We start from the raw sequence: 57671 nt of genomic DNA on the forward strand, positions 1-57671 counted from the left end.
CGACGGAGTGAAGACCACCGGCGACGGGGACGTGGCCACCGACCGGGTTGCGCTGAGTTATCACCGGTCAAGGGTCCCATGGAGGCGGGGCGCTCTCCGCGGCCGGGTGAGCGCACCCACCCGGGGGCGCGGGGCTGTGCCGATGTGCGGCTCCGCCGCGTGGGCGCGACCGGCTCTCACCCGTCCACAGCCGCACGTCGGCATGACGGGGCTCGTCCATCTGCGCCCGGCGAAGGCCGGGCGCAGCATCCGTCAGCGGATCGTGATCGTGATCGTCGATCCCTTGGGCGCCGTCTCGCCGCCCTGCACCGACTGCTTCTTGACGGTGTCGCCGAACAGGCCGAGCAGACCGCGGTCCTCGTCGACCTCGAATCCGGCGCCCTCCAGCGCCGCCCTGGCGTCGTCGACACTGTCGCCGACCACGTCCGGGACCTCGATCATCTCGGGGCCCTTGGACAGCGTCAGCGTCACGGTGTCGCCCTCGGCGGCCTGCTTGCCCTTCACCGGCGACTGCTGCGCGACCTGGCCCGCGTCGAACTCGGAGTTCACCCGCGCGGGGGCGATCTTCACCTTGAGGCCGGCCTCCTCCAGCTCGGCCCTGGCGTCGGCCGGGTCCTCGCCCGTGACATCCGGGATGTCCACCGGGCTGCCCTTGCTGACGATCAGCGCGACGGCGGAGCCGGAGCGGACCTCGGTGCCGGTGCCCGGGTCGGCGGAGAGCACGGAGCCCCGGGTGACGTCGTCGTTGAACTCCCGCTTCACCATGCCCGGTTGGAGGCCGCTCTCCTTCAGCTCGGCCCTCGCCTTGGCCAGCGGATAGCCCTCGATGTCGGGCACCTTCACCGTCTCCGGTCCGGCCGAGACGACCAGCTTCACGGAGTCGTTGTGCCGTATGCGGGCGCCCGTGCCCGGGTCCGTGCTGATGACGGTGCCGCGCTTGACGGTGTCGCTGTAGGCGCGCTCGACCTTGCCGACGTCGAGCCCGGCCTCCTCCAGCCGGTCCCGGGCCTGCGCCTCGGTCTTCGACAGCAGCGGCGGGACCTGGGTGAACTGGCCGGAGTTGATGTACCAGATGCCGACGCCGAGGCCGAGGGCCAGCAGGACGGCGGCGACGATCACCATCGGGCCGCGCGGCCGCCGCGAGGTGCGCGATCGGTGCGCGGGCGGCGGAGGCGGCGGGCTCTCCAGCCGGCTGGTCCGGTTGAAGCCGACCTCGGGGTCCTCTTCGTTCACCGGCAGCGGGCGCTGGATGTCGAGCGAGCGCGGGATGACACTCGTACGGTCGTCGGAGTTGCTGTGCTGGGCCGAGAGCGCCTGCGGCGGCATGGCGTCGAGCTGGTCCGGGCTCAGCGCGGCGCGCGTCCGGCGGGCCTGCGCGAGCAGCGCCACGGCGTCGTACGGCCGGATCTGCGGGGAGCGCGCGGTGGCCGAGGCGACCAGCTCGTCGAGCTCGTACGCCAGCCCCGGGACGACCGCCGAGGGCGGCGGGACGTCTTCGTGCAGGTGCTTGTAGAGCACCACGGCGGGGGAGTCCCCGTCGTGCGGCTTCTCGCCGGTGAGCATCTCGTAGAGCACGACACCGCACGCGTACACGTCGACGCGGGCGTCCGCCGCGCCGGGCTGCTCTATCTGCTCGGGCGCCAGATAGGAGACGGTGCCGAGCACGGCACCGGTGGTGCTGGTCACGGTGTCCACGGACCGCACGAGGCCGAAGTCGGCGACCTTGACCCGGCCGTCGTCCCCTATCAGGACGTTCTCGGGCTTCATGTCCCGGTGCACGAACCCGGCGCGGTGCGCGGCGCCCAGCGCGGCGAGCACCGGCTCCAGGATGTCGAGGGCGGCCCGGGGCTGGAGCGCCCCGCGGTCGCGCAGGACGTCGCGCAGGGTGCAGCCCGCGACGTACTCCATGGCGAGATAGACGTACGACCCGTCGGTGCCCTGGTCGAAGACCTGCACGACGTTGGGGTGCGCGAGCCGGGCGACGGACTTCGCCTCCCGGATGAACCTCTCGACGAACGCCCCGTCGACCGCCAGCGCGGGGTGCATCACCTTGAGCGCGAGCACGCGGTCGAGGCGGGTGTCCAGGGCCCGGTAGACCGTGGCCATCCCGCCGACCGCGATCCGCGCGTCCACGCGATACCGGCCGTCGAGCACCTGCCCGACCAGAGGGTCCTGAAGGGTCGTATCCACGCAGGCGAGTGTACGAGCCGACGCTGACAGTCCCGCCCGTTCGGACGTGATCGGAGCGGGACTGGAGCCGACCTGTGACGGATGCCTCACCGGCCGAATGGCTTCGTCGAACACGCGTTCAGAATGCGGGACGCTCCGGATCCAGCCGCGCCAGGCCCGCCACCGGAGAGGACGCCTCCGCGAAGTGACGGCGCGGAATCCGGCCCGCCCGGTACGCCAGCCGTCCCGCCTCCACCGCGTGCCGCATCGCGTCCGCCATCAGCACCGGCTCCTGCGCCCGCGTCACGGCCGAGGCGAGCATCACACCCGCGCACCCCAGCTCCATCGCGAGCGCCGCGTCCGAGGCCGTGCCGGCACCCGCGTCCAGGATCACCGGCACGCGCGCGTGCTCCACGATCAGCTGGAAGTTGTGCGGGTTGCGGATGCCGAGCCCCGACCCGATCGGGGAGCCGAGCGGCATGATCGCGGCGCACCCGGCGTCCTCCAGCTTCCGCGCCAGGACCGGGTCGTCGTTCGTGTACGGCAGCACCGTGAACCCGTCGTCCACCAGTGTCTCCGCCGCGTCCAGCAGCTCGATCGGATCCGGCAGCAGCGTCCGCTCGTCCGCGATGACCTCCAGCTTGATCAGATCCGTACCGAGCGCCTCGCGCGCGAGGCGGGCCGTCAGCACGGCCTCCCCGGCCGTGAAGCACCCGGCCGTGTTCGGCAGCACCCGGATCCCGAGCCTCTCCAGCACGGACAGCACCGAGCCGTGCACGGACGCGTCGACGCGCCGCATCGCGACGGTCGTCAGTTCCGTCCCGGACGCGACCAGCGCCCGCTCCAGGACGTCCAGGCTGGGCGCTCCGCCCGTGCCCATGATCAGGCGGGACGTGAAGGACGTACCGCCGATGACAAAGGGATCGTCGGCCATGGTTCAGCCTCCTTGGACGGCGGTGAGGACCTCGACGCGGTCACCCTCGCAGAGGGGCGTCGAGGGCCACTGCGCGCGCGGGACGACGGTTTCGTTGAGGGCGGCGGCCACTCCGGAGGGCGCCGTGGTGACGGACGAGACGAGCGCGTCGAGAGCCGTTCCCGGCTCGATGCGCCGGTGCTCGCCGTTGACCGAGATGGTGACGTGGACGCTCATGCGGGCTGCTCCGTGAGTGCGGCGGGACTGAAGCGCCGGGGCGTGAACGCGCGGGCCTCTTCGGGAAGTTCACCGGTGGCCAGGACGTGCGCCATGGCGTCCCCGGTGACCGGCGTCAGGAGCACGCCGTTGCGGTGGTGTCCGGTCGCCAGCGACAAGCCGGCCAGCTCGGTCGGACCGAGCAGCGGCGCGTTGTCGGGGGAGCCCGGGCGCAGGCCCGCCCGCGTCTCCGTGAGCGGCAGTTCGGTGATGCCGGGTACCAACTCGTGGGCGTCGCGCAGCAGCTCGTATACCCCGCCCGCGGTCACCGTCGTGTCCCAGCCCATCTCCTCGGTGGTCGCCCCGACCACCAGCTCACCGTTCTCGCGCGGCACCAGGTACACCTGGCTGCCGCGCACCACGGCCCGCACGGTCCGGTTCAGGAACGGCGCGTACCGCTGCGGCACGGTCAGCCGCAGCACCTGCCCCTTCACCGGGCGCACGGGCGGCAGTACGGCGTCGGGGACGCCCGCGAGCCGCCCGCTGAGGCTGCCGGCCGCGAGGACCACCTGGTCCGCGGCCAGCCCGGTGCCGTCCGTCGTGGTGACTCCGGCGGCCCGCTCCCGTACGACGTCGAGGCGCTCGGCCCAGGCGCGGTGGAAGACCACGCCGGCCCGATCGCACGCGGCCACCAGTGCCCCGGCCAGCCGCCGCGGGTCGATCTGGTGGTCGCCGTCCACCCGCAGCCCGCCGCGCACGCCCGGCGCGAGCATCGGCTCCAAACGCCTGCACTCACGCCCGGACAGCCACTCGGAGTCCAGCCCCGACCGGCGCTGCAGGGTGTGCAGTTCGCGCAGATGGGCGCGGTCGTCGGCGTCCAGCGCGACGGCGAGCGTGCCGCACCGGCGGTAGCCGAGGTCGTGGCCGGTGGCGTCGGTGAGCTCGGCGGCGAAGTCCGGGTAGCGGCGTGCCGAGGCGAGGTTCAGGCCGAGCAGGGTCTGCTCGCCGTAGTGCAGTTCCGTGACCGCGGCCAGCATGCCCGCGGCCACCTGGGCGGCGCCGCCGCCCGGCTCGGGGTCCACGACGGCTGTCGTGAACCCGCGCTGCGCGGCCCGCCACGCCGTGACCAGGCCGATGATTCCGCCCCCGATGACGAGGACGTCTGACGTTCGCGTACGCGACATGGGCGTCCAGCCCCTCCCTTCGCCGGCATGACCCGGATCAGGTTCGTACGGTCGGAGGCCGCCAGCCTCCCTCTCAGCCCGGTGCGTCCGGGCTCCCGCGAGTGCTCTACGTTGGCCACCCTAGCCCGCCGCGTTAAGTCTCAGTAAGGGAGCCTCACCCCATGGCCCGCTCGCTCGACGGTCTCGTCCTCGCCCCCGTCGCGGACCAGGCCGCAGGTCAGGTGGGTACCCGCACCCGGTTCACGTACCACGAGAAGGACGGGGAGATCTGGGCCGAGTACACCGGCGGAGACGTCGTGCGCGGACATCTGGTGGGCACCCGGGACGGCGACCGGCTGGACTTCCGGTACGTGCAGCTGACCCGGGACGGGTCGACGTCCTCGGGCCACTGCGTGTCGACCGTGGCCGAGCTCGCGGACGGGCGGGTGCGGCTGGAGGAGACCTGGGAGTGGGAGTCGCGGACCGGCAGCGGCACCAGCGTTGTGGAGCAGGTCACTGAGCACGACTCCTGACTGACAAATTGTCAGTTGTCTATGGTGATCAGGTGAGCGAGCAGACGACGCAGTCGCAGCGGTCAGTGGTCGTCGCCGGCGCCGGCATGGCCGGTGTGCAGACGGCGGTGGCCCTGCGCGAACAGGGCTTCACCGGAACCGTCACACTGATCGGCGCCGAGCCCCACCAACCGTACGACCGGCCGCCCCTGTCCAAGGCGGTGCTGCTCGGCAAGGCCGAGGGTTCCGCCTTCGACGTGGACTTCGAATCGCTCGGCATCGACCTGCGGCTGGGCCGCGAGGTGCTGGGTGTGCGCGTCGCCGAGCGCGAACTGGACACCGAGGCGGGGCCCGTCCCGTACGACGTCCTCGTGCTGGCCACCGGCGCCGAACCGATCCGGCTGCCGGGTGCGGAGGGCGTGCCCGGGGTGCACCTGCTGCGCACCCTGGACGACGCCGAGCGACTGCGCCCGGTGCTCGCCCGGCAGCACGACATCGTGGTCGTCGGCGCGGGCTGGATCGGCGCCGAGTTCGCCACGGCCGCGCGCGAGGCGGGCTGCGCGGTCACGGTCGTGGAGGCCGCCGACCGGCCGCTCGCGGGCGCGCTGCCCGCGGAGGTGGCCGCGCCGATGACCTCCTGGTACGAGGACAGCGGGGCGGTACTGCGCACGCACACGCGCGTGGCGCGCGTCGAGCCCGGCGCGGTCGTCCTCGACGACGGCTCACGGGTGCCCGCGGGCGCGGTCGTGGTCGGCATCGGGGCGCGGCCCGCCACGGCCTGGCTGGCCGGCTCGGGCATCGAGCTCGGCGCGCACGGCGAGGTCGTGGCCGACGAACGCCTGCACACCTCGGTGCCGGACGTCTACGCCGTCGGCGACTGCGCCTCCTTCCCCTCGGGGCGCTACGGCGAGCGGCTGCTGGTCCACCACTGGGACAACGCCCTCCAGGGCCCGCGCACGGTCGCCGCGAACATCCTCGGCGAGACCCCCGCGGTCTACGACCCGGTGCCCTACTTCTGGTCCGAGCAGTTCGGCCGCTTCGTGCAGTACGCCGGACACCACGGCGCCGCCGACACGACCCTGTGGCGCGGCGATCCGTCGGGCCCGGCGTGGTCGGTCTGCTGGCTGCGGGACGACCGCCTCGTCGCCCTGTTGGCGGTGGGCCGGCCGAGGGATCTCGCGCAGGGGCGGCGGCTGATCGAGGCGGGCACGCCGATGAACACCGACCTGATGACGGACCCGGCACGCCCTTTGAAGGCCGCGACGGCCTAGCGCGGCGGGGCGACGCCCGTCCCGGGTGGACCGGCCTGACTTCCGACTGTCAGTGCCAGATGGCAGGCTTGTTCCGTGACCGAGATTGACGCAAAGACTGATGCTCTCGTCCCCGCCTGGCTCACCCTGCCCGACATCGCCGAACAGCTCGGCGTCGAGGTGACACGCGTCCGGCAGCTGGTCAAGGAGGGCCAGCTCATCGCCGTACGCCGTGGTGAGAACCGCGCGCTGCACGTCCCTGCCGCCTTCATCGACGGAGACAAGGTCGTCAAGGGCCTGTCCGGGACCCTGACGCTCCTGCGGGACGACGGCTTCACGGACGAAGAGATGCTGGAGTGGCTCTTCACGCCCGACGAGAGCCTGCCGGGCACCCCCGCGCAGGCCCTCAGTGAGAACCGTGGCACGGAGGTGAAGCGCCGCGCCCAGGCGCTCGCCGTCTGATCCGAAGCACGCCACGCGCGCGAAGGGCGCGCATCCGAATACCGTCCGGCGTACCGGCCGGGGCCCAGGGCCGCGGTCGCGGGTGACTGCGGCCGCGTCCCGGGATCCGGCCGACCACGACTGTGCGGGCGCGCGGCGGGCAGCACCTGCCGCGCGCCCCGCCGCGCCTGCGGGGTATCTCCGGCCTGGATCGGCGTCGCCCGTGGTGGGCGCCCCGAGGGCCGCGTCCGTCGTACCGTCGGCTCCGGCTACCGTGTGCCACCGTCCGGCAACCGCCCGACCTCACCGGCCGATCCCACCCGCCCGGCAACCCGAGACCACAGGGGGCACCGCATGTCCGACACCGTCACCGCCGGCAGCGTCCGCAGCCAGCTCGCCGACGCCCGGCTCTACCTCTGCACCGACGCCCGTGAGCGGCAGGGCGACCTGGCGGAGTTCCTGGACGCCGCCCTGGCCGGCGGCGTCGACATCGTGCAGCTGCGGGACAAGGGCATGGAGGCGGCCCAGGAGCTGGAGCACCTGAAGGTCTTCGCCGACGCCTGCGCCCGGCACGGCAAGCTCCTCGCGGTCAACGACCGGGCCGACGTGGCACACGCCGCCGGCGCCGACGTCCTGCACCTCGGCCAGGGTGACCTCCCGGTCCCCGCCGCCCGCGCGATCCTCGGGGACGAGATCCTGATCGGCCGCTCCACGCACGCCGACCCGGAGGCCGACGCGGCCGCCGCCCAGGAGGGCGTGGACTACTTCTGCACCGGCCCCTGCTGGCCCACCCCCACCAAGCCCGGCCGCCACGCCCCCGGCCTCGACCTGGTCCGGCACACCGCCTCGCTGAAGACCGACCGCCCCTGGTTCGCCATCGGCGGCATCGACCTCGGCAACCTCGACCAGGTGCTGGAGGCGGGCGCCCGCCGGGTCGTCGTCGTACGGGCGATCACCGAGGCCGACGACCCGGGCGCGGCGGCGGCGGAGTTCGCCAAGCGGCTGCGGCAGGCGTAGCGGGCTGCCCATCGAGCCATCGGCCGATGGTGTCCGTCTCAGCCAGTGGGCAGCCTGCTCGCGCCTCAGCCGGGCGACCCCCATATTCGGCCGTTGTTCGGCCTTTGTTTGTCCAAGGAGTGGACAAGCATCAGACAATTCGGGCAAATGTCCGGCGTGCGGTTGGGGGACCGGTGCCCCCTGGCTAACCTGCGAGTATGGCCCTCGGCACCGCATCCATCAGGTCGGACCACGCGCGTACCGTGCGCGAGATGCTCGCGACCGGCAAGACGACGTATTCCTTCGAGTTCTACGCGCCCAAGACCCCGAAGGGCGAGCGGAACCTGTGGAACGCGCTGCGCCGGGTCGAGGCGGTGGGGCCGGACTTCGTCTCCGTGACCTACGGCGCGGGCGGTTCCACCCGCGCCGGCACGGTCAAGGCGACCGAGGCCATCGCCTCGGACACCACGCTCACCCCGATCGCCCACCTCACCGCCGTCGACCACTCGGTGGCGGACCTGCGCAACATCATCGGCCAGTACGCCGACGCCGGGATCCGCAACATGCTGGCCCTGCGCGGCGACCCGCCCGGTGACCCGCTGGGCGACTGGGTGCGGCACCCCCGGGGCCTCACCTACGCCGCCGAGCTCGTCGAGCTGATCAAGGCGTCCGGTGACTTCTGTGTGGGCGTCGCGGCCTTCCCGGCGATGCACCCGCGCTCCGAGGACTGGGACACCGACGTCAGTCACTTCGTCGACAAGTGCCGAGCCGGCGCGGACTATGCGATCACGCAAATGTTCTTCGAACCGGAGGACTACCTGCGGTTGCGGGACCGTGTCTCGGCCGCCGGCTGCGACACCCCGATCATCCCGGAGATCATGCCGATCGCCAGCGCCAGGACGCTGGAGCGGATCCCCTCGCTCACCAACGCGGGCTTCCCGGCCGCCCTGAAAGAGCGGATCCTCACAGCAAAGGACGATCCTGCGGCTGTACGCTCCATTGGCATCGACTTCGCCACGGAGTTCTGCGCGCGGCTGTTGGCCGAGGGAGTGCCCGGTCTGCACTTCATCACGCTCAACAACTCCACGGCGACGCTGGAAATCTACGAGAACCTGGGCCTGCACCATCCTCCGCAGGCCTAGACCGGCCGTCCCGCTATACGTCACACTGCGTAGGCGGCCACTGGGAGAGGGGCGTACATGGGCTGGACGGTCCTCTACATCGCGTTCGGCATCGTCGCGCTGTGGCTGCTCGGTGAGGTGCTGCTGCAGTACAAGGCGCGGCTGCGCTGGCGGCTGCTCGCCTTCGTCGGGTTCCTCGGCGTCGTGGTCGGGGTGCTGATCCCGTCCGTCGTCGTCATCGGTCTGGGCGCCGCCGCCTTCGCGGTCGGCCAGACCTACGTCACGCTGTCGTTCCGCCGCGGCTTCTCGGCGGGCTGGGCGGTCTCCGCACCGGCCCTGGGCCCGCTGGCGAGCAAGCGCCGCCGGGACGAGCACGACCGTCAGGAGCCGACCCTGGAGGTCTCCGACCTGGAGGCGTCCGAGGGCGGTTACCCGGACCACGACGGCGCCTACGGACAGGACGGCGTCGGATACGGCGACGACTACGACCGTGACGACGTCTTCACCCCCACCCGCGGTGGTCAGCCGACGGCCGCGGAGTCGACCGCCGTCTACGAGCCGCAGCCCATGCCGGAGGACACCGGCTCCTACGGCGTATACAGCGACGCCGCCTACGCCGCCGCCAACCAGGGCTACGCCGCCGCGGGCCAGTCGCAGGACCAGTACGCGACGGCCGACCAGAGCTACGGGTACGACGCCTACGCCGGCTACGACCAGCAGCAGTACGGCTACGACCCCAACGGCCAGCAGCAGTACGCCGCGTACTCCGACCCGTACATCGGCACCCAGAACTACGACGGCGCCTCCTACGACGCCTACGGTCAGCAGCAGTACGGCCAGCAGGGCTACGCCCAGGACCAGTACGCCACCGGCACCTATGGCGAGACTCCCTCCAGCGGCGTCTGGGTCCCGCAGCAGCGCACCGACGAGGCATACGGCGGCGAACTCCCGCCGGAGCAGCAGTACCCGTACCAGGGCAACGGTCAGCAGCAGGGGCAGGGCTACGACGAGCAGTACCGTTTCTGACGGCCTCGCGCGGCAGGGCTCACGCGCGCGTCACTGAGAGCCCCGGAACTCCGGCCCCTCCACGATCAGCCCGGCCACCAGCGCGCCCGACATGCCCGCGTGCGGGAGACCGCCCCCGGGGTGGGACCAGCCGCCGACGGTGAACAGGCCGGCCACGGCCGTGCTGTTCGACGCGTGCAGCAGACGGCCCTCGGCCGCGGCCAATGCCGGCGCCGGAACCGCTCCGCCCTCCACGCCGGTCGCCTCCGCGATGTCGGCCGGGGTGCGCACCTCGTGCCAGAGCAGGCGCTCGCGCAGGCCGGGCACGGCCCGCTCGGCCACGGAGATCAGATCGTCGGCATGCCGGTCGAGGCTTTCCGCCCGGCCCCGGTCGGGCTGTGCGGGCACCGTCGCGGTGAGCGTGATCGCCTCATGGCCGGCGTCCGGAACGAGCGCGGCGTCATCGGGCCGCAGGACGGTGACCGTGGGCCGCCGGGCCATCTCCCCGGCGTCGCCGAACACGGCGTCCAACTCGGCCTCGCGGTCCTGCGCGTGCACCACCGTGCGGTGTGCCGTGCCCTCCGGCCGGCCACCCCGCAGTGCCAGCAGCACCGTCAGCCGGCTCGCCCCCCGGCGCTGGGGCGCGACCTCGTCCACGCCCTCGCCACGCACCGGCGTGCCCCGCACGAGGCGGTCCAGCACCCCGGGAGCGACCCCGGACACCACGAACTCGGCCTCCGCCGGCGACCGGTCGGCCAGCTCCAGCCCGGCCGCACGGCCGTCCTTCTCCAGGATCCCGGTGACCTCGACGCCGAAGTGGAACTCGACCTTCCTGGCCAGGCACCGCTCGTACACGGCCCGCGCCAACTCCCGTATGCCGCCGCGCACATACCAGGTCCCGAAGGCGTGCTCCATGTACGGCAGCACGGCCGCGTTGGCCGGGGTGGTGCCGGGGTCCAGGCCGTACGCCAGCGCGTGGCTCTCCAGCAGGGCGACGAGCCGGGGGTCGCGCAGCTCCCACGCGCCCACCTCGGCGAGCGTGCCCGCCCGGCGGGTGCGCAACAGACGCTTGTGGGGGACCGCGGGGTAGGGCTCACGCCCCGCCAGCACCTGCCAGTTCGGCCACAGGGGCTCCTCCAGCAGCGGTCGACGGGTGCGGTCCCAGGTCTCGCGGGCGCGGACCAGGAAGTCGCCCCAGCGGGCGCCCGCCGAGGCTCCCAGCGCCCCGTCCAGGGCGGACACGACGCCCGCGCGTGAGGCGTTCGGCAGCGACACCTCGGTGCCGTCCGCGAAGACGTGCCGCGCGGACGGGTCGACCTGGACCAGCTCGACGCACGCCTCCAGCGGCTCCTTGCCGGTCTTGACGAAGAGATCGCGGTACACGGCGGGGACCATGAGCAGGCCGGGGCCGGTGTCGAAGCCGAAGCCGTCCCGCTCGAAGCGGCGCACCGCCCCGCCGTACGTCTCCGTGCGCTCGTACACCGCCACCCGGTGGCCCGCGACGGCCAGTCGGGCAGCGGCCGCCATCGCGCCCATCCCCGCGCCGATCACCGCAATCCTCGCCATGCCAGGGACTTTATCGGCCGGCACCGACAACGGCTCACCGACCTGGGAGGACGGCTCAGCCGGACCGTTGTGTCACGGCCTGCCCGAGGCGTTTCTCCGCCCGGCGCTCGGCCCTGCGCCGCAGGAAGCGACGGATCCGTGAGACCAGGAAGTAGAGCAGCAGCAGCCCGGCGAGCAGCAGGGCGCCCGCGACGACTGCCGCGGCGACGGGGTGGAAGATCGCGAAGGTGATGATCGCGGCGACCCCGAGATCCTCGGCGAGGCTCACGACGACGTTGGTGAACGGCTCGGGCGAGGTGTTGACCGCCATCCGCGTCCCGGCCTTGACGAGGTGGCTGACCAACGCCGTGGAACCGCCCACCGCGCCCGCCGCCAGCTCCGGCACCGACCCGCTCTGCCCGGCGAGCAGCGCCGCGACGACCGCGCCCGACACCGGCCGGATCACGGTGTGCACCGAGTCCCACGCGGTGTCGACGTACGGGATCTTGTCGGCGACGGCCTCGATGAGGAACAGCACGCCGGCGGCTGTCAGGACGTCGGGCCGCTGCAGTGCCTCGGGCACCTCGTCGCTCAGTCCCGTCGCGCCGAATATGCCGAGCAGCAGCACGACGGCGTAGGCGTTGATGCCGCTGGCCCAGCCGCTTGTGAACACCAGGGGGAGTACAGACACGGGGGCGATCGTAACCACTGCGCGGCACGGGGACTTGAGGATGAGCACGCAGCTCTGAGTACGCGTACCTAGCGGTGGAGATGAGTACGCGCGCGGATGGGGCGCGACCTGCGTGAACGAGAGAGTGGAGGCACGGAGAAGGGGATCGGCTCCGGAACCGGCGACACGGGGCGCCGGAACGGAGCGTCCCCGGATCCGCTCCTTCCGCCGGCCTGGTGTCGGCGGGAGTGAGACCGGGGGACCCGGGGGATCGACCGAACGGGGGTCCAGGGGGGACACGGGGGAGAACGGGGGGCGTACGGGGGAACGGGGGAGCACGAGAGGGCGCCGGTTCGACAGTGGCCCGCGGGGGACGCGGCCACTGCGAACCGGCGCTTTCGTGTGCGCTGCGATGACCGCCCTCAGCGGTTGCCGCTCACCCGGCCCTGCAACAGCCGGGACAGCGCCGCGTGCACGTCGTCCAGGGAGCGCTCCGGCTGGAAGGACTTCCAGTCCAGCGCGGCCACCAGGACCATGCCGACCAGTGCGGCGGCGGTCAGCGGGACATCGATCTCGTCGCTGAACTCGCCGCTCTCCACGCCCTCGCGCAGCACTCCCTCGACGACCGCCACGGCCTGCTGACGGACCACCATCAGCGTGGACTGCCAGGCCCGGTTCGTCCGCCACAGCTCGGCGACGTACAGCTGGGTGAAGGACGGATAGCGGTCGATGAAGACCAGCCCCGCCCGGACCATCGCGTCCAGGGCGTCCACCTTGCCGCCGCCCTCCCGCGCGGTCTGCTCGGCGGCCTCGCGCAGGGAGGCGGTCAGGAGGCCCACTCCGTGCCGCAGCAGCTCCTCGAAGAGGACCGACTTGCTGGCGAAGTTGTAGTAGACCGTGCCCTTCGCCACCCCGGCCCGCTCGGCGATCTCGTCGACCGTGGTGGCGGAGAAGCCCTGCTCGGCGATGAGCGTGACGGCCGCCTCGTAGAGCTTCTGCCGGGTGGCCTCACGGCGCGTGCTGCCGCCCGACGCGGCGCTGCTGCTTTCCATGGGGCTGATTGTCCCGCGCGCGCTCACAGGCTCAGCTCCGGGTGCAGCCGGTCGAGCGTCCACACCTGGCGGCGCCGGGCCGACAGCGCGGTCAGCGCCAGGGCGCCCGCGGTGAAGGCGACGAGCACCAGGCAGGCCTGCCACACCGGCCCCAGACCGCCGCCCGTGATCAGCCTCCTGAGGGCCTCCACGACGTAGCTCATCGGCAGGAAGGGATGCAGCGCGTTGAAGAAGCCCGGGCTGGTCTGTACGGGGTACGTGCCGCCCGCCGACGTCAACTGGAGCATCAGCAGGGCCAGGACGAGGATCCGGCCGGCCGCCCCGAAGCGCGCGTTCAGCCACTGCACGATCGCCGCGAAGCACGCCGTCACCAGGAACAGGAAGCCCACCGTGCCCGCCGCGCGCGCCATCTGGAGTCCGACGGCCCAGTGCAGCACCGACATCAGCGCCACCGTCTGGAGCACTCCGATCGTCACCACGGGCAGCCATCCGGCCAGCGCGATCCGCCACGCCGGGGCGCCCGCGGCGAGCGCGCGCCGGTTCATCGGCGCGATCAGCATGTACGCCACCATCGCGCCCACCCACAGCGACAGCGGGATGAAGTACGGGGCGAACCCGGTGCCGTAGTTGGGCGCCTTGTGCAGGTCCCGGGAGAGCAGCTGGACCGGGTCGGCCATGACCTCGGTGCGCTGGTCGCGGTCCTTCTTGTCGTAGTCGGGGATCTGCTTCGCGCCGTCGTGCAGGCCGTCCGAGAGCTTCCCGGAGCCGTCGACGAGCTTGTAGATCCCGCCGTTGAGGTCGTGGGCGCCGGTCTTCAACTCGCCCACACCGGTGTCGAGGTCGGCCGCGCCGCCCTTGGCGTCCCCGAGCCCGGAGTGCAGCTTCTTGGCGCCCGCGGCGACCTTTGCGGCGCCCTGGTTGAGCTTGTTGATCCGGCCGACGGCGTCGTCGAGGTCCTCGGAGAGGCGGGGCGCGCGGTCGGCGAGACCCTGGGCCTGCTTCTGGAGCGTGGCGAGGTGCTTGTCGAGCTTCTTCAGGTCGCCGTCCTGGTCGGCGATCAGCGTGTTGAGGTCGTCGGCGATCAGCGCCACGTCGGCGGCGGACTGCTTCGCCTTCTTCAGGTCGGAGCAGGCCGGGTCGGGCAGGACGGGGTCCTCGCAGCGCGCCGTGTAGATGAGATCCAGCGCCTCGGAGGCCGTGTGGGCGCCCTTGGCGGCGGCCGGGGCGCGCTCGACCAGGTCGTCGAGGTTGTTGCGGATCGCTCCCGAGGAGTCGGCGACCAGCTGGGCGGTGTCCCCGATGGCCTTCTCGTTGTCCTCGAGGAACGGGCCGATCTTCTTGTCGATCCCGTTGACCTTGTCGGCGAGCGTCTGCGTGCCGTCCGCGACCCGCCGGGAGCCGTCCTCCAGGTCGCCCGCGCCCTTGTTGAGCTTCTTCAGGCCGCTGGACAGCTTGCCGCTGCCGTCCTTGGCGTCCTTCAAGCCGTCGGCGAGGTCCTTGGAGCCCTTCTCGGCCTTGCCGATGCCGCCTTCGAGCCGGTCGGCACCGTTCGCGGCCTGCACGGTCGCCCCGTGGATGTCGGAGAACGACACGAAGATCCGGTCCAGGAACGACCGCGACGCCTTCGTGGACGCCGCCTCGCGCACCTCGCTGAAGACCGTCCGCGAAATCTGCCCGACGATGTAGTTGTTCGCGTCGTTCGTACGGACCTGAAGAGCGCCCGTCTCCGGAGCGTCGCCCGCGCTGGAGGCGATGCGCTCACTGAAGTCGGACGGCATCGTCAACGACAGGTAGTACGTGCCGTCCTCGACGCCCCGCTCGGCCTCGGCCGCACCGACCTCGCGCCAGTCGAAGACGTCGCTCTCGCGCAGCCCCTTGGTGATGTCGTCGCCGGCCGTGAGCTTCTTCTCGCCGACGGACGCCCCCTTGTCGTCGTTCACGAGCGCCACGGGGATCTTGTCGAGACGGCCGTACGGATCCCAGAACGACCACAGGTACAGGGCGCCGTACAGCAGGGGCAGCACCAGCAGCGCGACCAGCGCGGCCCGCGGCAGCTTCCCCCGGCCGAAGCGCCTCAGCTCAAGCGCGGCCAGCCTCGGCGAGCGCATCGGCGGCCTCCTTTCCCTCGGATTCCTGCACGTCTTCCTGGTCGTCCTGGGCGTCCTGGGCGGCCGGAGCCCCGTCCGCCGCGTTCGCCCCGTCGGTCGCGTCGGTCGCGTCGGTCGCGTCGGTCGCGTCGGTCGCGTCGGCCGGTTTGGTCGGCCCGGTGAAGACCTCGACCGTGCCCTCGGGTGCCTCGCTGCACACCGCGACGACCGTGGTCCCGCTCTCGGCGAGGGATCTCAACAGCGCCCAGACCTCGGCCCGTTCGGCGTCCGACAGCTTGAGGTCGGTGTCGTCGACGCCGAGCAGCCGCGGCCGCCCGATCAGGGCCAGCGCGAGGGACAGCCGCAGCGCCTCCAGCCGCTCCAGATCGCGTACGGCCGTACGGGCGCCCTTGGGCAGCGACGCGCAGTCGAGGCCGGCCGCCTCCAGCGCGGCGTCGATCCGCAGCCGCTCCTCCGACCTGCGCTCGGCACGCGGGCGCAGCAGCCCGCGCAGCGAGTCGCCGAACCGTCGCTGGAGCAGCGCCCGTTCGTGCAGGTGCTCGGCGACGGTCAGGGCCGGATCCAGGTCGGTCACACCCGGAACGTGGGCCACGGCGCTGAGGCGCCGCACCGCCGCCATGCGCTTGGGCAGGGCCGTCCCGCCCACGGTGGCGCTGCCCTCGGTGGGCTTCATCCGCCCGGTCAGCGCCAGCAGCAGGCACGTACGGCCGGTGCCGGACGGCCCCTCGATCGTGATCAGCGAGCCGGGCTCCGCCTCGAACGAGACCCCGCGGAACGCCCATCCGCGGGGCCCCTCGAGGCCGAGCCCCAGGGCCGTGACGCCGACTCCGGCCACGGTTCCCCCCATCCCTGCCCCCTCATTTGAACTGACTGGTCAGTGCAAAAGTTAGTCCGAACTCGCGATCGAAGCAAAGCCGCAGGTCAGAACGGATTGTCAGTGCCATACCTCACGATGGGCACATACGGCATCCCGTATCGGGCATGCCGTCACACAGACGACAGGAGGTTCGTCATGGCCAGCTACCACGCAGCCGCCGCCCGCCGGCGCCGCGCCACCGGCCCTGCCCCCTCACTGACCGGTCCGGCGAGCGACGTGCACCCCGTGCTCCGCCGGACCACGGCCCCGCCCGCCGCCCTCGACCTGCTCGCCCAGGCCCGTGCCGGACTGGACGAGGCCGCCGTTCTGGAAACACCGAACGAGCGGTACGCGACCGCCCACCTCGCCGCCCTGCGCACCGCCGCCGCCGTACTGGCCGCGCGCGGGCGCCCGGAGCCCACGTCCAGGCGCCGGGCCCGCATCCGGAGCGCCTGGGAAGTGCTCCCCGAGATCGTGCCCGAACTCACCGAGTGGAGCGCCCTGTTCGCCTCGGGTGCCCGGCGCCGCGCCCGGGCCGAGGCGGGCATCCAGGGCGCGGCCAGCCGCCGGGACGCCGACGACCTGATACGCGACGTGGCGATGTTCCTGCGCCTCGTCGAGCGGATGCTGGTGCTCCAGCCCGTCCTGCCCCAGCCGCGTACCGACGCGGACGGCGGCACGGAGGAGCCGCACGGGGCGCACCGGGAGAGGGAGGACATGCCTGACGCGGGGTGAGCTCGACGGGGCCGGCCGGCGCACCGGGGAGGTGACCGACGCCCGCGTCGACGCGGCGAGGACAGGCCCTCGCACGGCGGTCGCGGGCGGAGGTGCCCCTTCCGCACATGACGCCCGGTCACCACGCCACCGTCCGTCGCGCCCGGCATGTTCGGCATCCGTGTCGTGACGTCATGTCCCGCGTGCCCGGCATCGTGTCGTGACGTCATGTCCCGCGTGCCCGGCATCGTGTCGTGACGTCGTGTCCGGCGTGCGAGACGGACGGCGTCGCGCGGCACCGCGATGGCCGGGCGGGGTGCCGTAGGCAATAGGGTGGAGGACGCCTGAAGCCTCTCCGCCCCTGACCCGGGCCGGGGGAGGCAGCCCGCTCGCTCCGCCGTGCAGACGGTGGTGCCCCGCCGAGGAGTCAATCGCCGTGTCGGACCCGATGCGCCCTCCCGTCTCCCACCAGCACCCCCAGACGGCGTCGCTGCGTTCCGACCCCTCCCGCCCCCGCGCCTCCCTGCGGACCGCCGTGGTCTGGGAGGTCCTCCAGGAGGCCCTGGACCGCCGGGTGAAGGCCACGGGGCGGCAGGCGCTGGACGTCCTCGACACCGGCGGCGGCAGCGGCAACTTCGCCGTGCCGCTGGCCCGCCTCGGTCACCGCGTCACCGTGGTCGACCCCAGCCCGAACGCGCTCTTCGCCCTGGAGCGGCGCGCCGCCGAGGCCGGCGTCGCCGACCGGGTGAAGGGCGTGCAGGGAGACGCCCACGGCCTGTTCGACGTGGCCGAGCGCGGAGGATACGACGTCGTGCTGTGCCACGGCGTCCTGGAGTACGTCGACGACCCCGCCGAAGGCATCCGCAACGCGGTGGCCGCCCTGCGGTCCGAGGGCGTCCTCAGCCTGCTCGCCGCCGGTCTGGGCGGTGCCGTGCTGGCGCGCGCCCTCGCCGGGCACTTCAAGGAGGCCAAGCAGGCCCTCCAGGACCCGGACGGCCGCTGGGGCCAGGGGGACCCCGTGCCGCGCCGTTTCACCGCCGAGCAGCTCACCAGGCTGGTCGAGGGGGCCGGGCTCCGGGTCGGTGCCGTGCACGGTGTGCGGGTCTTCGCCGACCTGGTTCCCGGGGTGCTGGTGGACACCGAGCCCGGCGCGCTGGAGGCGCTGCTGAAGCTGGAGGAGGCGGCGGCCGAGCTGTCCGCCTTCCACTCCGTGGCCACCCAGCTCCATGTGCTGGGCGAGACGACGGAGACCCCGGAGACCTGAGCGGGCCTCTGCGCCCGGACCGCCAGGGTGCGCCTTGATCAGGGACTTGGCTGCACATGGAGTACGCCACAGGCCCCCCGATCGAGCGCGCGGCGCCGTATGATCGAGGGAGACCGTTCCGGCATGACGGGTCGGCCGCTGGGGAATGAAGATCTCAGCGAGCCGGGACGTCCATGCCGGAGCCCGGTTGGCCAATTGGCGTAGAGGGGCGGGTTTCACGGGGGCGATTCCCTGCCTATCCTGAAGGGACCCCCCGGGTCGCCCCGGCGACTGCACGATGAGGAGGACTCCGTGCCGCTCTCGGAGCACGAGCAGCGAATGCTCGAGCAAATGGAGCGAGCGCTGTACGCCGAAGATCCCAAGTTCGCGACAGCGCTTGAGGGAAGCGGGCTGCGTACGTACACCCGGCGACGGGTCTACCAGGCGGTCGCGGGCTTCCTCGTAGGTATCGCGCTCCTCATGGCTGGAATGGTCGCCAAGCAGGTGTGGCTCAGCGTGGTGGGCTTCCTCGTCATGCTGGGTTGTGCGGTACTCGCGGTGACCGGCTGGCGCAAGGCCCCCAAGCCCGGCGAGCAGCCCTCCGGCGGTCAGCAGGCCCGCCGACAGCCACGCCAGAAGCGCTCAGTGATGGACCGCATCGAACAGCGCTGGCAGCGCCGCCGTGACGAACAGGGCGGCCATTAATTCGAAGAGCTCCCGAACAGCTCCAGGACATACGTCAGGGGGTGACCACCGACCGGTGGTCACCCCCTGACGTACGTCCTGGACGGGCCCTGAGGGCCCGTCCCGTCACCCGTGCTGCCCAGGCGTCGACGGCTTCCGCAAGGTGGGCCGGGCCGCCGCCGCGCGACGCTTGAGGGCGATCCACCAGTCCGACACCGCCCAGACCACCCGCACGCTGGAGCGGGGGAGCAGCAGAGCGCGCAGGTTCGTCGTCCAGCCGGCCCTGGACCGAAGGTCGTCCCGCACCCGCCGGACATCGTCCGCGAGGCCCGCCGTCGGACGCGGGACAGGGGCGTAGAGCACCTGTTCCACCGCGTCGGCCACGCGGTGGACCGAGGCCGCGGCCGGCGGGTCCAGGCGGCCCAGCCGAACGACGCGGGCGGCCGTCTTGCGGGGCGTCTGGGAGTCGTCCGGCGCAATGCCGAAGTCCCAGGCCGTGTCCGTCAGTTCCTGCCAGACCGACAAGGTGTGCAGCGGGATGTCCGCCTCGGCGCGGCCATGTGCTCCCAGCCGTACCGCTCTCGTCCGCAGACGCCACAGCATCGGAGCCGACGGGATCAGCAACGCCGCGGCACCGCCGAGCGCCCAGGCCAGCAGGACGTACCACTTCGGACCGTCACCGCCGACGGCCACCGCGGCCTCCGGCGACTCGCTCGCGCACAGCTCCGGGTTCTGCCCCGCGCAGCTCTCGCTGGTCGAGGGAGTGGCGGACGGGCCCGTGCTCGTCGACTGCGAGGGCCGCGCCACGTCCGGGAGCGTGGAGCCGGGCGTGTCCGCCTGGGTGTACGGCGGGACCGAGCCCCGGGTCGGTGTCGGCTCGAAGCGGGTCCAGCCCACGCCCTCGAAGTACAGCTCGGGCCAGGCGTGCGCGTCCCTCAGCCCCACCGAGACGGAGTTGTCGCCCTGCGGGGTACCGGGCGCGAAGCCCACCGCGACCCTGGCCGGTATGTCCAGCGAGCGGGCCATCGCCGCCATCGCGAAGGAGAAGTGGACGCAGAAGCCCTCCTTGTCCCGCAGGAAGCGGGCGATGGCCTCGGGACCGCTGCCGACCTTCACGTTCGTGTCGTACTGGAAGCCGCCCGTGATGGAGAAGTACTCCTGGAGCTTGACCGCCTGCTCGTAGTGGCTGGTCGCGCCCTCGGTGACCTCGCGCGCGGTCCGGCCGACCACCCCGGGCAGCGAATCCGGCAGCTTGGTGAACTCGCGCTTCAGCGCGGCCGGCGGCTCGGGGGCCCCCGCGAGCTGGTCCGCCGTCGGCTGCACGTCGAGGCTGCGCACGGTGTAGGTCGCCCCGCGCGTGGTCTGGCGGCGGTCGCCGACGACGGTCATGCCCAGCGGTTCGTAGCGCCAGTTGCCGCTGATGTCGACGCCGCTCGGCGGATACGGCATCGGCAGCCAGTTCTGGGCGTACCAGTCGGCGGCCGAGACGGTCGTCTCCACCTCGGCGCGTTTGACGTCGGCGCCCAGGCCGAAGGGGGTGGGGAACTTGTCCGGCACGGCCTCGATGCTGCGCTTGGACGGCTGCCAGGTGGTGCCGTCGAAGTCGTCCAGGGACACGATCCGCAGGTAGAGGTTCGACAGGTCGGCCGAGTTCGTCTTCAGCGACAGGACCTCGCGGTCCTCGTCGACGTTCAGGCTGTCGCGCAGTGACACCAGCGGGTTCACCGCCGATATCGTGCCGCCGCCCCCACTGCCGGAGCCCACGCCCGCCCCGGCGGCGTCCAGCAGGCCGCCGTTCATCGAGGGCAGGGCCAGCGGCACCGCCAGGGCGATGCCCAGCGCGACCACGCCGATGCGCCGGCCGGTGCGGACCGGCGCCACCGCGCCGCTCGGTTCCGCGCCGGGCGTCCGCGGAGCCCCGCCGAAGACCCGGCCCCACTGGGAGAGCCGGTCGCGGCCCTCGGCCAGGAGCAGCATCAGATAGCCCATGGCGGCGACCAGGAACCACAGCCAGTCCGCGCCGCCGTCGGACAGCCCGGCGGCCACGGAGTACAGCGCCAGCAGGGGCAGCCCGGCCGGCGCGGCGCTGCGGAACGTCACCGCGAGGGTGTCCACCGCGAGGCCGATGATCAGCACCCCGCCGATCAGCATCAGCCGGATGCCGTCGGACAGCGGCGCCGGGATCGAGTACCGGCTGACGTCGTCCGCGCCGGTCTGCAGCAGGTCGCCGAAGTGGGCGAACGCCTCCGGGCCGGGGATCACTCCGATGATCGCCTGCTGATTGGCGAAGGTCAGGGTCAGCAGCATCAGCGCGACCAGGGCCTGCGCGGCCACGGTCACCGGCCGGGCCAGCGGGACCCGCCGGGTCGCCATGCCCACGCCCGTCTGGACCGCGAGCAGGAAGATCGCCTGCATCAGCCAGGTGACCGGCGAGACCAGCGGCAGCAGGGCGCACGAGGCCATCAGCGTGGCCGCCGCGGCGCACAGCGCCATCCGTGTCCGCCCGCTCATGCCACTCCCCCCTCGCCCAGCACGGCGGCGTCCGTACGCGCTCGGTCCGCCTGGCGCCACAGCTCGTTCAGCGGGGCGCCCCGCGGCACGCTCAGGGCCGTCCAGCCCGCCTCCCGCAGCATCCGCAGCCGCTCCTCGCCCCTGTCCAACGCGCCGGGCACATCGGTGGGTTCCCGCCCCCAGATCCCGCTGTCCAGCACGAACGCCACCGCGCCCCCGCTGCGCTGACGCATCTTGGCGGCCACCGTGGCCTGCTCCTCGTCCAGGTCGCCGAAGAAGGCGACCAGCAGGCCCTCGTTGCCGCCGCGCAGCAAGTCGTAGGCCCGCGACAGACCCGTGCCGTCGGAGTGGTCGATCACCGCGAGGGTGTCCATCATCAGCCCCGCCGCGTCCGCCGACTCCTGGCTCGCGCCCGCGAACCCGTCGGCGCCCTCACCGGGCACCGAGCTGCCGGTGTCGGTCAGCAGCCGGACGGAGAAGCCCCGCTCCAGCATGTGCACCAGCACGGAGGCGGCGCCCGAGACGGCCCACTCGAAGGCCGAGTCCGGGCCCGCGCCCTTGAAGGCCGGGCCCCTGGTGTCCAGCAGCACCGTGCAGCGGGCGCGCTGCGGCTGCTCCTCGCGGCGCACCATCAGCTCGCCGTAGCGGGCGGTGGAGCGCCAGTGGACGCGGCGCAGGTCGTCGCCGTAGCGGTAGCCGCGCGGGATCACGTCGTCCTCGCCGGCCAGCGCCAGCGAGCGCTGCCGGCCGTCGCCGTACCCCTTCGCCTCCCCGCTGAAGCGCACCGGCGGCAGCGGTTCCACGCGCGGGATGACGGTGAGTGTGTCGTACGTCGAGAAGGAGCGGGTCAGCTCGCACATGCCGAACGGGTCGCTCAGCCGCAGTTGCAGGGGGCCCAGCGGATAGCGGCCGCGCAGATCGGAGCGCACCCGGTAGGACACCTCGCGGCGGCCGCCCGGCTCGACCCGGTCCAGCACGAAGCGGGGGCGCGGGCCGAGGACGTAGGGCACCCGGTCCTGGAGCATGAGCAGGCCGGTGGGCAGCCGGGAGACGTTGTCCATCCGCAGGTGCACCCGGGCCTCGCTGCCGGCGGGCACACGCGCGGGAGAGAGCCTGCGGCTGCCCGAGACCCGGTAGCGGGTGCGGTACAGCACCGTCGCGCAGACCAGTGGGAGCGCCGAGAGCAGCAGTCCGACACGCAGCAGGTCGCTCTGGCCGAGGACGTAGGCGCAGACGGCGGCCGCGATGCCGGCGGCCAGGAAGGAGCGCCCGCGCGTGGTCAGCCCGGCCAGTGCCGTGCGGATCCCGCCCTTCTCGTCGCGCTCCGCCTCGGCCTGGCCCGTACTGCCGGAGGTCATCACAGCCTCCGTGGCGGCTGCTGGCCGTACGGCTGAGTGCCGCGGCCCAGACCGCCGAAGCCGTGCTGCTGCTGTTGCGCGGCGGGCACGGGGGTGCGCTGGAGGATCTCCTGGACGACCTGCTCGGCCGTGCGGCGGTTGAGCTGGGCCTGCGCGGTGGGCAGCAGGCGGTGGGCCAGGACGGCCACGGCGAGGGCCTGCACGTCGTCCGGCAGCGCGTACTCCCGGCCGCTGAGGGCCGCGGACGCCTTCGCGGCGCGCAGCAGATGCAGCGTCGCGCGCGGGGAGGCGCCGAGTCTGAGGTCGGGATGGTTGCGCGTGGCCGCGACCAGGTCGACCGCGTAGCGGCGGACCGGCTCGGCGACGTGCACCCCGCGCACGGCGTCGATCAGCTTCACGATGTCGTGCGCGTGCGCCACCGGCTGCATGTCCTCCAGCGGAGAGACACCGCCGTGCACGTCCAGCATCTGCAGCTCGGCCTCCACGCTGGGGTAGCCGACGGAGACGCGGGCCATGAAGCGGTCGCGCTGCGCCTCGGGCAGCGGGTAGGTGCCCTCCATCTCGACCGGGTTCTGCGTGGCCACCACCATGAAGGGGCTCGGCAGCTCGTAGGTCTGGCCGTCGATCGTGACCTGGCGCTCCTCCATGGACTCCAGGAGCGCCGACTGCGTCTTCGGCGAGGCGCGGTTGATCTCGTCGCCGATCACGATCTGGGCGAAGATCGCGCCGGGCTTGAACTCGAAGTCCTTGCGCTGCTGATCCCAGATGGACACACCCGTGATGTCCGACGGCAGCAGGTCCGGCGTGAACTGGATGCGTCGCACCGAACAGTCGATGGACCGCGCCAGCGTCTTCGCCAGCATCGTCTTGCCCACGCCGGGCACATCCTCGATCAGAAGATGTCCCTCGGCGAGCAGTACGGTCAGCGAAAGCCGTACGACCTCGGGCTTGCCCTCGATCACTCCCTCCACCGCGTCGCGGACTCGCTCCACAGTGGCGGTCAGATCAGTGAGGCTCGCTCGATCGTCATAGGTCGTCACCCGGCCCTCCTCGGCCCGTTCTTTCCGGGCCGACGCGATGCGCGGACCGGCCCACCCCTGGAACACGGACACCACGCGCGAAGTGTTCCGCGTGCTGCCACACCCGCATTCTTGCTGCCGTTACCGATTCGTGTCACTCGCCTGTGGACAACTGCCTGCGTTATGTCGGGTCTTACGGCCTTTTGGGCACGCCCGAGCGCAAATTGACAGCGAAACGACAGGTGCCACGGATGGTCACGCGACCTCCGCGCGACGGTCACGAGGTGTCCGCCGTGGGGCGTCCACGCCGGCCGTCGCACGGAGTGCGCTCCGGCGGTTACGCGGGGTCGATCTCGCGCAGCAGACCCGTCTTCACGTCGAAGACGAAGCCCCGCACGTCGTCGGTGTGCAGCAGGAACGGCGAGGTGCGCACGCGCTGCATCGACTGCCGGACGTCCTGGTCGACGTCCCGGAACGCCTCCACCGCCCAGGCGGGACGCTGGCCCACCTCGAGTTCCAGCTCGTTGCGGAAGTCCTCGGTGATGCTCTCCAGACCGCAGCCCGTGTGGTGGATCAGGACGATGCTGCGGGTGCCGAGCTTGCGCTGGCTGATCGTGAGCGAGCGGATCACGTCGTCCGTGACCACGCCGCCCGCGTTGCGGATGGTGTGACAGTCGCCGAGCTCCAGGCCCAGCGCCGCGTGCAGGTCGAGACGGGCGTCCATGCAGGCCACGACGGCGACGTGCAGGACGGGGCGGGCGTCCATGCCCGGATCGGTGAAGGCGTCGGCGTAGCGCTCGTTCGCGTCGACGAGCCGGTCGGTGACCGTGCCGCGGCGGTCTATCGCACTGTCGGGGCCGGTGGGAACCGATGCAGAAGTCGTCATACCCATGACGTTACTGGTCACGTCCAGAGCGGTCCTGTTGTGAGAGGGGACAAAGAACGCCATCGAGGCTTGTTGTGAGCTAACCCACAAGGGTGACGTGAGTGCCCCCATACGAGCCATTTTCCTGCCGGTACGACTTCCGCCGAACCCGAAGCGGCGACGCGCAGGCCGGTTGATTGACCGCGCCACACGGTGGACTAAAGTGACGCGAAGCGGGAGGCGAGACTCCCTGCTGGACTGTTTTTCCCGGAGACACCGGCGTTTTTTCCGGCGATCTCCCCGCGTGCGCGGCGCGTACGTACGGCTCGGCCTCCTCCCGCTCCCGGTCGGCTGACGCATCCGGCGCCGGCAGACCTCCCCTTCACGAGCGGGCGGGGACCCGGCGGTGCGTACCGCCCTGCCGGATCTGAGAGGGCCCCTTGAGTTCCAGTCGACATGTCCCGGTGATGCTCCAGCGGTGCCTGGACCTGTTGGCTCCCGCCCTCCAGCGGCCCGGAGCGGTCGTCGTCGACTGCACCCTCGGCCTCGGCGGCCACAGCGAGGCCCTTCTGACGCAGTTCCCCGAGGCCCGGCTCGTCGCCCTCGACCGCGACAAGGAGGCCCTGCGCCTGTCCGGCGAGCGGCTCGCCCCCTACGGCGAGCGCGCCACCCTCGTGCACGCCGTCTACGACGAACTCCCGGACGTCCTGGCCAGGCTCGGCATCCCGCGCGTCCAGGGCGTCCTGTTCGACCTCGGCGTCTCCTCCATGCAGCTCGACGAGGCCGACCGAGGCTTCGCGTACGCCCAGGACGCCCCCCTCGACATGCGCATGGACCAGACGACCGGCATCAGCGCCGCCGAGGTCCTCAACACCTACCCGCCCGGCGAACTCGTCCGGATCCTGCGCGCCTACGGCGAGGAGAAGCAGGCCAAGCGGATCGTGTCCGCCGTGGTGCGCGAGCGCGCGAAGGAGCCGTTCAGCAACAGCGCCCGGCTCGTGGAGTTGATCCGGGACGCGCTGCCGCAGGCCGCCAAGCGCACCGGCGGCAACCCGGCCAAGCGCACCTTCCAGGCGCTGCGCATCGAGGTCAACGGCGAGCTCTCCGTCCTGGAGCGGGCGATCCCGGGCGCCGTGGAGGCCCTCGCCGTCGGCGGGCGGATCGCCGTCCTGTCGTACCACTCGCTGGAGGACCGGCTGGTCAAGCAGGTGTTCGCGGCCGGCGCCGCCAACACCGCCCCGCCCGGGCTGCCCGTCGTCCCCGAGCAGTACCAGCCGCGGCTCAAGCTGCTGACGCGCGGTGCCGAACTTCCCACGGAGGAAGAGATCGCCGAGAACCGGCGCGCGGCACCGGCGCGCCTGCGCGGGGCCGAGCGCATCAGGGAGTCCATCGAATGAAGGCCGTGAGGCAGGGGCGGGAGTCCGGGTCCACGACGCGAAGCCATCGGTTGGAGAACCGGACCCGGGGGAGGGCGAGTGAGTAGGAAACCCGAACTGAGGGGGCGGGCCGCCCGGCTCGCGCGGCTCCTGCCCCCGGGCGCCGGGCAGGCCGCCCGTGCCCCCTTCGTCCTCCTGGTCGTCCTTCTCCTCGGCGGCGGCCTCATCGGTCTGCTCGTCCTGAACTCCGCCCTGAGCGAGGGCGCCTTCCAGAAGGACGACCTCCAGAAGGAGACCAAGACCCTCACCGACGAGGAGCAGTCCCTCCAGCGGGACATCGACGCCTACTCAGCCCCCGACGCCCTCCAGCGCCGGGCCCGCGAACTCGGCATGGTCCCGGGCGGCGACCCCGCCTTCCTCGACCCGGACGGCAAGGTCAAGGGCGTGCCCAGTGCCGCGCCCGGGCAGGCCGCCGCCCGTGGCTCCGTCGTCCTCGCCCCCGAGGCGATCACCGGTTCGCCAGCCACTCCCGCCGCGTCCGACCCGCAGGCCGCGCCGACCTCCGAGCCGGCACCGGCGGGCCAGGCCACACCGCAGACGGTGCCCCAGTACACGGCCCCCCTCCAGCAGTCCGACCCGTCCGCCCAGTCCTCCACGTACCCGACCCCCGGCAGGTGACGGAAGTGTCCGACAGGGAACCGCCGCGCCGCCGCGTGCCCGGACCCGCGAAGCCCGCCCGCTCCGGCGGCGCCCAGCGGCGCCCGGGCCCCGGCGCCCGCCCGGCCCGCCGCCCGGCACGCCCACGTCCCGGGGCGGCCGCCGCCATCCGGCTCGGCAGCCCCCGCCCGCGGCTGCGCATGGTCAGCCTGGCCCTGACACTCGTTCTGATCGCCTTCGTCGTACGCCTGCTCCAGGTGCAGGGCGTCGACGCGAGCACCTATGCCGCCAAGGCCGAGAAGAACCGCTACGTCGGCTACACCCTGGCCGCCGAGCGCGGCGGCATCACCGACCGCAACGGCGTGGCGCTGGCGGCCAGCGTGGACGCCTACGACATCACGGCCGACCCCACGCTGTTCTCCCGCGACCAGCTGAAGATCGACGACGGCCCCGAGCAGGCCGCCGCGCTCCTCGCGCCGATCCTCGGCCAGGACCAGGAGAAGATCGTCCACAAGCTCCGGCCCGCGAACCCGAACCTGCGCTACACGCTGCTGGCCAGCCGCCAGACCCCGCAGGTCTGGAAGCAGATCAAGGACCTGAAGAGCGCGCTGGCCACCAAGGCCGAGACCGACAAGAGCGCCGTCAACGTCCTCGCGGGCGTCCTGTCGGTCGCCAGCAGCAAGCGCGTGTACCCGAACGGCGATCTCGCCGCCGGGATACTGGGCTGGGTGAACGCCGACGGCAAGGGCGGCGGCGGCATCGAGCAGCAGCTGAACAGGGAGCTGTCCGGCAAGGACGGCGAGATCCGCTACGCCCAGTCCGGCGGCCGCCAGGTCCCCACCGTGGGCTCCACCGAGACGCCGGCCGTGCCCGGCAGCGACGTCGAGCTCACCATCGACCGCGACATCCAGTGGGCCGCGCAGAACGCGATCACCAAGCAGGTGGAGGAGTCCAGGGCGGACCGCGGCTATGTGATCGTCCAGGACACCCGCACCGGCGAGATCCTCGCCATGGCCAACTCGCCCGGCTTCGATCCGAACGACCTCTCCGAGGCCTCCAGCGCGAACATGGGCAACGCCGCCCTCCAGGACGCCTACGAGCCCGGCTCCACCGCGAAGGTCATGTCGATGGCCGCCGTACTGGAGGAGAACGTGGCCACACCCGGCACGCATGTCATCGTGCCCAACCGGCTGCACCGCGGCGACCGGCTCTTCAAGGACGACATCGACCACGAGACCTGGTACCTCACGCTCAACGGCGTGCTCGCCAAGTCCAGCAACATCGGCACCATCCTCGCCACCGGTCAGCTCGGCAAGACCCAGCGGCAGTCCAACAAGGTCCTCTACGACTACCTGCGCAAGTTCGGTCTCGGCAGCTACACCGGGCTCGGCTTCCCCGGCGAGACCCGGGGCATCCTGGCGGCCCCCGACAAGTGGTCGACCTCGCAGCAGTACACGATTCCTTTCGGCCAAGGGCTGTCGCTCAACGCGATGCAGGCGGCGTCGATCTACTCGACGATCGCCAACGGCGGCGTACGCGTCGACCCCACGCTGGTGCGTGGCACGGAGGGACCCGACGGGCAGTTCACCGAGGCGCCGAAGCCCAAGAAGACCCGGGTCATCAGCGCCCGGACGGCGCGGACCCTCGCCCAGATGCTGGAGTCGGTCGTGGACGACCGGGAGGGCACCGGCACCAAGGCGCGCATCCCCGGCTACCGGGTCGCGGGCAAGACGGGTACGGCGAACCGAGTGGATCCGGCCACCGGAAAGTACCGGGGCTACACGTCCTCCTTCGCCGGCTTCGCGCCCGCCGACAACCCCCGGGTCACGGTCTACTGCGCCATCCAGAACGCCACCCAGGGCAACTACTTCGGCGGCCAGATCTGCGGCCCCATCTACAAGCAGGTGATGGAGTTCGCGCTGAAGACCCTCCAGGTCCCGCCGACCGGTGCCAAGTCCGCCAAGCTCCCGGTCGCCTACAAACCCTGACCACCCTGATCAGCACCGAGCAGCCAGGAACCACCTCGTGACAACGATCACCCCGGACTCCGGGAACCAGCCCCCGCCCCGCCCCTCACTTCGCTCCGAGGCGGGTGCGCCCGGTACGCTCACCGCCGTGCCACACGCTGATCAGTCCCAAACCACCCAGAAGGGGCATCCTGTGACGTATCCGGGACCGCCCAGGCCGGCGCAGGTCTCCGCCACACCCCTCGCGGAACTTGCCGACCAGCTGGGTGTTCCCGCGCCGGAACACCAGGACGGCTCCGCCGAGGTCACGGGCATCACCCATGACTCACGGGCCGTCCGCCCCGGCGATCTGTACGCCGCCCTGCCGGGCGCCCGCCTGCACGGCGCGGACTTCGTCGCGCAGGCCGCCGGCCTCGGCGCGGCGGCCGTGCTGACCGACCCGACCGGCGCCGAACGCGCCGCCGAGACGGGCCTGCCCGTCCTGGTCGTCGAGGACCCGCGCGGGCGGATGGGTGAACTGGCGGCCACGATCTACGGCCACCCCGGCCGCGATCTGCTCCAGATCGGCATCACCGGCACCTCCGGCAAGACCACCACCGCCTACCTCGTCGAGGGCGGTCTGAAGACGCTCCGGTCGACCGGCCTGATCGGCACGGTCGAGATGCGCATCGGCGACGAGCGCATCAAGTCCGAGCGGACCACCCCCGAAGCCACCGACCTGCAGGCCCTGTTCGCCGTCATGCGCGAACGCGGCGTCGACGCGGTCGCCATGGAGGTCTCCAGCCACGCCCTGGTCCTCGGCCGGGTCGACGGCTGCGTCTTCGACATCGCCGTGTTCACCAACCTCAGCCCGGAACACATGGAGTTCCACTCCGACATGGAGGACTACTTCCGGGCCAAGGCGCAGCTGTTCACGCCGCGACGCAGCAGGTTCGGCGTCGTCAACGTCGATGACGAGTACGGCAGGCGGCTGGCCGAGGAGGCCACCGTCCCGGTCGTCACCTACTCGGCCGAGGGGCACCCCGACGCCGACTGGCGCGCCGAGGACGTCGAGGTCGGCCAACTGGACTCGACGTTCACCGTGATCGGCCCCAAGGGGGAGCGGATCGCCGCCAAGTCCCCGCTGCCGGGCCCCTTCAACGTGGCGAACACCCTCGCCGCCATCGTCGCCCTGGCCGCCGCCGGCCTCGACGCGCAGACCGCGGCCGACGGTGTGGCCGCCGTGCCGGGTGTACCGGGCCGTCTGGAGCGCGTGGACGCCGGACAGCCGTATCTCGCGGTCGTGGACTACGCCCACAAGACCGACGCCGTCGAATCCGTGCTCAAGGCCCTGCGCAAGGTCACCGAGGGCAGGGTGCACGTGGTGCTCGGCTGCGGCGGCGACCGTGACAGGACCAAGCGGGAGCCGATGGGCGCCGCGGCGGCGCGGCTCGCCGACACCGCCGTACTGACCTCCGACAACCCCCGCTCCGAGGACCCCCTCGCGATCCTCGCCACCATGCTCCAGGGCGCGGCGTCCGTGCCGGCGCACGAGCGTGGCGAGGTCCAGGTCTTCGAGGACCGGGCCGCCGCGATCGCCGCGGCCGTCGCGCGCGCCCGGCCCGGCGACACGGTGCTGGTCGCGGGCAAGGGCCATGAGCAGGGCCAGGACATCGCCGGAGTGGTCCGTCCCTTCGACGACCGCCAGGTGCTTCGCGAAGCTATCCAGAAGACCCAGGGATGAACTTGTGATCGCCCTCTCTCTCGCCGAGATCGCAGAAGTCGTCGGCGGGCAGACGTACGACATACCGGATCCGTCGGTCCATGTCACCGGATCCGTCGTCCGGGACTCCCGTGAAGTGGAGCCCGGCAGCCTCTTCGTCGCCTTCGTCGGCGAGCGCGTGGACGGCCACGACTTCGCGGAGGCCGTCGTCGCGGCCGGCGCGGTCGCGGTCCTCGGCTCGCGGCCGACGGGTGGGCCCGCGATCGTCGTGCCGGACGTGCAGAAGGCGCTCGGCGCCCTCGCCCGTCATGTCGTCCAGCGGCTCGGCGCGACCCTCGTGGCGCTGACCGGCTCGGCCGGCAAGACCAGCACCAAGGACCTGATCGCCCAGGTGCTCCGGAGCAAGGCGCCGACCGTGTTCACGCCGGGCTCGCTCAACAACGAGATCGGGCTGCCGCTGACCGCGCTCAGCGCCACCGAGGAGACGAAGTTCCTCGTGCTGGAGATGGGCGCCCGGGGCATCGGCCACATCCGGTATCTCGCCGATCTGACACCGCCGAAGGTCGGCCTCGTGCTCAACGTCGGGACCGCCCACATCGGGGAGTTCGGCGGCCGTGAGCAGATCGCCCAGGCCAAGGGCGAGTTGGTGGAGAGCCTGCCGGAGGACGGTGCGGCGATCCTCAACGCCGACGATCCCCTCGTACGGGCCATGGCGTCCCGTACGAAGGCGAAGGTGATCCTTTTCGGAGAGTCCGGCGAAGCGGACGTACGCGCCGAGAACGTGCGACTCACGGACAGCGGACAGCCTTCCTTCATGCTTCACACACCCTCCGGGTGCAGCGATGTGACCATGCGCCTGTACGGTGAGCACCACGTGTCGAACGCGCTCGCCGCGGCCGCCGTCGCCCATGAGCTGGGCATGTCCGCGGAAGAGATCGCCCACGCGCTCTCCGAGGCGGACTCCCTCTCCCGCTGGCGTATGGAGGTCACCGAGCGCCCGGACGGCGTGACCATCGTCAACGACGCCTACAACGCGAACCCCGAGTCCATGCGGGCCGCCCTCAGGGCGCTGGCTGCCATGGGCGGCGCCTCACGGGCAAAGGGGGGTCGTACGTGGGCGGTGCTCGGCAAGATGGCCGAGCTCGGGGACGAGGCGCTCGCCGAGCACGACGCGATCGGACGGCTCGCCGTCCGGCTCAACGTCAGCAAGCTCGTCGCGGTCGGGGGCAGGGAAGCGTCCTGGCTGCAACTGGGCGCATATAACGAGGGTTCGTGGGGTGAGGAGTCGGTGCACGTGTCCGACGCACAGGCGGCGGTCGACCTGTTGCGCAGCGAGTTGCGCCCAGGGGACGTCGTGCTCGTGAAGGCGTCCCGTTCGGTGGGTCTGGAGAGCGTCGCCGAGGCGCTGCTCGCGGGCGGCGCCCAGGGTGAGGTCGACGCCCGATGATGAATCAGATCCTGTTCGCGGGTGTCATCGGGCTCTTCCTGACAATGATCGGCACCCCGCTGCTGATCAAGCTCCTCGCCCGCAAGGGCTACGGCCAGTACATCCGTGACGACGGCCCGCGCGAGCACGCCAGCAAGCGCGGTACGCCCACCATGGGTGGTATCGCCTTCATCCTGGCCACGATCGTGGCGTACTTCCTGTCGAAGGTGATCACCGGAAAGCCCGTGACCTACTCGGGCCTGCTGGTGCTCGGCCTGATGGGCGGCATGGGTCTGGTCGGCTTCCTCGACGACTACATCAAGATCGTCAAGCGTCGTTCGCTGGGTCTGCGGGCCAAGGCCAAGATGGCCGGGCAGCTGCTCGGCGGTATCGCCTTCGCGGTGCTCTCGCTCCAGTTCGCGGACAACCGCGGCAACACCCCGGCCTCCACCAAGCTCTCCTTCGTGCAGGACTTCGGCTGGTCCATCGGCCCGGTGCTGTTCGTCGTCTGGGCGCTGTTCATGATCCTCGCCATGTCGAACGGCGTGAACCTGACGGACGGTCTGGACGGCCTCGCCACCGGCGCCTCCGTGCTGGTCTTCGGCGCCTACACCTTCATCGGCGTGTGGCAGTTCCAGGAGTCCTGCGCCAACGCGCAGACGCTGACCAACCCGGGCGCCTGTTACGAAGTGCGAGATCCACTCGACCTCGCCGTCGTCTCCTCGGCGCTGATGGGTGCCTGCCTCGGCTTCCTGTGGTGGAACACCTCGCCGGCGAAGATCTTCATGGGTGACACCGGTTCGCTGGCCCTCGGCGGCGCGCTCGCGGGTCTCGCCATCTGCTCGCGCACCGAGCTGCTGCTCGCCATCCTCGGCGGCCTGTTCGTGCTGATCACCATGTCGGTGGTCATCCAGGTCGGCTCCTTCCGCCTCACCGGCAAGCGGGTCTTCCGAATGGCGCCACTCCAGCACCACTTCGAACTCAAGGGCTGGTCAGAAGTACTTGTAGTGGTCCGCTTCTGGATCATTCAGGGCATCTGTGTGATCGTCGGACTGGGCCTCTTCTACGCGGGATGGGCAGCGGACAAGTGACCGACTGGCAGGGGAAGAACGTCACCGTCGCCGGGCTCGGCGTCTCCGGGATCCCGGCGGCCAAGGTGCTGCACGGCCTCGGCGCGAAGGTCACCGTCGTCAACGACGGCGACGACGCACGCGCGCGTGCCCAGGCGGCCGAACTCGAGGCGCTCGGCATCGCCGTACGCCTCGGTGACGGGGCGACCCTGCCCGAAGGCACCGACCTGATCGTCACCGCGCCCGGCTGGAAGCCGGACAAGCCGCTGTTCACGGCGGCCCGTGCCGCGGGCGTCGAGATCTGGGGCGACGTCGAACTCGCCTGGCGGCTGCGGGGGCCGGACGCCGCCCCCTGGCTCGCCGTCACCGGCACCAACGGCAAGACCACGACCGTCCAGATGCTCGCCGAGATCCTGAAGGCGGCGGGCCTGCGCACCGCCGCCGTCGGCAACATCGGCGTCTCGCTGCTGGACGCGGTGCTCGGCGAGGAGCAGTACGACGTCCTCGCCGTGGAGTTGTCCAGTTACCAGCTCCACTGGGCGCCCTCGCTGCGGGCACACTCGGCTGCCGTGCTGAACCTCGCGCCCGACCACCTCGACTGGCACGGCTCCATGGAGGCGTACGCCGCCGACAAGGGCCGCATCTACGAGGGCAACCGCGTCGCCTGCGTCTACAACGTCGCCGACAAGGCCACCGAGGACCTGGTGCGCGAGGCGGACGTCGAGGAGGGCTGCCGGGCCATCGGCTTCACCCTCGGCGCCCCCGCCCCCTCCCAACTCGGCGTCGTCGACGGCATCCTCGTCGACCGCGCCTTCGTCGAGAACCGGCAGAAGAGCGCCCAGGAGCTCGCCGAGGTCTCCGACGTCAACCCGCCGGCCCCGCACAACATCGCCAACGCCCTCGCGGCGGCGGCCCTCGCCCGGGCCTTCGGGGTGCCTCCCAAGGCCGTACGGGACGGCCTGCGGGCCTTCACCCCGGACGCCCACCGCATCGCCCACGTGGCGGACGTCGCCGGGGTCTCCTACGTCGACGACTCCAAGGCCACCAACACGCACGCGGCGGAAGCCTCGTTGGCGGCGTACGAGTCCATCGTGTGGATCGCGGGCGGCCTCGCCAAGGGCGCCGCGTTCGAGGAACTGGTCGCCAAGTCGGCCGGGCACCTGCGCGCGGCCGTCCTCATCGGCGCCGATCGTGGCCTGATCCGGGAAGCCCTGGCGCGACACGCGCCGGAAGTACCCGTCGTCGACCTCGACCGGACCGACACTGGGGCGATGCTCGCGGCAGTCCAGGAGGCGCAGCGGCTCGCCCGGCCCGGCGACACGGTGCTCCTCGCCCCCGCCTGTGCCTCGATGGACATGTTCGCCAACTACAACCAGCGCGGTGACGCGTTCGCGGAAGCGGTTCGCGAACTCGGCGCGGGCGCCTGACGGCGGGTCTCGGCCACAGCGGGTGCTTCGGGACCCTTGGAGGGACGCGTGACTCGGATGTGGCCGGACGGTTCGTACGCCCACGGCGAGGCGGTGAGCGCCGATGCCCGGTAGCCGTACGGGCCGGCCGCCCGTGCAGCGCGCCGTTCGGCGGCCCGCAGCTCCGGGGCCGCCGCGCGACAACGCGGTACGGCGGCTCTACACGCGTCTGCAGCGGGCGTGGGACCGCCCGCTGACCGCGTACTACCTGATCCTCGGCGGCAGCCTGCTGATCACCGTGCTCGGTCTGGTGATGGTCTACTCGGCCTCCCAGATCACCGCGCTGCAGATGTCGCTGCCCGGGTCGTACTTCTTCCGCAAGCAGCTCCTGGCCGCCGTGATCGGCGCCGGGCTGCTGTTCGCGGCCTCCCGGATGCCGGTGAAGCTGCACCGCGCGCTGGCCTACCCGATCCTCGCGGGCGCCGTCTTCATGATGGCGCTGGTGCAGGTGCCCGGGATAGGAGTCGCGGTCAACGGCAACCAGAACTGGATCGCCCTCGGCGGCTCCTTCCAGATCCAGCCCAGCGAGTTCGGCAAGCTGGCGCTGGTGCTGTGGGGCGCCGACCTGATCGCCCGCAAGCAGGACAAGAAGCTGCTGAACCAGTGGAAGCACATGCTGGTGCCGCTCGTGCCGGTCGCCTTCATGCTGCTCGGACTGATCATGCTCGGCGGCGACATGGGTACGGCGATCATCCTGTCGGCGATCCTGTTCGGCCTGCTGTGGCTGGCGGGGGCCCCGACCCGGCTGTTCGTGGGGGTCCTGTCGGTCGCCGGGCTGATCGGGCTGCTCCTGATCAAGACCAGCGCCAACCGCATGGCCCGCCTCCAGTGCCTGGGCGCCACCGAACCGCGCAGCGGCGCCGTCGACTGCTGGCAGGCCGTGCACGGGATCTATGCGCTCGCATCCGGCGGAATTTTCGGCTCCGGGCTCGGCGCGAGTGTGGAGAAATGGGGCCAACTACCCGAAGCCCACACCGACTTCATCTTCGCCGTCACCGGTGAGGAACTGGGCCTGGCGGGGACGCTGTCGGTGCTCGCCCTCTTCGCGGCTCTAGGCTATGCGGGTATCCGCGTGGCCGGACGCACGGAGGACCCCTTCGTGAGGTACGCCGCGGGAGGCGTGACCACCTGGATCACCGCGCAAGCGGTGATCAACATCGGTGCGGTGCTCGGTCTGCTGCCGATCGCCGGCGTCCCCCTGCCGCTGTTCTCGTACGGGGGGTCCGCCCTGCTGCCGACCATGTTCGCCATCGGGCTGCTCATCGCCTTCGCACGCGATGAGCCCGCTGCGCGGGCAGCGCTTTCCGTGCGGCAACCCCGCTTTGGTAGAAAGCGTGCGGGAGGCTCGGTGCCGGCCAGAGGCGGGACCGGGGCTCCTCGGAGATGGAACACGATGCGACGGCGTGCCTCGGCGGCGCGTTCGTCCGGAGAGCGGTGAATTTCGGTGCATGTCGTACTCGCCGGTGGGGGGACCGCCGGCCACATCGAGCCCGCGCTCGCCCTCGCGGACGCCCTGCGCAGGCAGGACCCGACCGTGGGGATCACGGCCCTGGGCACGGAGCGCGGCCTGGAGACCAAGCTGGTGCCGCAGCGCGGCTATGAACTCGCGCTGATCCCGGCGGTACCGCTGCCGCGCAAGCCCACTCCCGAGCTGATCACCGTCCCGGGCCGGCTGCGCGGCACGATCAAGGCGACCGAGCAGATCCTGGAGCGCACCAAGGCGGACGCCGTCGTCGGCTTCGGCGGCTATGTGGCGCTGCCCGGCTACCTCGCCGCCAAGCGCCTCGGCGTGCCGATCATCATCCACGAGGCCAACGCCCGCCCGGGCCTGGCCAACAAGATCGGCTCGCGCTACGCCGCCCAGGTCGCCGTCGCCACGCCGGACAGCAAGCTGCGCAACTCCCGCTACATCGGCATCCCGCTGCGCCACACCATCGCCACCCTGGACCGGGCTGCCCGCCGCCCCGAGGCCCGCGCGATGTTCGGGCTCGACCCGAACCTGCCGACGCTGCTGGTCTCCGGCGGCTCGCAGGGCGCACGGCGGCTGAACGAGGTCGTCCAGCAGGTCGCGCCCTGGCTCCAGCAGGCCGGAATCCAGATCCTGCACGCGGTCGGTCCGAAGAACGAACTGCCGCAGGTGCATCAGATGCCGGGAATGCCGCCCTACATCCCGGTAAGTTACTTGGACCGGATGGACCTCGCGTACGCCGCGGCCGACATGATGCTCTGCCGCGCGGGTGCGATGACCGTCGCCGAACTCTCCGCCGTCGGACTCCCGGCCGCCTATGTCCCGCTGCCCATCGGCAACGGCGAACAGCGGCTGAACGCCCAGCCGGTGGTCAAGGCCGGCGGCGGGCTGCTGGTCGACGACGCGGAACTCACGCCCGAATGGGTGCAGCAGAACGTCCTGCCCGTGCTCGCCGACCCGCACCGGCTGTACGAGATGTCCCGCGCCGCAAGCGAATTCGGCCGCCGGGACGCCGACGACCTGCTCGTCGGCATGGTGTACGAGGCGATCGCCTCGCACCGCCGCCAGTAACCGTGTGACGGAGGGCAGGGAGCGTGGCCGGACCGACGACCGCCGAGCGCGGTGAACGCCAGCAGGAGTCGTCCGACCCGCCCCTCGCCCGGCGGCGGTTGAGGCTGTCGCGTCTTCGTATGATCATCATCCTTACCGCCCTCCTTGTGCTCCTGGGGGCGGGCTCCGCGTGGCTGCTCTACGGCTCCGAGTGGCTGCGCGTCGAGCGCGTATCGGTCGCGGGTACCCGGGTCCTGACGCCCGAGCAGGTCCGTGACGCGGCCGACGTCCCCGTCGGGGCACCGCTGATTTCCGTCGACACCGGTGCGATTGAGGCGCGTCTGCGCCGGAAATTGCCCCGAATTGACGAGGTTGACGTAGTCCGCTCCTGGCCCCGGGGAATCAGCCTGAAAGTGATGGAACGTACTCCGGTTCTGATGGTGCAAAAAGGCGGAAAGTTCATCGAAGTGGACGATGAAGGTGTCCGTTTCGCCACGGTTTCCACGCCTCCGAAAGGCGTTCCCGCACTGGAATTGACGGTGTCCCGGTCCAGCTCCGCGGCCGCGAGTCTGCGCCGCTTCGGAGAGGACCGTCTGGTGCGTGAGGCGGTGCGCGTCGCCGGCGCCATTCCGGCCGCCGTCTCGCACGACACCCTGGTCGTCAAGGTCCGTTCCTACGACGACATCTCGCTGGAGTTGCGGGACGGCCGGACCGTCGCATGGGGGAGTGGCGAGAAGGGAGCCGCCAAGGCTCGCACACTCACCGCTCTCATGAAAGCCTCGCCGCGTGCGCGGTACTTCGACGTGAGCGTTCCCACCGCCCCCGCGTCATCGGGGAGTTGACGCACATCTGCGCAGGCCAGCACCCTGGTTGGGCAGCGACATGGCTGATCACATAGGGTGAAAAGAAAAACGGGAGGTTCGGCGTGTTCGTTGAACGTGCGCCACTTGTCGACTTAGTGTCCTGTTCAGAAGACTTCAAGGAACAGACACACTGGTAACCCTAAACTTCAGGGTTAGGGTTCGGGTCGGCGCTACGGACCGTCCCATTCGGCATCAGTCGCCGGCTCCGGAAGCGCAGCGCTTCTTGTGAACCGACGACCCGTAACTCGAGGCGAGAGGCCTTCGACGTGGCAGCACCGCAGAACTACCTCGCAGTCATCAAAGTCATCGGTGTCGGCGGCGGTGGTGTCAATGCCATCAACCGGATGATCGAGGTCGGTCTCAAGGGCGTCGAGTTCATCGCCATCAACACTGACGCACAGGCGCTGTTGATGAGCGACGCCGACGTCAAGCTCGACGTCGGCCGGGAACTCACCCGCGGACTCGGCGCCGGAGCCAACCCGGCCGTCGGCCGCAAGGCCGCCGAGGACCACCGTGAGGAGATCGAGGAGGTCCTCAAGGGGGCCGACATGGTCTTCGTGACGGCCGGTGAAGGCGGCGGCACCGGCACCGGCGGCGCGCCCGTCGTGGCCAACATCGCCCGCTCCCTGGGTGCCCTCACCATCGGTGTGGTCACCCGCCCGTTCACCTTCGAGGGACGGCGCCGCGCCAACCAGGCCGAGGACGGCATCGCCGAACTCCGCGAAGAGGTCGACACCCTCATCGTCATCCCGAACGACCGGCTGCTGTCCATCTCGGACCGCCAGGTCTCGGTGCTCGACGCCTTCAAGTCGGCCGACCAGGTCCTGCTCTCCGGTGTCCAGGGCATCACGGACCTCATCACCACGCCCGGCCTGATCAACCTCGACTTCGCCGATGTCAAGTCGGTCATGTCCGAGGCCGGTTCGGCGCTCATGGGCATCGGCTCGGCCCGCGGCGACGACCGCGCGGTGGCCGCGGCCGAGATGGCGATCTCCTCGCCGCTGCTGGAGGCGTCCATCGACGGCGCCCGGGGCGTGCTGCTCTCCATCTCCGGCGGCTCCGACCTCGGCCTGTTCGAGATCAACGAAGCGGCCCAGCTGGTCAGCGAGGCCGCCCACCCCGAGGCCAACATCATCTTCGGCGCGGTCATCGACGACGCCCTCGGGGACGAGGTCCGGGTCACCGTGATCGCCGCCGGCTTCGACGGCGGCCAGCCGCCGGCCCGCCGGGACAACGTCCTCGGCTCGACCTCCTCCTCGCCCCGCCGCGAGGAGCCCGCTCCGGCGCGCCAGCCCGAGAGCCGTCCGTCCTTCGGCTCGCTCGGCAGCGTCACGCCGAAGGAGGAGCCGGAGCCCGCGCCGGAGCCGGTGGCCGACCTTCCGGTCGCCCCGCCGGTGCCGCCGTCGCGGACCTACGCCGACAGTGCGGCGGAGGAACTGGACGTCCCGGACTTCCTTAAGTGATCCTTCTGACGTGATAGGACAGCGCGACACCGTGAGCGGCGCGCACTTCGCTTTCACCGACCGGTGGGGCGGGGTGAGCGCCGCTCCGTATGAGGAGCTCAACCTCGGCGGAGCGGTCGGCGACGACCCCGGGACCGTGACCGCCAACCGCGAGCTGGCCGCCAAGTCGCTCGGGCTCGATCCGGGCGACGTGGTCTGGATGAACCAGGTGCACGGGGCGGACGTCTCGGTGGTCGACGGACCATGGCGTGATCGTCCGGTCCCCGAGGTCGACGCGATCGTCACCGCACGGCGGGGTCTCGCCCTCGCCGTCCTCACCGCCGACTGTGTGCCGGTCCTGCTGGCCGACCCGGTAGCGGGGATCGCCGCCGCGGCCCACGCGGGACGGCCGGGCATGATCGCCGGGGTCGTCCCGGCGGCGCTGCGCGCGATGACGGAACTGGGCGCCGACCCCGCCCGGATCGTCGCCCGCACCGGGCCCGCCGTCTGCGGCCGTTGCTACGAGGTACCGGAAGGGATGCGTGCCGAGGTGGCCGCCGAGGAGCCGACCGCGTCCGCCGAGACCAGCTGGGGCACACCGGCGGTGGATGTGGCCGCCGGGGTGCACGCCCAGCTCGCGCGGCTCGGAGTGCACGACCGGGCGCAGTCGCCGGTGTGCACGCTGGAGTCGGGCGACCACTTCTCGTACCGCCGGGACCGCACCACGGGGCGGCTCGCGGGATATGTCTGGCTGGACTGAATGGACATGACGGACCGCAAGGACGAACTCGCCGCAAACCTGGCGCAGGTGGAGGAACGAATCGCCGCCGCCTGCGCGGCCGCCGGACGTGCCCGCGAGGAGGTGACCCTGATCGTGGTCACCAAGACCTATCCCGCGAGCGACGTCCGGGTCCTGTCGGAACTCGGTGTGCGCCACGTCGCCGAGAACCGCGACCAGGACGCGGCCCCCAAGGCCGCCGCATGCTCGGATCTGCCTCTCGCCTGGCACTTCGTCGGCCAGTTGCAGACCAACAAGGTGCGGTCCGTGGTCGGTTACGCGGACCTCGTGCAGTCGGTCGACCGCTCCCGGCTGGTGACGGCGCTCTCGAAGGAGGCCGTACGGCAGGAGCGCGAGGTGGGCTGTCTGATCCAGGTGGCCCTGGACGCCGGCGAGAGCGCCCGAGGTGAGAGGGGCGGTGTGGCTCCGGGCGGCATCGAGGAGTTGGCCGACCTCATCGCGAAGGCTCCGGGACTGCGGCTGGCCGGGCTGATGACCGTCGCCCCGCTCACCGGGGAGTACGAGGGGCGCCAACAGGCGGCGTTCGAGCGGTTGATGGATTTGTCGACCGACCTGCGCCGAGCTCATCCGGCTGCGAACATGGTGTCGGCAGGGATGAGTGCGGATCTCGAGGAGGCGGTGGCGGCGGGTGCGACACATGTGCGCGTCGGCACTGCGGTACTCGGAGTCCGCCCCAGGCTCGGGTAACGTCGCCAAGAAGTCGGACCACAGCAGAAAATATGGTCAATGTCGCCGAAAGTCGGGCGTAATGACCGCGTGGATCGCGGGCACTTGACAGTCGTCGATCCACCACAGAGCGGAGGACTCAGAGCATGGCCGGCGCGATGCGCAAGATGGCGGTCTACCTCGGCCTCGTGGAGGACGATGGGTACGACGGCCGGGGGTTCGACCCCGATGACGACTTCGAGCCCGAACTGGACCCGGAGCCCGAGCGGGACCACCGACGGCATGAGCCGTCCCACCAGTCGCACAGTGCACATCAGTCCCAAAGGGACGAAGAGGTGCGAATCGTTCAGCCGCCCGCGCCGCGCGAACCTGTGGCCCGTGCCACTTCGCTACCCGCGGAATCCGGCCGCCCGGCGCGCATCGCGCCCGTGGCGTCCATCACACAAGAACGCGCAAGCCTGGAGAAGAACGCACCGGTGATCATGCCCAAGGTCGTGTCGGAACGAGAGCCGTACCGGATCACCACACTTCACCCCCGGACCTACAACGAGGCCCGTACCATCGGGGAACACTTCCGTGAGGGCACCCCGGTGATCATGAATCTGACTGAGATGGATGACACAGACGCGAAGCGACTTGTCGACTTTGCGGCAGGTTTGGTGTTTGGTCTTCACGGCAGCATCGAGCGGGTGACGCAGAAGGTGTTCCTGTTGTCGCCTGCTAACGTCGATGTCACGGCGGAGGACAAGGCCCGCATCGCAGAGGGCGGGTTCTTCAACCAGAGCTGAGACGCACCACCGGAAGAACAGCACGGAACTGGGAAACAGGGGAGAGGGAAACACCAGTCATGAGCGTGGTACTGCAGGTTCTCTACATCGCGCTGATGGTGTTCCTCATCGTGCTCATCTTCCGGTTGGTCATGGACTACGTCTTCCAGTTCGCCCGCTCATGGCAACCCGGCAAGGCGATGGTGGTCGTTCTGGAGGCCACCTACACTGTCACTGATCCACCGCTGAAGCTTCTGCGGCGGTTCATCCCGCCGCTGCGTCTCGGGGGCGTGGCGCTCGACCTGTCCTTCTTCGTACTGATGATCATCGTCTACATCCTGATCACCGTTGTACGGAGCGCGATGTGACCGATGTGACAGATACGGTCTTGCCGACTGCCGACGACTACGTTGAGGTGAAGAAATGCCGTTGACCCCCGAGGACGTGCGGAACAAGCAGTTCACGACCGTCCGCCTCCGAGAAGGCTATGACGAGGACGAGGTCGATGCCTTCCTCGATGAGGTCGAAGCCGAACTGACGCGCCTGCTCCGCGAGAACGAGGACCTGCGCGCCAAGCTGGCCGCGGCCACGCGTGCTGCTGCCCAGAACCAGCAGAACATGCGCAAGCCTCCGGAGGGGCCCGGCGGTCCGCAGGACCAGCAGCAGGGCGGGATGCCTCAGCAGGGCATGCCGCAGCAGGGAATGCCTCAGCAGGGCATGCGCGGTCCCGGCGGTCCTGTACCCGCCGGCATATCGGGCCCGCCGCAGCAGCAGATGGGTGGCCCCATGGGTGGTCCGCCCCAGCTGCCGAGCGGTGCCCCGCAGCTGCCCGCCGGTCCCGGCGGTCAGGGTGGCCCTCAGGGTCCCGGTCCGATGGGCCAGGGTCCGGGGCCGATGGGCCAGCCCCCCATGCAGCAGATGGGCGGCCCCATGGGCGGTCCTATGGGTGGCCCGATGGGCGGTCCCGGTCAGGGCGGCCCCGGCGGCGACAGCGCCGCACGCGTTCTGTCGCTCGCGCAGCAGACCGCCGACCAGGCGATCGCCGAGGCCCGCTCCGAGGCCAACAAGATCGTCGGCGAGGCGCGTTCGCGTGCCGAGGGTCTCGAGCGTGACGCCCGTGCCAAGGCCGACGCCCTGGAGCGGGACGCGCAGGAGAAGCACCGCGTCGCGATGGGCTCCCTGGAGTCCGCTCGCGCCACGCTGGAGCGCAAGGTCGAGGACCTGCGCGGCTTCGAGCGCGAGTACCGCACGCGGCTGAAGTCCTACCTGGAGTCCCAGCTGCGCCAGCTGGAGACGCAGGCGGACGACTCGCTCGCCCCGCCGCGCACTCCGGCCGCTGCGTCGCTCCCGCCGTCCCCGGCGCCTTCCATGGCTCCGGCCGGTGCGAGTGCCCCGTCGTACGGCGGCAACCAGGGCATGGGCGGCGCCCCGTCCCCGGCTGCTCCGTCCTACGGCGGTCAGCAGCAGATGTCCCCGGCGATGACCCAGCCGATGGCTCCGGTCCGGCCGCAGGGCCCCGGCCCCATGGGTCAGGCCCCGTCGCCGATGCGCGGGTTCCTCATCGACGAGGACGACAACTGACGGTTGGTAGTACGCCACAGGCGTCGGCAGCGTTCAGGGCGGGGCCCCGGATATTGATCCGGGGCCCCGCCCTTTTGCTACGCGTGTTCGCGGAGTGTGCCGTGTTTGTTCGGGGACGGGTGAGGTGTCCGACGTACACAACGCCGAAGGCCCGGGGCCACCAAGATTCTTTGGTGGCTCCGGGCCTTCGATCGTGCGGCTGAGTCCCGCTACTGCTTGCGCAGGCGGAACGTCAGGGTCAGGCCCTCGTCCGTGAAGGCCGAGCCGTATGTGTCGTCCGCCTCGCCCTGGGCGAAGTCCGTCGCCAGGACCTCGTCGGCGATCAGCTCGGCGTGCTCGCCGAGCGCCGCGATCGTCGCCGGGTCCGTCGCCGTCCAGCGCAGGGCGATGCGGTCGGCCACGTCCAGACCGCTGTTCTTACGGGCCTCCTGGATCAGGCGGATCGCGTCTCGGGCCAGGCCCGCACGGCGCAGCTCCTCCGTGATCTCCAGGTCCAGGGCGACCGTGGCACCCGAGTCGGACGCCACCGACCACCCCTCGCGCGGGGTCTCCGTGATGATCACCTCGTCCGGGGCGAGGGCGACCGTCTCACCGTCGACCTCCACGGACGCCGTGCCCTCGCGCAGGGCGAGCGACAGCGCCGCAGCGTCCGCGTTCGCGACGGCCTTCGCCACATCCTGGACGCGCTTGCCGAACCGCTTGCCCAGGGCGCGGAAGTTCGCCTTGGCGGTGGTGTCCACCAGGCTGCCGCCGACCTCGGACAGCGACGCCAGCGACGAGACGTTCAGCTCCTCGGTGATCTGCGCGTGCAGCTCGGGGTCCAGGGTGTCGAAGCCCGAGACCGCGACCAGGGCGCGGGACAGCGGCTGGCGGGTCTTGACGCCCGACTCCGCGCGCGTGGCACGGCCCAGCTCGACCAGGCGGCGCACCAGCACCATCTGCTTCGACAGCTCCGGGTCGATCACCGACAGGTCCGCCTCCGGCCAGGAGGCCAGGTGGACCGACTCCGGGGCGCCCGGGGTGACCGGGACGACCAGGTCCTGCCAGACCCGCTCGGTGATGAACGGGGTCAGCGGGGCCATCAGCTTGGTGACCGTCTCGACGACCTCGTGCAGGGTGCGCAGCGCCGCCTTGTCGCCCTGCCAGAAGCGGCGGCGGGAGCGGCGGACGTACCAGTTGGACAGGTCGTCGACGAACGCCGAGAGCAGCTTGCCGGCGCGCTGGGTGTCGTAGGCGTCCAGCGACTGGGTCATCTGGTCGACCAGCGCGTGCAGTTCGGACAGCAGCCAGCGGTCCAGGACCGGGCGGTCGGCCGGGGCCGGGTCGGCCGCGGAGGGCGCCCAGTTCGACGTACGGGCGTACAGGGCCTGGAAGGCGACCGTGTTCCAGTACGTCAGGAGCGTCTTGCGGACGACCTCCTGGATCGTGCCGTGGCCCACGCGGCGGGCCGCCCACGGGGAGCCGCCGGCCGCCATGAACCAGCGCACCGCGTCGGCGCCGTGCTGGTCCATCAGCGGGATCGGCTGCAGGATGTTGCCCAGGTGCTTGGACATCTTGCGGCCGTCCTCGGCGAGGATGTGGCCGAGGCAGACCACGTTCTCGTACGACGACTTGTCGAAGACCAGCGTGCCGATCGCCATCAGCGTGTAGAACCAGCCGCGGGTCTGGTCGATGGCCTCGCAGATGAACTGCGCCGGGTAGCGGGCCTCGAACAGCTCCTTGTTCTTGTACGGGTAGCCCCACTGCGCGAACGGCATCGAACCCGAGTCGTACCAGGCGTCGATGACCTCCGGCACGCGCGTGGCCGTCTTGGCGCAACTCGGGCAGTCGAAGGTGACGTCGTCGATGAACGGGCGGTGCGGGTCGAGGGCCGACTGGTCGGTGCCGGTCAGCTCGGTGAGCTCGGCGCGGGAGCCGACGACGGTCAGGTGGTCGTCCTCGCAGCGCCAGATCGGCAGCGGGGTGCCCCAGTAGCGGTTGCGGGACAGCGCCCAGTCGATGTTGTTGTTCAGCCAGTCGCCGTACCGGCCGTGCTTGACCGTCTCCGGGAACCAGTTGGTGTCCTCGTTCTCCTGGAGGAGGCGGTCCTTGACGGCGGTGGTGCGGATGTACCAGGACGGCTGCGCGTAGTAGAGCAGCGCGGTGTGGCAGCGCCAGCAGTGCGGGTAGCTGTGCTCGTACGGGATGTGCTTGAAGAGCAGACCGCGCTGCTCAAGGTCCTCGGTGAGCTTCTCGTCCGCCTTCTTGAAGAAGACGCCGCCGACCAGCGGGACGTCCTCCTCGAAGGTGCCGTCCGGGCGGACCGGGTTCACGACCGGCAGGCCGTAGGCGCGGCAGACCTTGAGGTCGTCCTCACCGAAGGCGGGGGACTGGTGGACCAGACCGGTGCCGTCCTCGGTGGTGACGTACTCGGCGTTGACGACGTAGTGGGTGCCGCCCTCGGTCTCCGGGAACTCCACGAGCTCGAACGGTCGTTGATACGTCCAGCGCTCCATCTCGGCGCCGGTGAAGGACTGGCCGGTGGTCTCCCAGCCCTCGCCGAGGGCCTTGGCGAGAAGCGGCTCGGCGACGACGAGCTTCTCCGTGCCGTCCGTCGCCACGACGTAGGTGACCTCGGGGTGCGCGGCCACGGCCGTGTTGGAGACCAGCGTCCAGGGCGTGGTCGTCCACACCAGGAGCGCGGCCTCACCGGCGAGCGGACCGGAGGTGAGCGGGAAACGGACGAACACGGACGGGTCGACGACCGTCTCGTAGCCCTGGGCCAGCTCGTGGTCGGACAGGCCGGTGCCGCAGCGCGGGCACCAGGGGGCGACGCGGTGGTCCTGGACCAGCAGGCCCTTGTTGAAGATCTCCTTGAGCGACCACCACACGGACTCGATGTACTCGGGTTCCATCGTGACGTAGGCGTCGTCGAGGTCGACCCAGTAGCCCATGCGGGTCGTCAGGTCGGAGAAGGCGTCGGTGTGGCGCAGCACGGACTCGCGGCACTTGGCGTTGAACTCGGCGATGCCGTACGCCTCGATGTCCTTCTTGCCGGAGAAGCCGAGCTCCTTCTCCACCGCCAGCTCCACCGGGAGGCCGTGGCAGTCCCAGCCGGCCTTGCGGGCCACGTGGTAGCCGCGCATGGTGCGGAAGCGGGGGAAGACGTCCTTGAAGACGCGGGCCTCGATGTGGTGGGCGCCGGGCATGCCGTTGGCGGTGGGCGGGCCCTCGTAGAACACCCACTCGGGGCGGCCCTCGGACTGCTCCAGGCTCTTGGCGAAGATCTTCTGCTCGCGCCAGAAGTCGAGCACCGCGTGCTCGAGCGCGGGCAGGTCGACCTGGGCGGGCACCTGGCGGTACGTCGGCGTTGTCATCAGCGAGCTTCCTCCGGCGGACTTGCTGCCTTCCGTCCGGAGGGACGAGAGCCGAGTCTTCCTTGCGCCGGTTTCGGCGCGCTCCCGCGGTACCACCCTCCTTGGCCCTCCGACGCGGGGTGTGCGTCGGCGAGCCCCCTCATTGGGGTCGCGATGCCGGGTCTACCAACCCTGGGCGGGTCTTCTTCCGGCGGCTCCGGGGTGATCTTCACGTCGCGCTCGCCCCCGGGCTTCCACCGTCCCCGGGTCGCTCTGGGCTGCGTACGCCGCTACTCGTCCCCATCCACGCTTTTCGCTCCGCCCAGTGTACGGCGCCTCGCGGACAGCGGCCGACCGGATTTCCGGGGCGGGTGGCCGCGGCTCGCGTTCGCGCGGCGGTGACCCGAATGGTGCGGTACGCCTGTTCGGATTCTGGGACGTCCCGCTCGATTGCATACCCCGCGGGGAGCTGGGCACAACGCATGCATGTCTGCCGCGCGGCATGCGCGAGGCGGGCGAATCGGGCGGTGTGCCCCGTTGCCGCGGGACTCAAGTCGATTTATCGTCCCAGCACGATTCGCGAGCAAGATCACAATATGTGAAGGGGCCGCGGCATGGTGGCGAAGAAGACCGCCGTACAGCAGTCGGCGTCGAGCAGATCCACACATGCGCGTGCCGGCGCCGCCGGCGGGGCGGCCAAGGACGTGAAGGGGAAGAAGACGGCGCAGGGGGGCGCCGCGGAGGACAAGGGGAAGGCCCGCGAAGGAGCCGGTCAGGAGGCCGGCGGGAGGTCCGGCAAGGCTGCCGGGAAGAAGACGGCCGCTGTCCCCGAGGCCGCGGAGAAGAAGGCGGCAGCCGCTCCGAGGGCGGCCGGGAAGAAAGCCGCGGGCAAGAAGGAGGCGGCCGCGGCGAAGCCCGCCGCCGGGAAGTCGGCGGACAAGGGCGAGGCCAAGGAGGCCGGAGCCAGGAAGAGCGCCGCCAAGAAGAGCGACGCCAAGAAAAGCGACGCCAAGAAGAGCACTGCCAAGAAGAGCACCGCCAGGAAGAGCGCGGCCGGGAAGCGTGCGGTCGCCGACAGCAGGGTCAAGAAGGTGGGCGCGGCGCAGGCCGCGGAGCAGACAGGAGCCACGACGGTGGTTGCGAAGAAGACCCCTGGCACGGCCACGGCGGCCAAGACCGCCGTTCCCAAGGCACGCCTCGCCGCGGTGGAGCCCGGCGAGCTCGCGGTGCGCCCCGGTGAGGACCCCTGGACCGCGGAGGAGGTCGAGGAGGCGCGGGCCGAGCTGATGGCCGAGGTGATGCGGCTGCGCAACGAGCTCGAGTCGTCCGAACAGTCCCTCGTCGGCCTGATGCGGGACTCCGGCGACGGCGCGGGCGACGACCAGGCCGACACCGGCGCCAAGAACATCACGCGCGAGCACGAGCTGGCGCTGGCCGCCAACGCGCGCGAGATGCTCGAACAGACCGAGCGGGCCCTGGAGAGGCTCGACGCGGGCACCTACGGCCTGTGCGAGAACTGCGGGAAGCCGATCGGCAAGGCGCGCATGCAGGCCTTCCCGCGCGCGACCCTGTGCGTCGAGTGCAAGCAGAAGCAGGAACGGCGGTACTGACCGGTGGCCCGGGCCCCGCGGGACGTGTCGTACTCTCGTCCTCAGTCAGGTACCTAGGTCGAGGGACTCACGTGGCAGAGGCGGAGCGCATCATCGGTACGCCGGATACCCCAGAGCCGGCGGCAGCCGAGCCGGAGCAGTCCGGCGCGGACGCGCGGGGAGCCGGCGACGCCGGTGACGCGGCGTCGGCCGAGTCGTCCGGCGACGCGTCGCAGGGCGCTGCGGCCGGACCGCCCCGGGGCAGGCGCCGGATCGCCGTGCTGTTCGGCGTCGCGGTGTTCGCGTACGCCCTCGACCTGATCAGCAAGATGATCGTGGTCGCCAAGCTGGAGCACCACCCGCCGATCGAGATCATCGGGGACTGGCTGAAGTTCGAGGCGATCCGCAACGCGGGCGCCGCCTTCGGCTTCGGCGAGGCCTTCACCGTGATCTTCACCGTGATCGCGGCGGCCGTGATCGTGGTGATCGCCCGGCTCGCGCGCAAGCTGTACAGCCTGCCCTGGGCCATCGCGCTCGGTCTGCTGCTCGGCGGCGCGCTCGGCAACCTCACCGACCGGATCTTCCGCTCGCCGGGCGTCTTCGAGGGCGCGGTCGTGGACTTCATCGCGCCCAAGCACTTCGCCGTGTTCAACCTCGCCGACTCGGCGATCGTGTGCGGCGGCATCCTGATCGTGCTGCTGTCGTTCCGGGGCCTGGACCCCGACGGCACCGTGCACAAGGACTGAGACCCGCAGGGTCGAGGGGGTTGTCCACAGGCTCCGTGCGGGGGTGCCGGCCCGGTCCGGCATACTCGTCTGGTGAGCACGATTCCCGAGATCCGCACCCTGCCCGTGCCCGACGGCCTGGAGGGCGAGCGCGTAGACGCCGCCATCTCCCGCATGTTCGGCTTCTCCCGTACGAAGGCGGCCGAGCTTGCCGCGGCGGGGAAGGTCATGGTCGACGGGTCGGTGGTCGGGAAGTCGGAGCGGGTGCACGGCGGGGCCTGGCTCGAGGTCGAGATGCCGCAGGCGCCCGCGCCCGTGCAGATCGTCGCCGAGCCGGTCGAAGGCATGGAGATCGTGCACGACGACGATGACGTGGTCGTGATCGTCAAGCCGGTCGGAGTCGCCGCGCATCCCTCGCCGGGCTGGAGCGGGCCGACCGTCATCGGCGGGCTGGCCGCCGCCGGCTACCGGATCTCGACGTCCGGCGCCGCCGAGCGCCAGGGCATCGTGCACCGGCTCGACGTGGGCACCTCCGGGCTGATGGCGGTGGCCAAGTCGGAGCGGGCGTACACCTCGCTCAAGCGCCAGTTCAAGGAGCGCACGGTCGACAAGCGGTACCACACGCTCGTCCAGGGCCACCCCGACCCCACCAGCGGCACCATCGACGCCCCGATCGGCCGCCACCCGAACCACGACTACAAGTGGGCGGTCACCGCCGACGGCAAGCCGTCGATCACGCACTACGACCTCATCGAGGCGTTCCGCGCGGCCTCCCTGCTCGACGTGAAGCTGGAGACCGGGCGCACCCACCAGATCCGCGTCCACATGGCGGCCCACCGGCACCCCTGCGTCGGCGACCTGACGTACGGCGCCGACCCCACCCTCGCCAAGCGGCTGCGGCTGACCCGCCAGTGGCTGCACGCCGTGCGGCTCGGCTTCGAGCACCCGGGGGACGGACAGTGGGTCGAGTTCGAGAGCGAGTACCCGGCCGACCTCCAGAAGGCGCTGGACCAGGTCCGCGAGGAGACGTGGGGATGAGCCCGACGTATGCCGTGCGGGTCGCCGACGACCCTGCCGACCGGGAGGCGTGCTTCGCGGTGCGCAAGGAGGTCTTCGTCGTCGAGCAGGGCGTCCCGCAGGAGATCGAGTACGACGCCCATGACCCCGGTGCCGTGCATGTGCTGGCCGTCCGGGAGGACGGGCTGCCGCTCGGCACCGGACGGCTGCTGTACGGCGAGGCGGCCGCGGCCAAGACCGACGGCGACCCGTCGGTGGGCTCGCTGGGGCGGCTCGCCGTCACGCAGGAGGCCCGCGGGCTGGGCGTCGGGGCGGCCCTGGTGCGGGCGATAGAGGACGCGGCACGCGCACGCGGCCTGACCGCCGTGGATCTGCACGCGCAGACGCACGCCCTGGGCTTCTACGAGCGGCTGGGGTACGTGGCGTACGGGCCGGAGTTCCCGGACGCGGGGATGCCGCACCGGGCGATGCGACGCGTTCTGTAGCCGACGCGGACGCCGACGCGGATGCCGACGGCCGCCGACGCCCGGTGTCGCCGGGCCGCGAGGTCCTGGCCGACCGCCGTCTTTCTCCGTCGAGGCGGAGAACAGTGCCCGGCGGGGCGTCGACAAGGCGGCTGTCGCGCGGGTGCGCGTGGCACGCTGGACGTTTGAAGGTTCTTGATCGTCCAGACGCGGAGCGCTGACCGTGGACCAGTTGGCCCTGTTGTTCGTGCTGTTGCTCGGGGCCGTGGTGAGCGTCCCGGTGGGGGACCGGCTCGGGTTGCCCGCGCCGGTGCTGATGACGCTGCTCGGGATCGTGCTGGCGCTGCTGGAGTTCGTGCCGAACGTCGAGGTCCCGCCCGACCTGATCCTCCCGCTGCTGCTGCCGCCCCTGCTGTACGCGGCCGTGCGGCGCACCTCGTGGCGGCAGTTCGCGGCGAATGTGCGGCCCATCTTCCTGCTCGCCGTGGCGCTGGTGTTCGTCACGACGTTCTGCGTGGCCGCGGTCGCCCACGCGATCGTGCCGGGGCTCCCGCTCGCCGCCGCCGTGGCACTGGGCGCGCTCGTCGCGCCGCCCGATCCGGTCGCCGCGACCGCCGTCGCCGGGCAACTCGGGCTGCCGAGGCGTCTGGTGTCCATCCTGGAGGGCGAGGGCCTCTTCAACGACGTGACGGCCATCGTGCTGTACCACGTGGCCATCGCCGCCGCCGTGAGCGGCGACTTCACCGCGTGGGAGGCCGGACTCGACCTCGTCCTGTCCGCCGTCGTGGCGCTGGCCGTCGGGCTCGCCCTCGGGTGGGGCGCCTACAAGCTGATGGACATGCTGGGCGACGCGACGCTCCAGATCGGGCTCTCGCTGCTCGTGCCGTACGCCTCGTACGTGCTGGCCGAGGAGTTCCACGGCTCCGGCGTGCTCGCCGTGCTCGTCACCGCCATGTTCCTCGCCGAGTACGCCACCGACGCCGACGACGTGATGACGCGGCTCGCCGGGCACACCTTCTGGGACATCGTCGACACGCTGGTCACCGGGGTCGCGTTCGGGCTGATCGGGCTCGAACTGCACATCGCGGTGCGCACCGCGTCCGGCCGCTGGGACGAGCTGCTCGGCTGGGCGGCCCTGGTGGTCGGCGTCGTCGTACTGGTGCGCCTGCTGTACCTGCTGCCGGCCACCTGGCTCACCAAGCGCATGCACGCCAAGCGGGACTACGACGAAGAGGTCCCGATGAGCTGGCGCGAGACCGTCGTGATGTGGTGGTCGGGGATGCGGGGCGTGGCGTCCGTGGCCCTGGCGCTGGCCATTCCCCTGGAGACCGACTCGGGTGAGCCCTTCCCCCACCGCAACGAGATCATCTTCATCGCGTTCGGGGTGATCATGGCGACGCTGGTGGCGCAGGGGCTGACCCTGCCGCGGCTGGTGAAACTGCTCGGTGTGCGCGCCGACAGCGAGCGGGAGCAGGAGTTCGAGAAGCAGCTGGCGGTGCGGGCGGCCAAGGCGGCGAAGAGGCGGCTGAAGGAGATCGAGGCCGTCGAGGAACTGCCCGAGGACCTGTCCGAGCAGATGCTGCGGCGGGCGTTCGAGATCGGGGTGCGGATCAGCCCCGACATGGCCGAGGACGAACGCCGTGAGGCGCATCAGCAGCGGGTACGGCGGCTGAAACGGGTGCGCCGGATCCAGCTCGACATGCTCAGCGCGGCCCGGCACGAGGTGCTGGCGGCGCGCAGCGAACCGGGGGCGGACCCGGAGGTGGTGGACCGGGTGCTGCGGCATTTGGACGTGCGCAGCCTGCGCTGACCTCGCCGTCGGAGCCCTGGGCTTCGTACGATCTGATCATGGCTCGCAACGTTGTCATCAGTGGTGGCGGTACCGGAATCGGGCTCGCGGCGGCCCGGCTGTTCGCGGAGGACGGCGACCGGGTGCTCCTGCTCGGGCGGCGCTCCGAGGTGCTGGAGCGGGCCGACGTGCCCGGGGCCCTCACCTACGCGGCGGATCTGAGCAGGCCGCGCGGTGTACGGGGGGTGGAGCGGTTCGTGGCGTCGGAGCTCGGCACCGTGGACGTCCTCATCCACAGTGCCGGCGGCTCCGGGTACCGGGAGCCCGACGTGGACAGCGACGAGCCCCTCGACGTCGTCCTGCACAGCTGGACCCTCAACTTCGGCCTCAACACCCTGACCGCGGCCCTGCTCACCGAGGCCCTGAAGGACCGGCTCGCGGACCCCGGCGGGCGGGTGCTGTTCATCGGCTCCATCGCCGCCTTCCGGGGGTCCGGCAGCGTGGCGTACGCGGCGTCCAAGGCCGCGCTGCACCCGTACGCCCACGACCTGGCCCGGCAGTTGGGGCCGCGCGGGATCACCGTGAACGTGGTCGCGCCCGGCTATGTCGAGGACACCGAGTTCTTCGGCGACGGGATGGACGACGAGCGGCGCGCCCGGCTGATCGCCGAGACCTCGACCGGGCGGGCCGGCACGCCGGGGGACGTCGCCGCGACCCTGCACTGGCTGGCGTCGCACGGCGCCGGGCACATCACCTCGCAGATCATCCAGGTCAACGGAGGAGCCGAGCGCGGCCACTGAGCGGGCCGCGGGGGGTGGCGTGAGGGGCGCGTGGTCGGCTGCGGAGCCGTTGCGGCGGGTCGCGCCCGCCCGGCGGCAGCCGTGGTTCGACTACAGCCCCGCGCCCCTCTCGGCGTTGCCGGTCCGGCTTCAGAGGCGGTCCGGCCGTGGTGAAGGCTGGTGGTCGTGCTGGAAGGTGCGGCGGGCGCCCGGGAGACGGCCGGGGACGGGGAAGCCGGGCGGCAGGGCCGCGTCCGCGGCGTTGACGCGCGGCAGCGCGTACGGGTGGCGCTCGGCCAGCCAGCTGATCAGCTGCTCGCGCACCGTGACCCGGACCGTCCACAGGTCGTCCGCGTCCTTCGCGGTGACCAGGGCCCGCACCTCCATCGTGCTGGGGGTGGAGTCGGTGACGACCAGGTTGTAGTCCCGGCCGTCCCACGCCGGGCACTCCCGCAGGATGTCGCGGAGCCGCTCGCGCATGGCCTCCAGCGGTGCCGAGTGGTCGAGATGGAGGAAGACCGTGCCGGTCATCTGCGGGCCGCCGCGCGACCAGTTCTCGAAGGCCTTCGACGTGAAGTACGACACCGGCATCGTGATCCGGCGCTCGTCCCAGGTCCGCACCGTCAGGAACGTCAGGGTGATCTCCTCGACGGTGCCCCACTCGTCGTCCACCACGACGGTGTCACCGATGCGCACCATGTCGCCGAAGGCGATCTGCAGCCCGGCGAACATGTTGCTCAGCGTGGACTGGGCGGCGACACCGGCGACGATGCCGAGGATGCCGGCCGAGGCCAGCAGCGAGGCACCGGCCGCGCGCATCGCCGGGAACGTCAGCAGCATCGCCGCCACCGCGACCACGCCGACGATCGCGGACACCACACGCATGATCAACGTCACCTGCGTGCGCACCCTGCGGACCCGCGCCGGATCGCGGTGCACCCGGGCATAGCGGCTGTACGACGTCTCCACGACGGCCGCCGCGATCCGGATCGCCAGCCAGGCCGCCGCCCCGATCAGCACCAGCGTCAGCACCCTGCCGATGGCGACCCGGTTCTGCAGGAACAGCTCGGCCTCGTCGTAGGACCCTCTGAGCAGGGCCGTGCACAGCACGAGCTGGTAGGGAATGCGGGCCTGGCGCAGCAGACCCCACAGCGGTGTCTCGTTGTGTCGTTCGTCGGCCTTGCGCATGAGGCGGTCGGTGGCCCACCCGATGATCAGGGTGAGCAGCACCGAGCCACCGATCACGATCAGCGGTCGGAGTACGTTCTCCATGCCTCCGAACGTAACCAGCAAAGGGGGGTCATGAACATCCGCGCCGGTGAGGCGGTGGTCACGGCACTGTCGTACCCGGCTGGCACCATGGCCTCATGAACATCATGCTGTTTCACTCGACCTATGGCCTCAGGCCCGCCGTGCACCGGGCCGCCGACCGGCTGCGGGCTGCCGGACACGAGGTGTGGACGCCGGACCTCTTCGAGGGCCGCACGTTCGACACGGTCGAGCAGGGCATGGAGTTCAACCAGCAGATCGGCAAGGACGAACTGCTGAAGCGGGCCGTGCTCGCCGCCGCGCCCTACTCGGACCGGGGGCTGGTCTACGCGGGGTTCTCGCTCGGCGCCTCCATCGCCCAGACCCTCGGGCTCGGCGACGCGAAGGCGCGCGGACTGCTGCTTCTGCACGGCACGTCGGACATCGCGGCGAACGCCTCGGTGGACGAGCTGCCGGTGCAGCTGCATGTCGCCGAGCCGGACCCGTTCGAGACGGACGACTGGCTGAGCGCCTGGTACCTCCAGATGGGCAGAGCGGGCGCCGACGTCGAGGTCTACCGATACGCCGGGGCCGGTCACCTCTACACCGACCCCGACCTGCCGGACTACGACGAGGAGGCCGCCGAGGCCACCTGGCGGGTGGCGCTCGGCTTCCTGGACTCCCTCTAGGCTCAGCCGGCCGCCCGGTACGCCGCCCAGCTCTGCTGCATGCGGGTCACCTGACCGGCGGTGAACTGGTACATGCAGTCGTCGTACGTGTAGTCCATGAAGTTGTGGATCGGGTCCGCGCCCGCCTTGCGGGTACAGGTGTCCCGTCCCTCCGGGCACTCGTACGCGGCGCTCTTCTCGGCCGGGGTGTCCTCGACGTAGTCGCCGTTGCCGTTACAGCCGCCCTGGAAGGTGTGGTACAGGCCCATCCAGTGGCCGACCTCGTGGGTCGCGGTGTCGCCCTGGTCGTAGTGGGTGGCCGAGCCGCCCGGCAGCGAGGTGTCGAGGAGGACCACGCCGTCCATGGACGGGCTCGACTTGTAGGAGCTGGGGAAGGTCGCCCAGCCGAGGAGGCCGTCGCCGAGGTTGGCGGTGTAGACGTTGAGCGCGTTCGCGCCGCCCTTGCGCAGGGCGGACTTCATCGCCTTCTCCTCCGGCGAGCCGTAACCGACGTCGTACCAGGCGGCGTTGTCGGTGTAGTCGGTGCCGGCCAGGGTGAACTGGTAGCCGGAGTCGACGTTCCCGGTGCCCTGGCCGGCGTAGGCCGCGTTCAGGACGTTCATCTGGGCGTTGATGTCGGCGGAGTCGAGCTGCCCGGTCGCGCCGTCGTGGATGACGTGGAAGTAGACCGGGATGGTGGTCGAGGCGGCGGCCGCGAGGCTGCGGTTGCCGGTGGCGGGCAGCTTGTCGAGCTTCTTGCGCAGATCGGCGTCCATCGCCTGGGCCTTGGCCGCGCTGACCTCGTTGGGCTCGGCGACGGCCTCGCCACCGTGTCCGGGGTGCGCCTCGCGGGCCGCGGTGGGGCTGCTCTCCTCGGCGCAGTCGGCGGCCGGAGCCGGGGCCGCCGCGACGGTGGTGGGGGCCGACAGCGGAGTGAGCATCAGGGTTCCGGCCACGGCTGTCGTGGCAAGAACACGTCTGCGCTTTGAGGGGGATATCCGGGCAAGCACACGCATGCTGACTCCTGGCTGATGCGTTGGGGAGAGGGCGCAGGGGTCTTCCTGGCCGCCGCCCGGACATTACGTGGACATGCCCATGTCCGAAGAGAATCGATCAGGCCCAATCAAATACCCGGCAGATGGGGGTATTTGGGGTAAGTGAATGATCAACTGTCCGGAGTGTGAGATCGCGGCGTAACGGGTTCCGTTGCCCGGGCGGGTGGTGTGTCCGTATTCGGGACGCGGCTCGCACCACCCGCCGTAGCGATGTGATCTCCGGTTAACGGCCCGCAATCGGGCCAGGAGTGGCCGAAAATCGACCGTGAGGTACAGGGTTTACACGGGGTCGTAGGTGCGCTCGACCTTCTGCGTGCCGCTGCGGGTGCGGTACGAACGGGCCCAGGAGGCGCCGGAGTCCTGCTTGGTCTTGTCGGCCAGGACGTAGTAGTCCATCTGCGCGCGGGCGGCCGTGATGTCGAGGATGCCGTAGCCGTGACGGTCGGTGTCGACCCAGTGGACGTGCCGGTTTGCGGCCCGGATGATCGGCGAGGCGATCGCGGAGACGGTGCCCTCGGGGACCTTCACGATGTCGTCGAGGTTGTCGGAGGTGACCGACGTGACGACGAACTCCGTGGCGGCGGACGCCGACAGCGGGTAGGTACCCGCGTCCACCGGCACGTCGTTGGCCCACGCCATGTGGATGTCGCCGGTGAGGAACACGGTGTTGCGGATCGCGTTCGAGCGCAGATGGGCGAGCAGCTCGCGGCGGTCGTCCGTGTAGCCGTCCCACTGGTCGGTGTTGAGGGCGAGGCCCTCCTGCGGCAGGCCCAGCAGCTTGGCGAGTGGCTTGAGCAGGTCCGCGGAGAGGGAGCCGATCGCGAACGGCGAGATCATCACCGAGTTGCCGACCAGCCGCCAGGTGGTGTCGGAGGACTTCAGGCCCGCCTTCAGCCAGTCCAGTTGGGCGCGGCCGGTGAGGGTGCGGTCCGGGTCGTCGACCTCGCCGTTGCCGACCTTGACCTGCTCGGAGCGGAACGAACGCAGGTCCAGCAGGGAGAGGTCGGCGAGCTTGCCGAAGCGCAGCCGCCGGTAGGTGGTGCCGGCGATGGCCGGACGTACCGGCATCCACTCGAAGTACGCCTGCTTGGCGGCGGCCTGACGCGCGGCCCACGCGCCCTCGGCGCCCTCGGTGTGGTTCTCGGCGCCGCCCGACCAGGCGTCGTTCGCGATCTCGTGGTCGTCCCAGATCGCGATGACGGGCGCCTTCGCGTGCAGGGCCTGCAGATCCGCGTCCGTCTTGTACTTGCCGTGCCGGCCGCGGTAGTCGGCGAGCGTGAGGATCTCGCCCGCGGGCTCGGTCTTCCGTACGACGGTGCCGCGCGTGCCGTACTGGCCGGTGCCGTACTCGTAGATGTAGTCGCCGAGGTGCAGCCAGGCGTCCAGGTCGCCGCGGGCGGCGAGGTGGCGGTACGACGCGAAGTAGCCGGCCTCCCAGTTGGCGCAGGAGACCACGCCGAAGCGCAGGCCGGAGACGGAGGCGTTCGCCGCCGGCGCGGTGCGGGTGCGCGCCACCGGGGAGTCCGTGCCGCCGGCCGAGAAGCGGAACCAGTAGTCGGTGGCCGGCTCCAGGCCCCGTATGTCCGCCTTCACCGTGTGGTCGGAGGCGGCGGTCGCGGTGGTCGAGCCTTTGGCGACGATGTTCATCAGCGCCTTGTCCCGGGCGACGACCCAGCTGACCTCGGTATCCGGACCGAGCCCGGAGCCGGGCGTCGCGTCGGAGGTCGGCGTCACGCGCGTCCACAGCAGGACGCCGTCGGGCAGCGGGTCACCGGAGGCGACGCCGTGCAGGAAGGCGGGCCCCTGCCCGGCCGCACGCGCGGGCAGCGCGGCGGCGAGCGGACCCGCCAGGACAGCCGTCGCCGCCGCGGCCTTGACGACCGTACGGCGGCGAGGGGTGGGGGAGTTGAACGTCTCGGATGATCTGTATCGACTGGTCACAGCCGATCAGGTTACTGATCGGTACACACAAGAGCGGGCGAACTCGCAAAAGTTCGCCCGCTCTTCCCCTGAAGGTCGGTTCAGCCCTTGAGGGCCGTCTCGATCGCCTTGTTGAAGTCGGCCACCGTCATCGGCGCGTTCTTCCCGTCGGCGCCGGTCAGCGCCTTGCCGTCCATCTTCAGGGTCGGGGTGCCCTGCACACCGCTGTCGTCGAAGGTCGCCGACATCTCCAGCGCCCACTTGTCGTAGGTGCCGTTCTTCACGGCGTTCTGGAACTCCTTGTTGCCCTTCAGGGCGTCGACGGTGTCCGCGATCTTGATCAGGTAGGCGTCGTCCTTGAGCTTGTCGTC

The 57671-nt window shown here is 71.3% G+C and carries 51 protein-coding genes and 1 riboswitch (2 of these 52 cut by a window edge); of the genes, 32 read left to right on the forward strand and 19 right to left on the reverse strand.

The features are described 5' to 3' along the window. The 5 genes from ACGFW6_RS14520 to thiO all read right to left on the reverse strand — a co-directional run. Positions 1-64 carry the 5' end (the start) of a deoxyribonuclease IV gene (locus ACGFW6_RS14520; protein ID WP_393508244.1) on the reverse strand. It extends 800 nt beyond the left edge of the window, so 64 of the gene's 864 nt are visible here — the first part of the coding sequence; its start codon is at positions 62-64; its stop codon lies off the left edge, out of view. 188 nt (positions 65-252) lie between these two features. Further along, positions 253-2190: a Stk1 family PASTA domain-containing Ser/Thr kinase gene (gene pknB / locus ACGFW6_RS14525; protein WP_393508247.1), complete on the reverse strand. Its 1938-nt coding sequence runs from the start codon at positions 2188-2190 to the stop codon at positions 253-255. 118 nt (positions 2191-2308) lie between these two features. Continuing rightward, on the reverse strand, positions 2309-3103 hold the full coding sequence (locus ACGFW6_RS14530; protein ID WP_393508250.1) for a thiazole synthase: 795 nt from the start codon (positions 3101-3103) through the stop codon (positions 2309-2311). A 3-nt stretch (positions 3104-3106) separates the two neighbouring features. Further along, positions 3107-3319 carry a sulfur carrier protein ThiS gene (gene thiS, locus ACGFW6_RS14535; RefSeq protein ID WP_393508253.1) on the reverse strand — a complete coding sequence of 71 codons (213 nt, stop codon included), beginning with the start codon at positions 3317-3319 and terminating at the stop codon, positions 3107-3109. Then, entirely contained in the window at positions 3316-4482 is a 1167-nt protein-coding gene (thiO, locus tag ACGFW6_RS14540) for a glycine oxidase ThiO (RefSeq protein WP_393508256.1), read from the reverse strand. Before thiO ends, thiS begins: the two co-directional genes overlap by 4 nt. Further along, positions 4480-4591, reverse strand: a riboswitch (TPP riboswitch). Its footprint overlaps the gene before it by 3 nt. A gap of 52 nt (positions 4592-4643) precedes the next feature. On the opposite strand from thiO, the gene ACGFW6_RS14545 reads away from it, so the two are divergent. The 6 genes from ACGFW6_RS14545 (at position 4644) to ACGFW6_RS14570 (ending at position 9807) form a co-directional block, all read left to right on the forward strand. Beyond that, a complete protein-coding gene (locus ACGFW6_RS14545; RefSeq protein ID WP_393508259.1) occupies positions 4644-4994 on the forward strand; it encodes a hypothetical protein in 351 nt (116 codons plus the stop codon). A gap of 32 nt (positions 4995-5026) precedes the next feature. Next, positions 5027-6244, forward strand: a complete 1218-nt coding sequence (locus ACGFW6_RS14550) for an NAD(P)/FAD-dependent oxidoreductase (RefSeq protein WP_393508262.1) — start codon at positions 5027-5029, stop codon at positions 6242-6244. A gap of 75 nt (positions 6245-6319) precedes the next feature. After that, a complete protein-coding gene (locus ACGFW6_RS14555; RefSeq protein WP_126898988.1) occupies positions 6320-6685 on the forward strand; it encodes an Rv2175c family DNA-binding protein in 366 nt (121 codons plus the stop codon). Between the two features lie 333 nt (positions 6686-7018). After that, on the forward strand, positions 7019-7681 hold the full coding sequence (gene thiE / locus ACGFW6_RS14560; protein WP_393508266.1) for a thiamine phosphate synthase: 663 nt from the start codon (positions 7019-7021) through the stop codon (positions 7679-7681). A gap of 197 nt (positions 7682-7878) precedes the next feature. Beyond that, complete coding sequence (gene metF / locus ACGFW6_RS14565) at positions 7879-8802, forward strand: methylenetetrahydrofolate reductase [NAD(P)H] (RefSeq protein WP_393508269.1); 924 nt, start codon at positions 7879-7881, stop codon at positions 8800-8802. A gap of 57 nt (positions 8803-8859) precedes the next feature. Next, entirely contained in the window at positions 8860-9807 is a 948-nt protein-coding gene (locus ACGFW6_RS14570) for a hypothetical protein (RefSeq protein ID WP_393508272.1), read from the forward strand. Between the two features lie 30 nt (positions 9808-9837). On the opposite strand, the gene ACGFW6_RS14575 is transcribed toward ACGFW6_RS14570, so the two are convergent. From ACGFW6_RS14575 to ACGFW6_RS14595, 5 genes are all read right to left on the reverse strand, one after another. Then, positions 9838-11352 (reverse strand): phytoene desaturase family protein, encoded by a 1515-nt coding sequence (locus ACGFW6_RS14575; RefSeq protein ID WP_393508275.1) that lies wholly within the window; start codon positions 11350-11352, stop codon positions 9838-9840. Positions 11353-11407: 55 nt separating this feature from the next. Further along, complete coding sequence (locus ACGFW6_RS14580) at positions 11408-12022, reverse strand: DUF4126 domain-containing protein (RefSeq protein WP_393508278.1); 615 nt, start codon at positions 12020-12022, stop codon at positions 11408-11410. A 401-nt stretch (positions 12023-12423) separates the two neighbouring features. After that, positions 12424-13053 carry a TetR/AcrR family transcriptional regulator gene (locus tag ACGFW6_RS14585; RefSeq protein WP_393508281.1) on the reverse strand — a complete coding sequence of 210 codons (630 nt, stop codon included), beginning with the start codon at positions 13051-13053 and terminating at the stop codon, positions 12424-12426. A gap of 23 nt (positions 13054-13076) precedes the next feature. Further along, positions 13077-15161: a YhgE/Pip family protein gene (locus ACGFW6_RS14590; protein ID WP_393508284.1), complete on the reverse strand. Its 2085-nt coding sequence runs from the start codon at positions 15159-15161 to the stop codon at positions 13077-13079. Then, the gene (locus ACGFW6_RS14595) at positions 15133-16008 is read right to left on the reverse strand and encodes an ATP-binding cassette domain-containing protein (RefSeq protein ID WP_393508287.1); all 876 of its coding nucleotides are present in this window, start codon (positions 16006-16008) and stop codon (positions 15133-15135) included. Before ACGFW6_RS14595 ends, ACGFW6_RS14590 begins: the two co-directional genes overlap by 29 nt. 165 nt (positions 16009-16173) lie before the next feature. Here ACGFW6_RS14595 and ACGFW6_RS14600 point away from each other — a divergent pair, with 165 nt between their 5' ends. The 3 genes from ACGFW6_RS14600 to ACGFW6_RS14610 all read left to right on the forward strand — a co-directional run bounded on the left by ACGFW6_RS14600 (position 16174) and on the right by ACGFW6_RS14610 (position 18679). Continuing rightward, positions 16174-16752: an SAV_6107 family HEPN domain-containing protein gene (locus tag ACGFW6_RS14600; protein ID WP_393508290.1), complete on the forward strand. Its 579-nt coding sequence runs from the start codon at positions 16174-16176 to the stop codon at positions 16750-16752. A 415-nt stretch (positions 16753-17167) separates the two neighbouring features. After that, positions 17168-17995, forward strand: coding sequence for a methyltransferase (locus tag ACGFW6_RS14605; protein WP_393508292.1), 828 nt, complete (start codon positions 17168-17170; stop codon positions 17993-17995). A gap of 291 nt (positions 17996-18286) precedes the next feature. Further along, positions 18287-18679 (forward strand): DUF3040 domain-containing protein, encoded by a 393-nt coding sequence (locus ACGFW6_RS14610; RefSeq protein ID WP_393508295.1) that lies wholly within the window; start codon positions 18287-18289, stop codon positions 18677-18679. Positions 18680-18784: 105 nt separating this feature from the next. Here the strand turns inward: ACGFW6_RS14610 and ACGFW6_RS14615 are convergent, their stop codons facing one another. The 4 genes from ACGFW6_RS14615 to ACGFW6_RS14630 form a co-directional block, all read right to left on the reverse strand. Then, entirely contained in the window at positions 18785-21169 is a 2385-nt protein-coding gene (locus ACGFW6_RS14615; protein ID WP_393508298.1) for a DUF3488 and DUF4129 domain-containing transglutaminase family protein, read from the reverse strand. After that, positions 21166-22527: a DUF58 domain-containing protein gene (locus tag ACGFW6_RS14620; RefSeq protein ID WP_393508301.1), complete on the reverse strand. Its 1362-nt coding sequence runs from the start codon at positions 22525-22527 to the stop codon at positions 21166-21168. Before ACGFW6_RS14620 ends, ACGFW6_RS14615 begins: the two co-directional genes overlap by 4 nt. Further along, entirely contained in the window at positions 22527-23567 is a 1041-nt protein-coding gene (locus ACGFW6_RS14625; protein ID WP_393508304.1) for an AAA family ATPase, read from the reverse strand. The genes ACGFW6_RS14620 and ACGFW6_RS14625 overlap by 1 nt, the downstream gene beginning before the upstream one ends. A gap of 316 nt (positions 23568-23883) precedes the next feature. Continuing rightward, positions 23884-24432 carry a beta-class carbonic anhydrase gene (locus ACGFW6_RS14630; protein WP_393508307.1) on the reverse strand — a complete coding sequence of 183 codons (549 nt, stop codon included), beginning with the start codon at positions 24430-24432 and terminating at the stop codon, positions 23884-23886. Positions 24433-24851: 419 nt separating this feature from the next. Here ACGFW6_RS14630 and rsmH point away from each other — a divergent pair, with 419 nt between their 5' ends. From rsmH to ACGFW6_RS14710, 16 genes are all read left to right on the forward strand, one after another. Next, the gene (gene rsmH / locus ACGFW6_RS14635; RefSeq protein WP_393508310.1) at positions 24852-25808 is read left to right on the forward strand and encodes a 16S rRNA (cytosine(1402)-N(4))-methyltransferase RsmH; all 957 of its coding nucleotides are present in this window, start codon (positions 24852-24854) and stop codon (positions 25806-25808) included. 78 nt (positions 25809-25886) lie between these two features. Next, the gene (locus ACGFW6_RS14640) at positions 25887-26465 is read left to right on the forward strand and encodes a septum formation initiator family protein (protein ID WP_393508313.1); all 579 of its coding nucleotides are present in this window, start codon (positions 25887-25889) and stop codon (positions 26463-26465) included. A 5-nt stretch (positions 26466-26470) separates the two neighbouring features. Then, positions 26471-28432, forward strand: a complete 1962-nt coding sequence (locus ACGFW6_RS14645; RefSeq protein ID WP_393508316.1) for a peptidoglycan D,D-transpeptidase FtsI family protein — start codon at positions 26471-26473, stop codon at positions 28430-28432. Between the two features lie 172 nt (positions 28433-28604). Then, positions 28605-30134 (forward strand): UDP-N-acetylmuramoyl-L-alanyl-D-glutamate--2,6-diaminopimelate ligase, encoded by a 1530-nt coding sequence (locus ACGFW6_RS14650; RefSeq protein ID WP_393508319.1) that lies wholly within the window; start codon positions 28605-28607, stop codon positions 30132-30134. Between the two features lie 4 nt (positions 30135-30138). Beyond that, positions 30139-31560: a UDP-N-acetylmuramoyl-tripeptide--D-alanyl-D-alanine ligase gene (gene murF / locus ACGFW6_RS14655; protein WP_393508322.1), complete on the forward strand. Its 1422-nt coding sequence runs from the start codon at positions 30139-30141 to the stop codon at positions 31558-31560. After that, positions 31557-32630: a phospho-N-acetylmuramoyl-pentapeptide-transferase gene (gene mraY / locus ACGFW6_RS14660; protein WP_062719009.1), complete on the forward strand. Its 1074-nt coding sequence runs from the start codon at positions 31557-31559 to the stop codon at positions 32628-32630. The genes murF and mraY overlap by 4 nt, the downstream gene beginning before the upstream one ends. Further along, complete coding sequence (gene murD, locus ACGFW6_RS14665) at positions 32612-34036, forward strand: UDP-N-acetylmuramoyl-L-alanine--D-glutamate ligase (RefSeq protein WP_393508326.1); 1425 nt, start codon at positions 32612-32614, stop codon at positions 34034-34036. The genes mraY and murD overlap by 19 nt, the downstream gene beginning before the upstream one ends. 103 nt (positions 34037-34139) lie before the next feature. After that, a complete protein-coding gene (gene ftsW, locus ACGFW6_RS14670; protein ID WP_393508329.1) occupies positions 34140-35513 on the forward strand; it encodes a putative lipid II flippase FtsW in 1374 nt (457 codons plus the stop codon). A gap of 6 nt (positions 35514-35519) precedes the next feature. Next, the gene (gene murG / locus ACGFW6_RS14675) at positions 35520-36614 is read left to right on the forward strand and encodes an undecaprenyldiphospho-muramoylpentapeptide beta-N-acetylglucosaminyltransferase (RefSeq protein ID WP_030955152.1); all 1095 of its coding nucleotides are present in this window, start codon (positions 35520-35522) and stop codon (positions 36612-36614) included. A gap of 23 nt (positions 36615-36637) precedes the next feature. Further along, entirely contained in the window at positions 36638-37435 is a 798-nt protein-coding gene (locus ACGFW6_RS14680; protein ID WP_393508332.1) for a cell division protein FtsQ/DivIB, read from the forward strand. A gap of 287 nt (positions 37436-37722) precedes the next feature. Next, complete coding sequence (gene ftsZ / locus ACGFW6_RS14685; RefSeq protein ID WP_393508335.1) at positions 37723-38919, forward strand: cell division protein FtsZ; 1197 nt, start codon at positions 37723-37725, stop codon at positions 38917-38919. Between the two features lie 10 nt (positions 38920-38929). Then, positions 38930-39658, forward strand: a complete 729-nt coding sequence (gene pgeF, locus ACGFW6_RS14690; protein WP_393508338.1) for a peptidoglycan editing factor PgeF — start codon at positions 38930-38932, stop codon at positions 39656-39658. 6 nt (positions 39659-39664) lie between these two features. After that, complete coding sequence (locus tag ACGFW6_RS14695) at positions 39665-40384, forward strand: YggS family pyridoxal phosphate-dependent enzyme (RefSeq protein WP_393508341.1); 720 nt, start codon at positions 39665-39667, stop codon at positions 40382-40384. Positions 40385-40509: 125 nt separating this feature from the next. After that, entirely contained in the window at positions 40510-41151 is a 642-nt protein-coding gene (locus ACGFW6_RS14700; protein ID WP_030950524.1) for a cell division protein SepF, read from the forward strand. A gap of 59 nt (positions 41152-41210) precedes the next feature. Continuing rightward, positions 41211-41498, forward strand: coding sequence for a YggT family protein (locus tag ACGFW6_RS14705; protein ID WP_030950525.1), 288 nt, complete (start codon positions 41211-41213; stop codon positions 41496-41498). A gap of 55 nt (positions 41499-41553) precedes the next feature. Then, on the forward strand, positions 41554-42711 hold the full coding sequence (locus ACGFW6_RS14710) for a DivIVA domain-containing protein (RefSeq protein WP_393508345.1): 1158 nt from the start codon (positions 41554-41556) through the stop codon (positions 42709-42711). A gap of 209 nt (positions 42712-42920) precedes the next feature. On the opposite strand, the gene ileS is transcribed toward ACGFW6_RS14710, so the two are convergent. After that, the gene (ileS, locus tag ACGFW6_RS14715) at positions 42921-46067 is read right to left on the reverse strand and encodes an isoleucine--tRNA ligase (RefSeq protein ID WP_393508348.1); all 3147 of its coding nucleotides are present in this window, start codon (positions 46065-46067) and stop codon (positions 42921-42923) included. Between the two features lie 593 nt (positions 46068-46660). On the opposite strand from ileS, the gene ACGFW6_RS14720 reads away from it, so the two are divergent. From ACGFW6_RS14720 to ACGFW6_RS14745, 6 genes are all read left to right on the forward strand, one after another. Beyond that, positions 46661-47656 carry a TraR/DksA C4-type zinc finger protein gene (locus tag ACGFW6_RS14720; RefSeq protein ID WP_393508351.1) on the forward strand — a complete coding sequence of 332 codons (996 nt, stop codon included), beginning with the start codon at positions 46661-46663 and terminating at the stop codon, positions 47654-47656. Between the two features lie 71 nt (positions 47657-47727). Beyond that, a complete protein-coding gene (gene lspA, locus ACGFW6_RS14725; protein WP_393508354.1) occupies positions 47728-48381 on the forward strand; it encodes a signal peptidase II in 654 nt (217 codons plus the stop codon). Positions 48382-48453: 72 nt separating this feature from the next. Next, positions 48454-49398: an RluA family pseudouridine synthase gene (locus ACGFW6_RS14730; protein WP_030950530.1), complete on the forward strand. Its 945-nt coding sequence runs from the start codon at positions 48454-48456 to the stop codon at positions 49396-49398. Beyond that, positions 49395-49862, forward strand: coding sequence for a GNAT family N-acetyltransferase (locus tag ACGFW6_RS14735; protein WP_393508357.1), 468 nt, complete (start codon positions 49395-49397; stop codon positions 49860-49862). Before ACGFW6_RS14730 ends, ACGFW6_RS14735 begins: the two co-directional genes overlap by 4 nt. A 202-nt stretch (positions 49863-50064) precedes the next feature. Then, positions 50065-51651, forward strand: a complete 1587-nt coding sequence (locus ACGFW6_RS14740; RefSeq protein WP_393508360.1) for a Na+/H+ antiporter — start codon at positions 50065-50067, stop codon at positions 51649-51651. A 38-nt stretch (positions 51652-51689) separates the two neighbouring features. Beyond that, the gene (locus ACGFW6_RS14745; RefSeq protein ID WP_393508363.1) at positions 51690-52430 is read left to right on the forward strand and encodes an SDR family NAD(P)-dependent oxidoreductase; all 741 of its coding nucleotides are present in this window, start codon (positions 51690-51692) and stop codon (positions 52428-52430) included. Between the two features lie 129 nt (positions 52431-52559). Here ACGFW6_RS14745 and ACGFW6_RS14750 read toward each other — a convergent pair whose 3' ends face one another. Continuing rightward, the gene (locus ACGFW6_RS14750; protein ID WP_393508366.1) at positions 52560-53681 is read right to left on the reverse strand and encodes a mechanosensitive ion channel family protein; all 1122 of its coding nucleotides are present in this window, start codon (positions 53679-53681) and stop codon (positions 52560-52562) included. Positions 53682-53776: 95 nt separating this feature from the next. On the opposite strand from ACGFW6_RS14750, the gene ACGFW6_RS14755 reads away from it, so the two are divergent. Next, positions 53777-54346: a dienelactone hydrolase family protein gene (locus tag ACGFW6_RS14755; RefSeq protein WP_393508369.1), complete on the forward strand. Its 570-nt coding sequence runs from the start codon at positions 53777-53779 to the stop codon at positions 54344-54346. A gap of 2 nt (positions 54347-54348) precedes the next feature. On the opposite strand, the gene ACGFW6_RS14760 is transcribed toward ACGFW6_RS14755, so the two are convergent. From ACGFW6_RS14760 to ACGFW6_RS14770, 3 genes are all read right to left on the reverse strand, one after another. Further along, positions 54349-55341 carry a zinc metalloprotease gene (locus ACGFW6_RS14760; protein ID WP_393508372.1) on the reverse strand — a complete coding sequence of 331 codons (993 nt, stop codon included), beginning with the start codon at positions 55339-55341 and terminating at the stop codon, positions 54349-54351. 318 nt (positions 55342-55659) lie between these two features. Then, positions 55660-57321 (reverse strand): alkaline phosphatase D family protein, encoded by a 1662-nt coding sequence (locus ACGFW6_RS14765; protein WP_393508375.1) that lies wholly within the window; start codon positions 57319-57321, stop codon positions 55660-55662. Between the two features lie 80 nt (positions 57322-57401). Continuing rightward, positions 57402-57671 carry the end of a thioredoxin domain-containing protein gene (locus ACGFW6_RS14770; protein ID WP_393508378.1) on the reverse strand. The gene runs 543 nt beyond the window's last position, so only the last 270 of its 813 coding nucleotides appear in the window; the start codon falls outside the window, past its right edge — the gene reads right to left on this strand; the stop codon is at positions 57402-57404.

The organism is Streptomyces sp. Y7 (genome assembly GCF_043195415.1).
Taxonomy (GTDB): domain Bacteria; phylum Actinomycetota; class Actinomycetes; order Streptomycetales; family Streptomycetaceae; genus Streptomyces.

Bases quoted from the DNA above. Each gene is read 5' to 3' on its own strand.
- ACGFW6_RS14585 (WP_393508281.1), bottom strand. From the start codon at position 13,053: ATGGAAAGCAGCAGCGCCGCGTCGGGCGGCAGCACGCGCCGTGAGGCC.
- ACGFW6_RS14735 (WP_393508357.1), top strand. From the start codon at position 49,395: ATGAGCCCGACGTATGCCGTGCGGGTCGCCGACGACCCTGCCGACCGG.
- ileS (WP_393508348.1), bottom strand. From the start codon at position 46,067: ATGACAACGCCGACGTACCGCCAGGTGCCCGCCCAGGTCGACCTGCCC.
- ACGFW6_RS14695 (WP_393508341.1), top strand. From the start codon at position 39,665: ATGACGGACCGCAAGGACGAACTCGCCGCAAACCTGGCGCAGGTGGAG.
- ACGFW6_RS14590 (WP_393508284.1), bottom strand. From the start codon at position 15,161: ATGCGCTCGCCGAGGCTGGCCGCGCTTGAGCTGAGGCGCTTCGGCCGG.
- ACGFW6_RS14545 (WP_393508259.1), top strand. From the start codon at position 4,644: ATGGCCCGCTCGCTCGACGGTCTCGTCCTCGCCCCCGTCGCGGACCAG.
- thiO (WP_393508256.1), bottom strand. From the start codon at position 4,482: ATGTCGCGTACGCGAACGTCAGACGTCCTCGTCATCGGGGGCGGAATC.
- ACGFW6_RS14530 (WP_393508250.1), bottom strand. From the start codon at position 3,103: ATGGCCGACGATCCCTTTGTCATCGGCGGTACGTCCTTCACGTCCCGC.
- murD (WP_393508326.1), top strand. From the start codon at position 32,612: ATGGGCAGCGGACAAGTGACCGACTGGCAGGGGAAGAACGTCACCGTC.
- ACGFW6_RS14710 (WP_393508345.1), top strand. From the start codon at position 41,554: ATGCCGTTGACCCCCGAGGACGTGCGGAACAAGCAGTTCACGACCGTC.
- metF (WP_393508269.1), top strand. From the start codon at position 7,879: ATGGCCCTCGGCACCGCATCCATCAGGTCGGACCACGCGCGTACCGTG.
- thiE (WP_393508266.1), top strand. From the start codon at position 7,019: ATGTCCGACACCGTCACCGCCGGCAGCGTCCGCAGCCAGCTCGCCGAC.
- ACGFW6_RS14755 (WP_393508369.1), top strand. From the start codon at position 53,777: ATGAACATCATGCTGTTTCACTCGACCTATGGCCTCAGGCCCGCCGTG.
- thiS (WP_393508253.1), bottom strand. From the start codon at position 3,319: ATGAGCGTCCACGTCACCATCTCGGTCAACGGCGAGCACCGGCGCATC.
- ACGFW6_RS14595 (WP_393508287.1), bottom strand. From the start codon at position 16,008: ATGGGGGGAACCGTGGCCGGAGTCGGCGTCACGGCCCTGGGGCTCGGC.
- ACGFW6_RS14705 (WP_030950525.1), top strand. From the start codon at position 41,211: ATGAGCGTGGTACTGCAGGTTCTCTACATCGCGCTGATGGTGTTCCTC.
- ACGFW6_RS14570 (WP_393508272.1), top strand. From the start codon at position 8,860: ATGGGCTGGACGGTCCTCTACATCGCGTTCGGCATCGTCGCGCTGTGG.
- mraY (WP_062719009.1), top strand. From the start codon at position 31,557: ATGATGAATCAGATCCTGTTCGCGGGTGTCATCGGGCTCTTCCTGACA.
- ACGFW6_RS14600 (WP_393508290.1), top strand. From the start codon at position 16,174: ATGGCCAGCTACCACGCAGCCGCCGCCCGCCGGCGCCGCGCCACCGGC.
- ACGFW6_RS14620 (WP_393508301.1), bottom strand. From the start codon at position 22,527: ATGACCTCCGGCAGTACGGGCCAGGCCGAGGCGGAGCGCGACGAGAAG.
- ACGFW6_RS14750 (WP_393508366.1), bottom strand. From the start codon at position 53,681: ATGGAGAACGTACTCCGACCGCTGATCGTGATCGGTGGCTCGGTGCTG.
- ACGFW6_RS14700 (WP_030950524.1), top strand. From the start codon at position 40,510: ATGGCCGGCGCGATGCGCAAGATGGCGGTCTACCTCGGCCTCGTGGAG.
- ACGFW6_RS14615 (WP_393508298.1), bottom strand. From the start codon at position 21,169: ATGAGCGGGCGGACACGGATGGCGCTGTGCGCCGCGGCGGCCACGCTG.
- ACGFW6_RS14745 (WP_393508363.1), top strand. From the start codon at position 51,690: ATGGCTCGCAACGTTGTCATCAGTGGTGGCGGTACCGGAATCGGGCTC.
- ACGFW6_RS14760 (WP_393508372.1), bottom strand. From the start codon at position 55,341: ATGCGTGTGCTTGCCCGGATATCCCCCTCAAAGCGCAGACGTGTTCTT.
- ACGFW6_RS14720 (WP_393508351.1), top strand. From the start codon at position 46,661: ATGGTGGCGAAGAAGACCGCCGTACAGCAGTCGGCGTCGAGCAGATCC.
- ACGFW6_RS14630 (WP_393508307.1), bottom strand. From the start codon at position 24,432: ATGACGACTTCTGCATCGGTTCCCACCGGCCCCGACAGTGCGATAGAC.
- ACGFW6_RS14575 (WP_393508275.1), bottom strand. From the start codon at position 11,352: ATGGCGAGGATTGCGGTGATCGGCGCGGGGATGGGCGCGATGGCGGCC.
- ftsW (WP_393508329.1), top strand. From the start codon at position 34,140: ATGCCCGGTAGCCGTACGGGCCGGCCGCCCGTGCAGCGCGCCGTTCGG.